Origin of the sequence: Micromonospora sp. SL4-19 (genome assembly GCF_047921475.1) — a bacterium.
Taxonomy (GTDB): domain Bacteria; phylum Actinomycetota; class Actinomycetes; order Mycobacteriales; family Micromonosporaceae; genus Micromonospora.
In genome coordinates this window covers 114243-171913 of sequence record NZ_JBLROB010000001.1, presented here as the reverse complement: position 1 = coordinate 171913, position 57671 = coordinate 114243, and the positions used below count along the sequence as shown (strand labels likewise).

Below are 57671 nucleotides of genomic sequence, written 5' to 3'. Positions count from 1 at the left end.
TCGCGGCGATCGGCCGGATCGTGTGGACGGTCGAGCGGTTGGCCGAGCACGCCCTGCCGCACACGCCGCTGGTCGGCGCGCTGTTCACCGTCGGCATCGTCACCGGCACCGCCGCGCTGCTCTGCTCGCTGGCCGCGCCACGCAGCCTGGTGTGGCAGATCCGCACCCTGCTCGACGGGGTGATCGTCGGGCTGGCCCTCATCCCGGTCGCCTGGGTGGTGGCGTTCCGCGACATCGCCGCCGCCGACCTGGCCGACCCGCTGCGCACCTTCGGGCTGCTCTACCCGATGTTCGACCTGATGCAGCTCACCATCCTGGTGGCGGTCGCCGGGCCGGCCCGTCCGATGTGGCGGGCGCTGACCCTGATCGGGGCCAGCCTCGCCACCCGGGCCGCCGCGGACGTCGTCTACGTCTCCCTCGTCGCCGCCGACAGGTACGCCCCCGGCCACCCGATCGACCTCTGCTGGCCGCTGAGCTACCTGCTCATCGGCGCCGCCACCCGCAACCCCCCGCCCGCCCGCGACGACGGTGGCGAGGACAACGGGGAGTCGCCGCTGCCCCCGTGGTGGCGGGTCGCCCTGCCGTATCTGCCGGTGGGCGCGGCGATCGTCGCCGTGGTGCTCGCCCGGCGGCCCACCGGGCAGACCCCGGAGCTGATCTTCGTCGGCATGATGGCGCTGCTCGGGGTGCTCGCGTTGCGGCAGGGCCTGGCCGCCAACGAGAACCTGCGGCTGGTCGCCCGGCTGCGCCGGCTCGCGTACTCCGATCAGCTCACCGGCCTGGCCAACCGGCTGACCTTCACCCGGCGGCTGCGGCGGGCGCTGCGCGACGGCGGGCCGGTCGCCGTGCTGCTTCTCGACCTGGACGGGTTCAAGCAGGTCAACGACCGCTTCGGGCATGCCGCCGGGGATCGGCTGCTGATCACCATCGCGGAACGGATGCGCGACGCCGTCGGCGACGACGGGATGATCGCCCGGCTCGGCGGCGACGAGTTCGCGGTGCTGGTCGACCGGGACCGGTCGTTGCCGCCGGAGCGGCTCGCCGAGCGGCTGCTCGCGGCCCTTGAGCCGTTGCCCGGCGAGGAGGATCTCGGCGTGCACCCGTCGGCCAGCATCGGCATCGCCGAGTACGGCCCGCAGCACACCTCGCACACCGACCTGCTCCGCGACGCCGACATCGCCATGTACGCGGCGAAGGAGGCCGGCAAGTCGGCGTACCGGATCTGCACGCCGGGGCTGCGCGAGGCGGCGGTGAGCCGGGCCGAGCTGATCGCCGAGCTGCGCCGCGCGGTCGACGAGGGACAGCTGCTGATGGAGTTCCAGCCGATCGTGGACCTGGCCACCGGCACGGTACGCAGCGCCGAGGCGCTGGTGCGCTGGCGGCATCCCCGGCTCGGGGTGCTCCCGCCGGCGAGGTTCCTGCCGCTGGCCGAGGAGACCGGGCTGATCCTGGCGATCGACCGGTGGGTGATCCATCAGGCGTGCCGGGCCGCGGCGGCCTGGCGGAAGCACGCGCCCGAGGTGACCGTCGCGGTCAACATCGCCGCCGCCCACGTGCGCCGTCCCGACCTGATCGCCACGGTCACCGGGGCCACCGCGGCCGCCGGTCTGGCGCCCCGCGCGCTCACCCTCGAACTGACCGAGTCGGCGCTGATCGACGGCAGCGAGGCGGTGCTGGAACGCCTGCACCAGCTGCGTGAGCTCGGCGTCCGCATCGCCATCGACGACTTCGGCACCGGCTACTCCTCGTTGAGCTACCTGCACCGGATCCCGGCCACCGAGCTGAAGATCGACCGGTCCTTCGTGTCCCGGCTGGACGCCGACGACGCGCGGGCGTACGCCACGGTGGAGATGGTCAACCGGCTGGCCGGCGCGTTCGACCTGGCCGTGGTGGCCGAGGGGGTGGAGACCGGCACCCAGCACGCGGCGGTCGCCGCCATCGGCTGCCTGCATGGCCAGGGCTGGCGGTACGGCCGGCCGGCCACCCTGTCCGAGCTGCTCACCACGCTCACCCCGATCGACGCGGCCCGCTGACCGGCCCGGGCGGAGAGGGTCGAAGGTCCCGGACGGTCAGGGGGTTCGGCCCTGCTGCCGGCCGTGCCCGTACCGTGACGATAGAAGCGTCACCGAGAAGAGCTCATCATCCACACAGGAGCAGTCATGAAGCGCCGGACCTTGGATCTGCTGTTCAGCATCGGCGGGCTGGGCCTCGCGGTCCTGCTGCTCGTCGTGGGCATCGTCCTGACGACGAACGCCAACTTCGCGAACACCTACGTGCACGACCAGCTCGCCGCCCAGCACATCACCTTCAAGCCGGCCGACAAGCTGACCGACGAGGAGAAGAAGTCCGACTGCCTGCGCGAGTACGCCGGCAAGGCGATGACCACGGGCAAGCAGGCCGAGTGCTACGCCAACGAGTTCATCGGGCTGCACCTGAAGGCGATGTCTGGTGGCAAGACGTACGCCGAGCTCGGTGGACCGGAGACCGCGCTGAAGCAGCAGGTGGCCGAGGCCGAGAAGACCAACGCCGCGAACCTGGCCGACCTGCAGAAGCAGCTCGCCGAGGCCTCCGCCCTGCGGGAGACCGTGTTCAAGGGCGAGTCGCTGCGCGGCATGCTGCTGACCTCGTACGGCTTCAGCGAGTTCGGGCGCAAGGCCGAGCAGGGCGCCCTGGCCATGTACCTGGGTGCGGCGCTGCTCCTGCTGCTGTCGATCGCCGGCCTGGTGCACGCGTTCCGGACCCCGGCCAGCGAGACGTTCGCCGCCCCCGACAAGGCGCGGGAGCCGATCAACGCCTGACCCGCCCCGACCCGACCGCCCCCGGTCTCCGCCACCCCCAGCGGACACCGGGGGCGATCGCGTTGCGGGCACATCGGGTGGTCGCACAATCGGACTTGACCCTCACGCAGCGGGAGGCGGGAGCCTTGGTCGTGGAAGGGAGGGAACCATGTCCTACACGGTGGGTCAGGTGGCCAGGGCGGCCCGGGTGACGGTCCGGACCCTGCACCACTACGACGAGATCGGGCTGCTGTCGCCCAGCGGGCGCACGCCGGCCGGCTACCGCCGCTACGACGACACCGACCTGGAGCGGCTGCAGCTCATCCGGGCCTACCGGGAGCTGGGGTTCCCGTTGGACGAGATCGCCGAGATCCTGGACGACCCGGCGGCGGACCCGGTGGCGCACCTGCGCCGGCAGCACGAGCTGCTCACCTCGCGGATCGGGAAGCTACGGGAGATGGTCGCGGCGATCGAACTCGCGATGGAGGCGAGAACGATGGATATTCAGCTCACGCCGGAGGAGCGGTTCGAGGTGTTCGGGGACTTCGACCCGGACGCGCACGCCGAGGAGGCGGAGCGACGCTGGGGCGGCACCGACCCGTACCGGCAGTCGACGGAGCGGGTCGCCCGCTACAGCAAGGAGGACTGGCTGCGTCAGCGGGCGGCGAACGAGGACTGGGGTCGGCGGTTCGCCGAGCTGATGGCCTCGGGCGCTGCGGCGGACAGCCCGGAGGCGATGGCACTGGCCGAGGAGCACCGGCAGTTGATCACCGGGTGGTTCTACGACTGCTCGTACGAGATCCACACCGGGCTGGCGGACATGTATGTGGCCGACCCGCGGTTCACCGCGTACTTCGAGAAGATCCGGCCGGGGATGGCTGCGTACTTGAACGAGGCCATCCACGCCAACGCGATCAACCGGGCGTGACCGGGCCGGGGTGCCAGGATGGGCCGGACGGCTCACCACGGGAGGTCACGTGTTCATCGTCGCCGGCACCCTCTACGTCGACCCGGCCGAGCGGGACGCCTACCTGGCCTCGTGCATGGAGGCGGTGCGGGCGGCCCGCTCGGCGCCGGGCTGCGTCGACTTCGCGGTGAGCGCGGACCTGATCGAGCCGGGCCGGATCAACGTGTACGAGCGGTGGGAGTCCGACGAGCAACTGCTCGCCTTCCGCGGATCCGGCCCGGCCGAGGAGCAGGTGACGGCGATCCGCGGTGCCGAGGTGCACAAGTTTCGGATCTCCGGCGTCGAGGCGCCCTGACGCGGCCGCGGCGGGGCGGGCGATCACAGGAGGGGTGCGATGGGTGGCGGTTCCGGCGGCAGGCTCGGCGCGAGCCGTCGCAGTGACGCGAACGTCGGCACCAGCGCCTCGTACAGCTCGGAGAACAGGGGCAGCAGGGCCGCGTAGGTGGCGGCGGCGGCGGGGTCGGGGCGTACCGTCTCGTCGATCTTGACCAGGTCGGCGGCGAGTTCGATCGACTCGATCAGGCCGAGTGCCTGCATGCCGAGCAGCGCGGCGCCGAAGCTGGACCCTTCGCGCTGGACGGGGAAGCGCACCGGCATGCCGAGCGTGTCGGCGAGGATCTGCCGCCACAGCGGGCTGCGGGCGAAACCACCGCTGGCCCGGACCTCGTGTACCTCGTTGCCGGCGGCCCGGACCGAGGCGAGGACCAGGGCGAGCTGCTGGCAGACCCCTTCCAGCGCGGCCCGCACGAGGTGTTCGCGCCGGTGGCCGTGGGCGAGCCCGACGTACGCGCCGCGGGGCACCGCACTCCAGTGCGGCGCCCGCTCGCTGAGCAGGTACGGCAGCATGATCAGGCCGCCGGAGCCGACCGGCGCGTCGGCGGCCAGGGCGAGCAGGTCCGCCTCGGCGTGTTCGCCGAGGTCGGGGGCGAGTGCGTCGCCGGCCCACTGCAGGACCAACCCGCCGTTGTTGATCGCGCCGCCGACCATCCACCGGTTCTCGGTGAGGGCGTAGCAGAAGACGCCGCCGAGCGGGTCGACGCCGGGGCGTTCCACCATCACCCGCATCGCGCCGCTGGTGCCGATCGAGCAGGCCACCTCGCCGGGGTGCACCACGCCGAGGCCCAGGTTGGCCAGCGGTCCGTCGCCGGCGCCGACCACGATCGGGGTGTCGGCGGGCAGGCCGGTGGCGCGGGCCGCGTCGGCGGTCAGCCCGGGCAGCACGTGAGTGGTGGGTACGAGCTGCGGCAGCTGTTCCTCGGTGACGCCGGCGATGCCGAGCGCCTCGTCGTCCCAGGCCAGCTGGTGGATGTCCAGCAGTCCGGTGGCGGAGGCGATCGAGTGGTCGACGACCAGCGCCTCGGCCAGCCGTAGCAGCACGTACTCCTTGATCCCGACCCAGTGGGCGACCCGTTCGTGCAGCATCGGGTGCTGCTCGGCGTACCAGACCAGTTTCGGCAGCGGCGCCATCGGGTGCACCGGGGTGCCGGTGCGCTGGTGCAGGGCCAGCCCGGACGGTACGGCGCGCAGCCGTTCGGCCTGGGCGCTGGCACGGGAGTCGGCCCAGGTGAGCGAGGGGGTGAGCGGGGCGCCGTCGGCGTCCAGGCCGATCAGGCTGTGCATCGCGCTGCTGAACGACAGCCCGGCGACCGGCTCGCGGAGCTGCTCGACCACCGCGCGGACCGAGTCCACCACCGCGTCGTAGATCAGCTGGGGGTCCTGTTCGGCATATCCGGGGTGCGGCTCGTCGAGCGGGTAGCCGATCGAGTGCTTGGCGAGCTGCCGCCCGCCGGCGTCGTACGCGACCGCCTTGGTGCTGGTGGTGCCGATGTCCACCCCCACCACGACGGCCGGGTCGCCCACCGGTCCACCTCCTTACCCCTGCCGGTGCGTACCCCGGCGACGTTCCGCCTAACGTGCGGGTCAATCACCCGATCGGTCAGAATGGCGTCTTTCGCGTGTCTTTACCGCCCTCCGCAACAGTTGACATGAATGACACCCGAATGGGGTTCGCACGGCGGAGGAGTCGGCGTGGCGAAGACTGATTCGACGGGTTCCACATGGCGGTACCGGTGGGCGCACCGGCAGAACGAACGGCGGCAGCGGGACTTCCGCGACGCCGACGAGGCGTGGCGGCGACGCGACGACGAGCTGCGGCGGCTGCGTACCCTCGCCGAGTCCTTCCACGGCTCGGCCGAGGCCGGCGCGGGCCTGCCGATGGAGCTGGCCCCCGGCGAGGTGGTCTTCTGGACGCTGCCGGCCGCGCAACTGGTCGACGTACGGCACACCGCCGTGCTGCCGGCCCCCGAGCTGACCGTCGAGGTCGACCCGCCGCAGCCGCGCCCGCGCCGCCCCGAAGGGGTCAAGGTCATCGACGCCGGGCTGGCCGTGCTCACCAACCGGCGGCTGGTCCTGCTCGGCGGACGCGGCCGGCGCGACTGGACGTACGGGAGGATGACCGGGCTGTCCCACGACCCGGGGGCGCCGGTGACGCTGATCCAGGTCCTGGACCGGCGGCGTACCTCCGGGCTGCTGCTGCCTACCGGCGCGGTGGCCGACTTCCGGTTCAAGCTGACCCTGGCGTTCGCCGACGCGATCGAGCAGCGGGCGGCCGTCGTCGCCCAGCTCAACGAGCTGATCGAGGAACACAGCGCGGCGCGGCCGGTCCGCCCCGCCGTCCTCACCCCGGCCCAGGCCCAGGCGTCCGCGCGGGTCCCGGGCGGCCGCCGGACCGTCGCGGTCGGCGCGGCCGTCGCGCTGATCGTGCCGGCGCTGCTCTTCGAGTCCGAGCCGCCGGTGCATCCCGGCGTCGAGCGGGCCTCCGCCGCCACCCCGGCGGCCACCGCCACGCCCACCGCGTCCCCGCCGGTCGCCCCCGTGGTGCGAATCGGCGCCACCACCACGCCCAAGCCCCGCCACACCCGCGCCACGCCCACGACCGAACCGTCGCGTTCGCCGCAGCCGGCCGGCGAGCGGCGCTGCGGCGCCCCGGCCAATCCCTACGGGTACGACTTCTGCGGCGGCTCCCGGATCCGCAAGCCGGCCCGAGGGGTCTGCGACTGGTTCGACTGCGTCCCCGGGTTCTGGTCCGGGGAGGGATGGCTGGTGCAGTGCCGCGACGGGATGGTCAGCCTGACCGGTGGGGAGCGGGACGCCTGCACCGACCACCGCGGCTTCCGCCGCACCGTCTGGACCTGAGGCTCAGCCGAAGTCGGGGACGGTCAGCGAGCCGTCCGGGCCGAGCGGGAAACCGGGGTTCCAGGCGATCTCCCACAGGTGACCGTCCGGGTCGGTGAAGCAGCCCGCGTATCCGCCGTAGAAGGTCTCCCGGGCCGGGCGGGTGACCGTCGCCCCGGCCTCGGCCGCCCGGCGCAGGAGGTCGTCGACCTCGTCGCGGCTGCGCACGTTCTGCGCCAGGCTCAGCCCGCCGAAGCCGTCCGCACCCCGGTCGGTCAGGCCCGCGTCGTCGGCGAGCTTGCCCCGCCCCCACAGCACCACCGCCAGGCCGCCGGCCTGGAAGAAGACGGTCTCCTCGACCTCCTGGCCGCGCCAGCCCAGGCGCTCGTAGAAGGTGCGGGCGCGGGCCAGGTCGGCCACGCCGAGAGTGATCAGGCTGACACGCTGCTCCATGTCCGAACCGTACCGCCGCTGGCGTCGGCGGGCGGCGCACCCGGTCCGGCGTCGCCTCCACCGATCGGCCACCCGGAACCAGCCGAACCCGTCGATGCCTGCGCGTGTCCTCCACGGACACGCACGGTTGTACCCGGTGGACGCGGAAGCCCTTCACGAGGAGAGGCGATCCCGGTGACGGCAGGGGACGACGAGGCCCACGGCTGGCGGGCCCGGTGGGTCGCCCGGGAGAACGAGCGGCGGCGCGCGGGATACGACACCGCCCTGCACACGTGGCGCCGGCGCGACGAGGAGTTGCGCCGGCTCTACGCCGAGGCCGAGGATCCCGTCCGGTCGGCGGAGACGCCGGAGGGGCTGCCCGTGCGCCTCGACGACGACGAGGTCGTGCTGGCGGTGCAGCCCGCGGCGGAACTCGTCGAGGTGACGGGGCGGCACGCCGCCGGCCTGCCTCCCGTGGAGCTGACGGTCGTGCCCGTCGAGGACACCCGGCGGTCGCGCCGGCAGCCGAGAGGCGTCAGCGTGGTCGACGCCGGCCCGGCGGTGGTGACCGACCGGCGCCTGATCGTCGTGGGACGCGACGAGCAGCAGGAATGGCCGTACCCCCGGCTCGCCGGGGTGGCGCACCATCCCGGGGAACCGGTCACCCTGCTGCACCTGCACGGCCCGGGCAGGATCCGTGGGGTGCGGGTCCCCCGGGCCGCCGCGTCCGCCTTTCGGCTGCGCCTCACCGCGGCCTACGCCGAGGCGACGGGAGCGCGAGTGGCGCTGCTGGAGCGGCTCGACGACGCGGTGATGGCGCACTGGCAGGAGCGGCCGTCGGTCCCGACGCCGGCCACAGCCGCCGATGCCCCGGTGATCGCCCGGCTCGTCCGGCCGGCGCTGGTCGGCGCCGTCGCGGTGGCGCTGGCCGTCGCGGCGGTGGTGAGCGTGGTCCGCGGGTCCCTGCCCCAGCGACCGGTGGTCGGGATGGAGGTGGACCGCAACGCCGGGGTGGCGGACCCGACCGACCTGTTTTTCCCATCCCCGGCCACGAGTCTCGGCGCACCGGTGAGCTCCACCGCTCCCGGCGAGACCGGCAGGACCAGCACCACCGGCGCGACGTCCGGTCGGCTCCCGGGTGCGGCACCCGTCACCACCGCGGCCACCTCGCCGGCCCCCTCCGTGACGGCGACCCCGACCGCCGGCTGGCCGCCGGTCCCGCCCTCACCGCAGCCCACCGGGACCGTCAGTTCCTCCCCGACGCCGTCCGCCACGCCGAGCCCGACGGAGCCGGACCGGTGCGGCGCGCCGGCCAACCCGTACGGCTACAACTACTGCGGCGGCTCCTACGTCTACGACCCCGCCCCGGACGTGTGCGCCTGGTTCGCCTGCGTGCAGAACCTCTGGGAGGGCAAGGGGTATCTGGTGCAGTGCGAGGACGGACTGATCAGCAGGACCGGGATGAAGCGCGGGCCGTGCGCGGAACACGACGGCACCCGTCGCCCGGTCTACGTCTGACCAACTCCGCCCTCAGCGCCCGGCCCGGACGGCGGGCTTCCCGAGCCGGAACAGCCCACTGAAGACCAGCGCGGCGCCGACCGGCAGCAGATCCAGGTTCACCGCGATCGCGACGAAGCCGACCAGCACCAGCACCGCTCCCCAGACCGGCAGCAGCCGCAGCGCGGCGGCCCGGAACAGCAGCACCAAGATGCCCAGCTGGAACAGCGCGGGCCCACCCGCCAGCACCAGGGCCGGCGGCGGCGCCGCGTCGGCGAAGCGCGGGAACAGGTCGCCGAGGATCACGTAGATGAAGGCGGCCGCGCCGACCAGGCCGGCCACCGCGGCCACGTCGTCGACCGCCCGTAGCCGGGACGAGACGCTACCCACCAGGCCGTGCAACCCCACGATCGTCGCCCCGAACGCGACGATGCCGAGCAGGAACAGGGTGTGCCCGGTCATCCAGGGCCACGCCGACTTGTCGCGGTGCCCGTCCAGGCCGTCGACCAGGCGCAGCACGCCGTAGCCGAGCAGCAGCAGGGAGGCGGTGACGGCCATCGGCCGCAACCAGAGGTACGCCGTACGCCCGGCCGCCCGGGCATCGCTGACGGTCATTTCCTCAGCTTGTCAGCGCGATGCGTCCCGGGCATCCGGGTGCATCCCGTAGTCGCCCCGGAACGCCGACCCCCATCCGGCTCGGGGACGACCACCTCGCCACGCTGGCCCAGGGGATAACCGCTCGCCGTACGGCGGCGGCGGCGCTAGCCTCCCGCCGTGTCCCGCACGATTACCCTCGTCCTCGTTGACCAGGACGGCGCGCCGCTGGGTGCGCTGCCGGCGTACGAGGTGCCGGAGCCGTGGTGGCAGCAGGTCGGCGCGATCGTCGACGAGGCCCGCCGCCGCTACGACGTCGATGTGGCCGTGCTGCGGCTGCTCGCCGCCGACCGGCCCGAGCCGCCCGGCGGTCACCTCACCTACCTCGGTCAGGTAAGCGCGCCCCCGGCCCTGCCGCTGGAGCCGGTGCCGGTGGATCTGTCGCCGCACCCGCTGCGCGCTCCCTGGGCGCAGCCCGGCGGCCCGGCCCGCAGCCTGGCCTGGGCCACCGCCGAGCTGCACCGCCTCGGTCGCCCGGTGACCGGCGTCGTCCAGCACCGCACCTGGAACCTGTCGGCGATCTGGCGGCTCGACGGCCCGCACGGCAGCGCCTGGCTCAAGCAGGTCCCCGCCTTCTTCCGGCACGAGGCCGCCGTGCTGCGCTGGCTCGCCACCGCCGCGCCCGGCACCGGGCCGGCCCTGCTCGCCGCCGACGGCACCGGCCGGATCCTGCTCGACCACATACCCGGCGAGGACCGCTACGAGGCCGACGACACCGAACGCGCCGCCATCGCCGTCGACCACCACGCCGTTCAGCTGCGCGCCGCCGGTGATGTCGACGCGCTGGTCGCTGCCGGCCTACCCGACCTGCGGGGACCGGCCCTCACCGCGTGGATCCGGGATCGGCTCGCTCCGCACGACCTGTCGGTCGCCGCCGACCTGCTCGCCGGCCTCGACGACCGGCTCGAGGAGGTCCGCGACTGCGGCCTGCCCGACACCCTCGTCCACGGCGACCTGCACCCCGGCAACGTCCGCGGCGACGGCCGGCGGCGGGTGGTCATCGACTGGGGTGACGCGTTCGTCGGACACCCCGCCTTCGACATCCTGCGCTTGACCGAGACCCTCGACCCGGCCGCCGCCGCGCCGCTGCTCGACACCTGGGCCGCCCGCTGGCGGACCGACGTGCCCGGCAGCGACCCGCACCGTGCCGTCGAGCTGCTCCGCCCGGTCGCGCCGCTGCGGATGGCCGCCGTGTACGCGATGTTCCTCGCCGGCATCGAACCGAGCGAGCACCCGTATCACCTGGCCGACGTGCCGGCCTGCCTCGGCCGGGCCGCCGCCGAAGCGGAGGTCAGCCTGAGCGGCTGATCCCCCGGCGAACCACCCGGCGCTGGCCGTGGCGGCCTGGCTGTTGGGCGGTGCCTCCGGAGGTCGGCGCCTCATGGCCGCCCGCGCCCGCGCTGAACTGCACCGGGCGGGAAGCGCGTCGCCGCCGACGGGTGATCTCAGACCCGCCGCACCGGGATCCACAGCTCCGCGTCGGCCTCCGTGCCGTCGCTCGACACCCGAACCTTCGAGATCTCCGGACCCGGGCGGCTCTCATACGGATTCGACGGGAACCACTGGGTGAACACATCCCGCCACAGATACTGCACCGCCTGCGGGAACGCCCCCGACGCGGTGAACACCGCCCACGAGCCGCCCGCCACCGGCAGGCTGTCCAGGTCCTCCGGCGCGTCCGCGCCGGTCACCACCCCGTGCCAGTAGTCCAGCTCGGTGCCCTCCGCCCGGTCGCCCGCGAGGTCGTCGCTGACGTTGACGATCCCGCGCGGCTCCTGGTCCGACAGCGCCTCGATCCGGCGTACGGTCTCCTGGCCGATGCCCTTCACGAACGCCACGATGGCCGGGTTCATCCCCTCGTGGACCAACGGGACCCGGGCCTTGCGCCCGACCAGGCGGAAGGCGTCCTTCTCCACGATCCGATACTCCATGCTGCTGCTCCCTTCGACGACGAGCCGGAAGGAGATCCGGGGCTGGGACCGCAGCGCCGCCCCCGTACGCCGGGCCTCGCCCGGACCGACCCCGTGCACGGCCCGGAACGCCCGCGCGAACGCCTCGTTCGAGCCGTACCCCCAGCGGACCGCGACGTCGAGCAGCGGCACCTCGCCGGCGAGCACCTCCGCGCCCGCGACGGTGAGCCGCCGGCGGCGCACGTACTCCGACAGCGGGATGCCGCCCAGCGCGGAGAACAGCCGCCGGAAATGGTGCTCCGACGTGCACGCGATCCGCGCCAGCTCGGCGACCTCGACCGGCTGGTCGAGGTGCCGTTCGAGATGGTCCATGGCCTGGTTCAGCCGCTCCAGCACCCGGTGCTCCTTCCTCTTCCACCACCGACGCTAGGGGCCGCCGAGGCACCGAACCCGATCCCAACGAGCCCGTTTCGGTCGGGTCCGCTGGTGATCCTGGGGGTGGTGTCCGGGCGGACACGCGTCCCGAGCGAGAACCCGTGTTATAAGTATTATCTGAGGAGGTCGGAAAATGCTTATATCGACGGCGGCTTGGAAGGCCCTGGTCGACGCCGGGGTTCTGATCGTTCCGCTCGATTCCGATCGCGTTGAGCTGCGGAGCGGCGCACACCGCGCCGTACTGAGAGTGGTGAGCTCGACAACGGTGCTGCACCCCAGCGACCTCATCAACCTGAAGAGCAGACACCCGGACACGGTCCTGCTCACCGTGCCGTCGGCCACGCCCGCTGTCCGCGCTGCGGTCGAAGCTGCTGGCTGGTCATTGCTGATCGACAACGGGCAGCATGTCACGGGTTTCCTTCAGGTGGCAGGGCAACAGATCCCGATCGAGACAAGGGGCACCGATACCCCCTCACAACCGGTCCGGCGGGGTCGCGTGCCGTGGGGCACCTTCACGCTGGTGCGCCGGCTGGCCGAGCGGCCCTGGTCCGGGCAGCAGCAGTTGGCAGCAGATATCGGTGTCTCCCAGCCCCGCGTGTCACAGGCCCTCGCCGCGCTGACTGAACAAGGTCTCGCCCACCGCACGGCGGCGGGATGGGATGCCACAGATGTCGATGCGCTTTTCGATTGGTGGCTGCGCTCATACCCAGGACCAGGCGGGATAAGAACCCTCTGGTACGGCCTGGAGCCGCCCGTGAAGCAGGCGGAAACGGTCGTTGAAGTGCTGACACGCGGCGGCGAGCGGAGGATCGCGATCTCGGGTGACGTGGCGGCAGACCTGCTCGCCCCGTGGCGGAGCCCGCGCCGAACAGTCATCTACGCCCAGACCGGCGCGGACCTGACCAGCGCTGGCCTCACTCCCGCCGACGAAGACGACGCAACGCTGGAACTCGTCGTGCCCAAGGACCCCGGAGTCTGGCCGGGACCGACCACGGAGGAGACACCGGGGAGCATGCCCCTCGCGGACGCTGTGCAGATCCTCTGGGACGTAGCGCGCGGCTCAGGTCCTGACACCGACGGGGCGGTGCGACACCTGCAGCGAATGCTGCATGGCCGACGTCGGCGAGCGAGTAGGAGCCAGGCCGCATGACCGCGCCCGCATTACCTGGGTCGCCGACGTGTAGCGCGTACGGGCTGGCGGCGGTGAAGAAGTACGGCCTCGCGGTGGGCGGGCGGATGGCTGCCGACCGGGTAGCACGACGCAAGCCGCACGTGCCGCGCGGCACACCCGCGATCCGCTGCGCTGACCGCCCGCCGGCCGACTACTCCGGGCGGTGGCAAACCGCCTCGACGTTGTTGCCGTCCGGGTCCCGAACGAACGCGCCGAAGTAGGTCGGGTGGTATTCGGGCCAGACCCGGGGCGCGTGCAGCACCTCCGCGCCGGCCGCGACCGCGGCGTCGTGGAAGGCCTGCACCGCAGCCCGGTCGGGGGCGGTGAAGGCGATGTGCGCCTCCAGCGGCGCGGCGTCGGCGGGTGCGGGAACCAGCCAGAAGTCGGGGCTGTCGACGCCGTAGCCGATCGGGCCGGGCTCCATGATCCGGCGGCCGCCCAGCGGGGCGAGCACGGTGTCGTAGAAGGCGGCGCTGGCCGACAGGTCGCGCACCATGACGGAGAAGTGGTCGAGCACGGATCCTGCTTCCTACTAATTGCTCACTGCTGAGCGGTTCGGATAATTCGCTCTCCGCTCGGCCGTGGTGGCCGGGCTGGAGTCCTGGACCGGCAGTCTGGTCCGGTGGCGATCGGTCCTATCCTGCAGGATCTGCTTCACCCGCTGGTGTGGGGTGTGCAGGGCGATGTCGGGGTCGCCGGCTCTGTGCAGGATGTTGATCGCGGCGTTCACGTCGGCCTGCCACACCACCCCGCACCGAGTGCAGTGAAACCGGTCCCCACTACGGCGGCCGAAGGCGCCGCAGCGGTGACAGGTTTGTGAGGTGTAGGCGGCGTTGACGGGAACGAGCGCAGAACCTCTGCGCTCCGACACGTTTCTGAGGGCCTCGGCGGTGACTCCTTTGGTCCACGCGGCGAGACGCCGGTTGATGTTTCTGCCGAGCTTCTTGCGGCCAGCGAAGCGTTTGGTGAGGTCTTCGGCGACCACGGTGGCGGCCTTGTCCACGACCTCGTGCACGGCGGTGAAGATCTCCGTCCGCACCCGCGCCCGATGCCGGGCGGCCTGCCGATCCCGCTTCACGGTGCCGAGGTTGTTGCGCGCGATTCGGTGCGCCTTGGCCTGGTCACCACGTGCGGCGGCGGTGTTGGCGATCGAACGCAGCTTCGCCCGACGCCGGTTACGTTCCTTCAACTGATCCGACTCGCTGGTCAGCAGCTCGCCGAGGCGGGTGCCGTGGGGTTGGCCATCGGAGTCGGTGAGGGCTTCGGTGTAGCCCTTGTCCACGCCCAAGGTCTGGTTACCGCAGGGCCGCTGCGATGACCGAATCCGCGCCGCGTCGATCTGGTAGTGCACCTCCACCCGGCCGCCCCGCAGGATCAGCCGCAGCGTGCCCGCCGGCGCGACGGTCGTGGACAGCGGGATCTTGACCATCATGCGGCGTTCCAGGCCGGGAACCGCCAGCGACAGCCGGCCGCGCCCGTCAGTGACCGTGTTGTGCTTGTCAGCGCGCACAACAATCTGATCGTGCGTGTGGTTGCGGCCCCGCTTCCAGTACCTGCGTATCTGCCGGGCCAGGAACGGGTCACTGGCCCACCGGTCGGCCTTCAGTGCGGTAAACATCCGCTTCCGCTCGGCCGGGTCGTCGGTACGCCGGGTGATCGCCCGCCGCACCTGAACCTTGGCCGCCTCCAGACTCGCCGCGATATCGCCGATCGCGTCGCGCACGGTTTCCTTCCACGCATTCGCCGATACACCGAACTGCACGTGCGTACCCTCGGCCATCCACCGGTCCCGCACCTGCCGGTCCCGCAACCCAGACCCGACGCCGTTAATCGACCCGTAACGCTGCCACACCTCGCTGCGTACCCGGCCCAGCCGGCGGGCCTGCTCCGCCAGCGCCGCGTACTTACCTGGATTCAGAGCGGCGGAGTACGCGATACGGGTGACCTTCACCGACCATCTCCCGCGCCCAGGTCCGCCTCTTTGAGCTCCTTCTCGTAACGCCGCAGACCGTACAGCCGGCACGAGAAGGTACGCACAATGTCGAGCAAATCCTCAACCAGCTCCTGCTGCGGAGACAGGGCCTCCTGGTTGACCACGATGATCTCGCAGCCGCCGCGGATCGCCACGTGCTCCAGGAAATCGAGGCCGAACCGGGCCAGCCTGTCCTTATGGGCCACCACCAGCGTGGCGACCTCACCCCGGTCGACGGCGTCCATCAGCGCTAGAACCTTCTTGCGGCGCAGGTTTATCCCGCCGCCGACCTCGCTTACCCACTCGACCACGGCCAGGCCGCGAGCCAGGCAGAACTGCTGCATCGCCGATACCTGCGAGGCCAGGTCCGCCTTCTGTCCCGACGAGGAGACCCGGCAGTACACCACGACCTTCCGCTGGCCTGCATCGAAGCCGGGCTGCAGCACCCCGCGCACATCGGAGTCGTCGAAATGCCTCTGACCGGACGGCAGGCGGCGGGCCGTGATCCGGATCTCCGCCTCCCACCGGCGCACGGTGCTCACCGACCGGCCGACCCGTTCAGCGAACTCGACGATCCGATAAACGCTACCCACAACAGTCGTCTATAGACAGCTTTAGCCAGGATAGTGACCACCAGTCACTCCTCCCTGCGGTTGGTCGTGACCGGGTCAGGCTAGGAGCGAGCTACGACATTTCTTCCCTGTCTCCTGGCGGGTCCTGGATGTGCTGGCCCCGGTGCCGGCCGGTGGCGCGCCAGAATTTTCGCTGCGTCGAGCAGCAGCGGCAGCCCGGCCGGCGTCTTTATCGGCATGAGCGAGCAACGCGAGCCCGGGTGCGGGTCTGCGGGCGGGTGCCTTCGGCGCAGCGGAATGCGTGATTCCCTGCGCATGGTGGTCCGTTCGTCCCTTCCGGGGCCGGTCACGGTTCTTCACGCAGAGCGGAGGTCACGTGGACGTTGAGACCGAGCGTGACTTCGTCTCCTTCGTCGAGGCGCGGTCGCACGTGCTGTTCCGTACGGCACTGACCCTGACCGGGGATCGGCACCAGGCGGAAGATCTACTCCAGATGGTCCTGGCAAAGGCCCTTCGGCGCTGGAAACACATTCATGGGTCGCCGGAGGCGTACCTACGCAAGGCCATGTACCGCCAGCAGGTGAGCTGGTGGCGGCGGGCGGGGCATGGCCGCGAACTGAGCACGGATCGAATCCCGGACAACCGGGCGGTGCCGGACCCCACCGCTCGGCTCGATCTGCACCTGGCCCTACAGGACTCGCTGCGCCGGCTCGCGCCGAAGCACCGTGCGGTGCTCGTGCTGCGCTACCTCGAGGACGTCCCCGACAACGAGATCGCGCAACTGCTCGGCTGCAAACCGGCGACGGTCCGCAGCCAGATCGCACGGGCCCTCAGCCGGCTACGCACCCTCTGCCCAGACCTCGACAGCCTTGCCGTGAAGGAGGCTCGCAGATGACAACCGACTTGGACCGAGCACTGCGCGACGCATTCGAACGGATCGGCGACGCACCTCCGCCGGTCGGTGTCGCACCTGCCGTCGTACGCAGGGTCCGCCGTCAGCGTCGAGTGCGCATGGCCCTGACCACCGGCGCTCTTGTGGTGCTCGTCGCCGCCGCGGCGCCCTTCGGGGTTCGGGCGGTGGGTGGGCAGAACGAACAGTTCGGCGCTGGCACACCGAGCTGTTCGGTGGTCGTGACCGCCTACAGCGGAGTCGGCCAGCAGGGTGACCCTGACGGAGCGGTACGCGGAGAACGGCAAGGTGGGCAGGGTGCGACGAGATCGCTGCTGCGCGACAACGCGGCCGGCGGGTACCTCGACCTGCCGGCGTACCGCAGCCTGGTCCCGTCTCCCGACGGATCCCGGGTGCTGGTCCAGGCGGGCGACGACACCCCGACCAGCCCGCTGCGCAGCGGGATCCTCGATCCGGCCAACCCGTCCAAAATGCAGTGGATCGACAGCTATACCGGGGAGGGCGCCTGGTCGCCCGACGGCAAGGAAATCCTGTTCACCGTACGCGAGCGCCTGAGCGACAAGGGCTTCGCGATTGTCGACGCGGTGACCCTGAAGGCCACCTTCGTCAAGCTTGACTTCTACGCCGGCGGCAACACGGGCTCGCAGGACTTCGTCTGGGCGCCCGGCGGCAGCGAGGTCGCGCTCACGGTGTCGCAGAACGCTGGCAACGAGAGCCTGCCCGACCAGGTGACCGGGATCCACTTCTACCACCGCTCCGGGCAGCTGGCACGCACCATCCCGGCGACCGCCGCACTGTATTCGGGGCAGGCGTTCTCCCCTGACGGGACCCGGATTGCCCTGCACGACCGGCTCTCCGACGCCCCGGCCAGGATCGTCGCGACGGCCACCGGCGCCGCCCAGCAGACCGTCCCGCTCCCCGGGAACAACGAGGTCATCGCATGGGCAGACGACGAGCACCTCGTCCTTCGCCACTGGCGTGACGATCGCAACGGGTCGGAGGTGCGGGTCGTCGACCTGGCCGGACGCATCTCCCAGGTCGTACCGCTGGCCGCCGGCGTCGAGAACGCGAACGGCATCTCCATCGCCTGCACGTAGGCGATAAACGGGCAATCTTCGCTGGTCGGGGGTGGTGCCGGCGGCACCGGAATCACCGCCACCCCCGATCAGCGAGCGGTTGACGACACCCGGTTACCACGGCGCCGGCCCGGGCTGGTGTCATGGGACCCATGGGTGAGTCCGAGGTGCGGCGCACCGTCGAGGCGGTGTGGCGGATGGAGGCCGGGCGGGTCGTCGCCGGCATCGCCGCGATCGTCCGCGATGTCGGTCAGGCTGAGGAGTTGGCGCAGGACGCCCTGGTCGCCGCCCTCGAACAGTGGCCGCGCGACGGCGTCCCGGCCAACCCCGGGGCGTGGCTGATGACCGTCGGCAAGCGCCGGGCCGTCGACGCGCTGCGCCGCCGACAGACCCAGGACCGTACGCTCGCCGAGCTCGGCCGGGACCTCGACGAGCAGGTCACCCCCGACTTCGACGCCAACCTCGACGAGCCGATCGAGGACGATCTGCTGCGGCTGATCTTCGCGGCCTGCCACCCGGTGCTCTCGCCGATCGCCCGGGCGGCGCTCACCCTGCGGCTGCTCGGCGGCCTGACCACCGGTGAGATCGCCCGCGCCTTCCTCACCTCCGAGTCCACAGTCGCGCAGCGGATCACCCGCGCCAAGCAGACCCTCGCCACCGCCCGGGTCCCGTTCGAGGTGCCCGGCCCGGCCGAACGCGCCGAACGCCTCGACTCGGTGCTGGAGGTCGTCTACCTGATCTTCAACGAGGGGTACGCGGCCACCGCCGGCGACGACTGGATGCGCCCCGCCCTCTGCCAGGAGGCGCTGCGGCTGGCCCGGCTGCTGCAGGGGCTGATGCCCGACGAGCCCGAGGTGCACGGGCTGGCCGCGCTGCTGGAGATCCAGGCGTCGCGTACTCGTGCCCGCACCGGCCCAGACGGCGCACCGATCCTGCTGAACGATCAGGACCGCAGCCGCTGGGACCAGCTGCTCATCCGCCGCGGCCTCGCCGCCCTCGACCGGGCCCGCACCGGCCAGGCCGGCCCGTACACCGTCCAGGCCGAGATCGCGGCCTGCCGCGCGCGGGCGCGTACTCCCGAGGAGACCGACTGGGCGCGGATCGCCACCCTCTACGCGGAGCTGGCCCGGCTGGTGCCCTCGCCCGTGGTGGAGCTGAACCGGGCCGTCGCCGTCGCCTACGCCGACGGGCCCGCCGCCGGCCTGGCGCTGGCCCGCGCGCTGGCGGACGACCCGGCGCTGGCCGCCTACCACCTGCTGCCCAGCGTGCTCGGGGACCTGCTCGCCAAACTCGGCCGGCACGACGAGGCCCGGGCCGAGTTCGAGCGGGCGGCGTCGCTCACCGGCAACGCCCGTGAGCGGGCGCTGCTGCTCGACCGGGCCGCCGCCTGCCGCTCGTAAAAAATCTTGAGACCCGATGTCGAATTCCGGTCGACCCGATCGACGCGTCAGTGAGAGCCGATGACGAGGAGATCGAGATGACCAGTACGACACTGCCGCAGGCCGGAACGACACGGGGCGTCCCGACCGCCACCCTGCTCGGCGCGGGGGCCGCCACCGGACCGCTGTTCCTGGGGCTGTCCTTCGCGCAGGTGCTCACCCGCGACGGCTTCGACCTGAGCCGGCAACCGCTGAGCCTGCTCTCCCTCGGCGAGTACGGCTGGATCCAGATCGCCAACTTCGTCCTGTCCGGGCTGCTGGCCCTCGCCGGCGCCGCCGGGCTGCGACGGGCGCTGCGCGGCGGGCCGGCCGGGACGTGGGGGCCGGCTCTGGTGGCGGTGCTCGGTGTCGGCCTGATCGTCGCCGGGGTGCTGCGGGCCGACCCGAGCATGGGCTGGCCGGCCGGTGCCCCCGAGGGGGCGCCGGAGACGATGAGCTGGCACTCCGTCGGCCACGGCGTCGGGGCGATGCTGTCGTTCGGGGCGCTCACCGTCGCCTGCCTGGTCTTCGCCCGCCGCTTCCAGCGGCTCGGCGCCGGCGGCTGGGCGCTGTTCTCGCTGCTCTGCGCGCTGGCTTTCGTGGTCGTGATGGCCTGGCCCGACGAGGACAGCATGAGCGTCCGGATGGCCGTCGGCTCGATCTTCATCTTCGGCTGGCTCACCGCGGTATCCGCCCGGATCCGCGCCGACCTTTCCTGAAAGGAACCTCACCAATGCGCTACATGCTGATGCACAAGCTGGACGAGAACCTGCCCGGCGCCTTCGACCCGAGCCCGGAGTTCATGACGCGGATGGGCGCCTTCATGGAGGAGGTGGCCAAGTCCGGGGTGCTGCTCGCCGCCGAAGGGCTCTGCAAGAGCAGCGAGGAGTCGGCCCGCATCACCGCCACCAAGGGCAAGACCACCATCACCGACGGGCCGTTCACCGAGACCAAGGAACTCATCGCCGGGTTCGCGCTCGTCGAGGTGCGGTCGAAGGAGGAGGCGGTCGAGTGGGCGAAGCGGTTCGTCGACATCTTCGTGCAGACCGGGATCGACGTCGAGGTGGACGTCCGTCGGGTCAGCGAGGGGCCCGGAGCCTGAGCGGACCCCGGAGGCGCTGACCGGGACCATCCGGCAGCGGGCACGGAACGGGTGGTACCGGCGCCCCGCCGGTACCACCCATGCCGGTGACATCGATCGGCTTCCCCGATACCCTCACCGCACCCCACGTGGGTGGGGCGCGGAGGTGAGCGGGGATGGCTCGACGGGGCTGGCTGGTATGGGTGGTCACCGCGCTGACCGCGGTCAGTGGCTGCGGCGTGATCGGCGGCCCAGGCGGAGATGACCAGGACCGGGCGCACCAGCAGGCCCGCGATGCCCTGACCCGCTACGACCAGGCGGTCCGCGACGCCGGTGGGGCGCAGAGCTTCGTGCCGGTCGGGGACCTGACCGGCCAGCTCGGCGACTGGGAACTGGCGAACGGGGACAACAACAAGCAGGCGTTGCTGGCCGGCCGGGTCGTCGTCGACGGGGAACTCGCCGCCGGGCAGACGACGGGGCAGGTGGTGTGGGAGGACGGCCGGACGCAGCCCGTTGCCGTGCTGTCGGCCAGGGACGCGATCGCGCAGATGAACGCGGTGGTCGGCGACTGCTCCGGATGCGCACCCCTGCAGGTCACCGCCGCGCGCCTGACCACGGCGCGGATTCCCACCACGCGTGGCCCCGCCACGGCCCCCGCCTGGGAATTCACCCTCAAGGACACGGCGGTGCGGCTCACCCGGATCGCGGTCGCCCCCGCCATCGTGGTGACGCCACCGTCATGGGACCCCGACCAGCCGCTCGCGCTGTCGATCGAGTCGGCGACCGGGGCCACGACGAGCCAGCAGCTGACCGTCGCCTTCACGGGCTCCCCGGAGCCCGGCAGCAAGCCGTGCGGCGCCGACTACCGGGCGGAGGCCGTCGAGTCGGCCAACGCCGTCGTCGTGATCGTCATCGAGAAGCGCCACGGCTTTGGCGAGTCGTGTGCGGATGTCGGAGCGCGCCGCACCGCCACCGTCGACCTGGCCCAACCATTGGGAGGACGGGCAGTCCTCGATGTGCAGCAGGGAATGCCGGTCGCGCTGACGGTCACCGGCTGACCCGCGCGGCCGATCCCTGGTTACCCCCCAAGTGGCACCTGGACGGCGACGTCGCGCCGAGGGTAGTACGCCTCCACCTGCGCCGCGCCGTACTTGTCGCGGAACATCTGCACGACGTGCTTGACCCGATCGGACTCGGTGATCGGGGTGGCGCTCGAGCTCAACGCCGTGCCGTTCGCGGCCACCTGGATCATGGGTGTCTTGCGTACGTTCTTGTACCACTCGCTGTTCGACCCGGTCACCGGGACCAGGAACACGCTGTCCTCTTCCTGCACGAACCACACGGGGTGCGAGATCTGCCGTCCGGACTTCCGCCCGGTCACGGTGATCTCGACTTCCCTGACGCCCTCGAGAGCGTCAATGATCGCGTTGGCCACGATGTCCTCCGACAGCTTCCCGACGTGTCTCCACCTGCCAGGCTATGGAGCTTCCCGTCCACTCGCGGTGGGTTCCGGGACCCCGAGCGCAACACCCGCCCCAGGTGCCTCACGTAAACCCGCTTCGCCGGCTTCCCGGCGCGGTGGCGAGTGCGAGAGCCGCACCCGCCACCGCGCCAGGGGTCACGCACGCGGCGCTCGGACCGCCGCGCGGGCTGCCGTCAGCGGGGGTACGCCACCGGGCTGCGGAATCCGTCCCGGTTGACGGCCCGTACGCCGAAGAAGACGTTGTCCTTGGACAGGTCGACGGTCGCGGTGGTGACGTCGCCCACCTCGATGACATGGGTCCAGTCCGGCTCGGTCGTCTCCCGCCAGACCAGCTCGTAGCCGGCCAGGTCCTCCTCCGTGCCCCGCTGCCAGGTCAGTGTGGTGTCGTTGGTGAGCGAGCTGGTGAGCATCCTCGCGTTCCTCGGGGTGCCTGGTGCCTGGGCCAGCGACCACATCACCGCGCCGTTCACCCGGGCGACTCGGGTGATGTAGTCGAAGTCGCAGAATTCAGGCAGGTCGCCATACTGCTTGCCGTCCACGACGCGGACATCCTGGTGCTGGTGGGCGAAGTCCTCGTTCGGCTCGGTGAACCGGCCCGCCGGCCAGCCCTCCTCCAGAAAGGGGATGTGGTCGCTGCCGCGCAGGTAGCGGTCCCGCCGGTAGATCACCCGAACCTGCATGCCAGTGAAGCTGCGCGGGTTGACATCGGTGACGAAGCGGGCGAGCTGACGGGACACGCCATCGTTCTCGCCCCCAACCGACTTCCGGTTGGACGCCTGCTGCGCCGTCTCGGAGGTCGGCACCCCCTCGGCGAAGAGCCGAACGGTGCGGTTGTCGCGGGCGCCGTCGTCAGCGGTGCTGCTTCCGATGATGTCGTTACTGAACATGCCTTGGACGTCGACCCCGGCGGCCTTGAGCTGCTTCGCCATGTAAGTCGAGCCGTAGAGGCCCTGCTCCTCACCGGCGACCGCAGCGAAGATGATGGTGGCCCTGGTACGCCTCGTGGCCAGCACCCGGGCAAGCTCCATGATCACCGCCACGCCGGAGGCGTCGTCGTCGGCGCCCGGTGCGTCGCTGACGGCGTCGTCGACATTGCTGGCCCGGGAGTCGTAGTGCCCGGTGATGACATACACCCGGTTCGGGTCGGCGTCGCCACGCAGGGTGGCGATCACGTTGGTGATCTGGGTCGGCACCGGAATCCGGGAGGCCCGTCCCTGCAGGTAGGACTGGAGCTCGACGGTCATCCGGCCACCGGAGGCGGCGGCGTAGCCGAGCATCTCCTGGTAGATCCAGTCCCGCGCCGCGCCGATGCCACGCTCCGGGTCGGTCTGGCTGGACAGGGTGTGGCGGGTCCCGAACGCGGCCAGCCGCCGCACCGTGGCCTCGATGCGCGCCTCGTCGACCTCGGCGAGGATCCGCTTGAGCTCGTTGTCGGGCAGCTGGGGCTTGGCCGGCTTGCCCGGTCCGTCGATGCGGTGCGCGCCGGGGGCGGCTGCGGCCGGAGTGCCCATCAGAGGTACGGCCACAGTCGCTGCGGCGGTGGCGGCGGACGCGGTCAGGAAGGTCCGGCGGGTGGACTTCGTGGGTTCCGCGCCGGTCGGCTTTGAGGAGGTCATGCGATGATCGTGACCACCGACCAGGATGGATGTCTATATCAATTGATCGAAATTTGAGCTTGGCTCGGCCTGGCGCACCCGGACACTCTGCCTGGACTGGCAGCAATGGGGCGGGTTTCGGCCGCCGTGCTTCCTAAGAGGAGCCGACTGCCCGGGGGAATGACGGACCGCTTCCGTGGGTACGCGACCAGTGACCGATCACGGCCCGCTGAGGAGGTGAGGGCGTGCCCCGGGAGAGCCTGACGAGCTCCACCCCACGCCATGCCGCACCCTCGCCTGAACGGGAGCCGGACACGGCCGGTTCGGATTGGCGGGACCGCTGGGCGAACCGCGAGAACAGGCGGCGGCGGCGCGCGTACGAGGACACCGTCGAGGCCTGGTCCCTGCAGGGCATCCGGCTGCTCCGCCTGCGCGCCGAGGCCGAGAACGTCCCGGCCGAATCGCCGGCCGGCCTGCCCGTGGACCTGGCCGACGGCGAGGTCGTCGTCGCCGTGCAGCCGAAGGCGGAGCTGGTGGAGGTCCAGCCCGGCCGCCACGCCGACCTCCCCGTACCCGAACTCGCCGTCCTTCCCGTTCGGCGGACACGGCGGGCACGCCGTCTGCCGCACGGCCTCCGGGTGGCCGATGCCGGGACGGCCGTAGTCACCGATCGCCGGGTCATCCTCCTCGGCCGCCAGGACGATCGCGAGTGGGCGTTCCCGCTGCTGAGCGGCCTCGCGCACTACCCGACGGCGCCCATCACGCTGCTGCACACCGCCGACGGCCGGCCACTGGCCGGCCTCCGGGTTCCCGTGGACGAGGCGGCCCGCTTCCGGCTGAGGCTGACCATGGCGTACGCGGATGCCGCCGGTCGGCGCCCGACCGTTCTCGCCCGGCTCGACCGGGCGGTGGCCGCCAACCGGCGGTCGCCGCCGCCGATGTCGATGCTGGCAACGGCGGAGCAGGCGCCAGCGTGAGCTCGCCTCGCCCACCCCGCGATCGCTGCGGCCGCCGTCGCACTGATCGCCCTGCCGACATACGCCATGATCGTCGACGCGGGCGGGCCGGACGATTCCTTCCGAGTCGGTGACGGCCCACCGCCGCGCACGGCGCTTCCCGAACCGGAGACCGGGACACGATCCGGCAGTGCCCCCACCAGCGCGTCGCCGGCACCCGGCGGCGCCACCACGACCGCATCGCCGGTACCCGCGACGACCACTCCCGGCAGGGCTGCCGGTTCGCCGACCCTGCAGCCGGTCGCCCCGCGCCGATCGACCCCGACTCCCCGCCCGCCGGCCCCAGCTCCCCGCCCCGTCACGCGGCCCGCGCCACCGCCGGCTGCCGGCCCAGGGCCGGGCCGGGCCGTCCGACCTCGGCCCCGCCGACCGGGCCCGGGGGCCACCCGACGCCGGCGGACCGGTGCGGGGCACCGGCGAATCCGTACGGCTACACCTACTGCACCGGCGAACTCGTCCACGAGCCGGCCGCCGGTGTATGCGACTATTTCACCTGCTTGGAGGGCTTCTGGGCGGGCAGGGGCTACATGATCGTGTGCGATGACGGGCGGATCGGCATGGTCGGCGGCCCTACCGGCAGGTGCCCGGAGCGCGCGGGCCGGAAGGACCCGGTGTACGCGGCCGGTAACTAGCCGTTCGCCCCGCCGCTCGACGCGAATGACCTGGGACTGGGGACATCGTTCATCCCGAGTCCATTGACCTTGACCAGTGCCCCCGTTTCGCCCCGCAGCCGCTTGAGCCGCGCGTCCACGACAATCGGCGGGTGTTGACGATGCTTGCGTACCTGAACGAGTAAGGCATACTGCCGGCCGGGTCTCATGAGCGATTTGCCTGACTTTCCGAGCACTCAGACACCTCGATTCGGCGATTTCGGCACCCTTCATGCCTGCTCGTTCGATGGAGTAGTGGCGACTCAGGGGTCCCGCTGCCAGGGCTCTGCCTATAGGGTCCGAAGACCGCCAGTGGGGAGGTGGGTGGGGATGCGCGCGTGGCTGCGGCAGGCGCCGAAGCCGGACTGGAATCTGCTGCTTCTTCCGTCGCCCAGACCAGGCCCAGTCGACTGATCGGAGCCGTAGGCGGCACAGTCCGCTCGACCATGCATCCTTACAACGAGTCAAAGGGTTCCCATGTTCTCCCGCACCACGTCCCCGGCTGAGTCGCCGTCGTTGATCCTCGACCGCGCCACCTCCCTGGTCGACTACCTGATGGCCGTGCGGGCCCAGATGGAGAAGCCGGCCCGGACGGTGCCGCAGGCCGACGCGTTCTGGGAGCACGACCTGCCCGTCCACCCGGACTGTCAGGTCGGTGTCTCTCCGGACGGCAGCAGCTGGTTGCGGGTGGGTCTGCCGCCTGCGCCGAAGCAGCTCCGGGCACCCGGCGAGTTCAGCCCATACCTCGCTGGGCCGCCGTCGTACGAGGTCGAGCCACGGCTGTCCGGAGACGAGGAGACGGTCGAGCGTCTCCGTACCCGGTTCGAGCAGTGGCAGGAACGGGACTGGCGCCCGTGGGCCGAGCAGGCCCGGCGCATCGAGGCGGTGCGACGGCTGCACCGGAGCCTGTTCGACCTGAAGCACCGCGTCGACATGAACGCCGCCACCCATGAGCTGGTGTGGGGGCATGGCGTCCTGCGGACAGATGTCGGCGCTAGTCGGGTGCAGTACCCGCTCGTGGTGACGCCGGTCGCGATCGAGTTCGACGCCGACCGGTCGATGATCCGGGTGGTGCCGCAGGGTGCCGGTCGCCTCCAGACCGACCCGCTGACCGGTCTCGACGAGCGGTACCTCAGCCAGCTGCTTGCGCTCGCCGGCTCCGGCGGGCAGCTCGACCTCGACGTCTGGGACGACTTCACCCGCCTGGAGTTCCTCGAACGGGCCCTGCGCCGTCTCGGGCTTGATCCGACCGTCCGGGCCGCCGGCGCGCCCGCTCCGGCCGGCTCTTACGTCCACGACACCGGCGTGCTCTTTGTCCGGCCCCGGCAGCGGATGCTGCGCCGCTTCCTCGAGGAACTGCGGGCCCGCCTACTCAACGGCGACACCGCGAGCATCGGTGCGCTGGCCGCCATCCTCGCCCATGAGCCGAGCCGTCTGGAGATGCCGCACGACCAGCCGGCGCGGTGGGCACCGCTGGGGGAGCGGCTACTCATGCCGCTGCCCACCAATGAGGCGCAGGAGTCCATTGCCAGACGGCTCTCCCAGCACCGCAACGTGGCCGTCCAGGGTCCGCCCGGCACGGGCAAGACCCACACCATCCGTAACCTGATCTGCCACCTGATGGCGCACGGGAAGCGGGTGCTCGTGGTCGCGCAGAAGGAGGACCCGCTGCGGGTCCTGCGGGACGGGCTGCCCCAGGAGATCCAAGCGCTCTGCCTGGCGGTGCTCGGCCGCTCCACCGACCAGCTCGTCCAGCTCCAGCTCGCCGCCCGGGAGCTGTCTGACCGGGGCGCCACCCTCGACAAGCTTAGCGAGCAGCAGCGGGTGGACCGGCTGCGCCGCCAGCTCGAGGAGGCTGAACGGGACCTCGGGCAGGCGCTCGTGGCGCTGCGCACCCTGGCGGAGAACGAGTCCGCGCAGTATGAGATCGACGGCATCCGGCTGTCGCCGAGCGACGTCGGCAGCTGGCTGCGCGATCGTGTCGACCGGTACGGCGACATCCCCGATGAGATCCCCCCGCACCTCGACGCCCCGCTCACTGTCGAGGAGTTCACCGACCTGCTCGAAATTGCCCGCCGTACCGTCCGCCAGGACCGCACGCAGGCGCTGCGGCACCTGCCGACGGCGGCCGCGCTGCCGACCGCCTCGGCCGTCCTCGCCGCGCGGCGGGAACTCGCCGCCACCCGCGCTGAGCTTGACCGGCTCGTCGCCGCCGGCGTGGTGCTGCCGGAGGTACGGGCGTTCGGCCGGACCGCTCTCGACGAGCTCGCCGGGCACCTGCGGGAGGCGCTCGCCGTGCTCACCCTCCGGGAAAGCGCCTGGACGGACGGGCTCGCCAAGCTGCTGCAGGCCGACCCAAACTGGCGGGCCATGTGGGAGGACCACGTCGGGGCCTGCCAGCGGGCGCTCGGCGAACTCGCTGCGGCGGCCCGGGTCGTCGCCGGCCACCAGGTGGCCGTCCCCGATGTGCACCTCGCCGAACCGCGCCGGCTGTTGACTCAGCTCGGCGAGCTGCGCCAACGTTTCGGCGCGGGCAAGGGCGTCAACAAGCTCTTCCAGGGCGCCCTCGCCAAACTCGCCATGGACTGCCGCATCGACGGTGAGATCCTGCGCACGACCGACGACGTCGACATCGTCGTCGCGTACGTCCACCGGCTGCGGCTGCGGCAGGAGCTGGCTACCCGGTGGACCGAGTGGCGGAACCTGCTCAATCTGCCACACGAACCCGGGGACCAGCCCGAACTCTGGGCGGGCCGGCTGCTCACCGACGCGGCGACCGCCCTGGATTGGGACCGCCGACGCTGGCCCACCCTGTACGCAACCCTCCGCCGGCTGGTGCCTGGGGTCGAGCAGGCGGTCGACGTACGCCGGCTGACCGCGCTCACCGATGTGGTCGGCCGCTGCGCGACGGTGCTCCAGTACGACCAGCTGGTCGCCGACGAGCGGGACCTCGGCGCTCTGCTGCAGCAGGGTATGTCGAGTGCCGACGCCAGTGAGCTGTGGCGGCTGCTGGACCAGAGCCGCCAGCGGGCAGACGTCGCCGGCTGGGACGGCGTCCTCGACGAGGTACGCCGACTGGCCGGCCTGCGCCCGGACGCGCAACGGTTCACCGAACTCGCCGAACGACTCCGCCCGGCTGCCCCCACCTGGACCGCCCAGATCGACGCCGGCACCGCCGCCGCCCTCGCCGGCACCGGCGGCGACTGCCTGCACCGGTGGCAGTGGCGCCGCGCCCAGACCTGGTTCGGTACCGTCGTCGGCAGCGTCGACCCGGTCGCGCTCGGCCGGCGGGTCGAGCAGACCCGGGACCGCATCCGGCGGCTCACCCAGGAACTCGTCGTCGCCTCCTCCTGGCTGGAGGTCTCCAAGGCGCTCGATGACCGCCGGCGGGCCGCGCTCGCCGATTGGACGACCGCGCTGCGCAAGATCGGCAAGGGCACCGGCAAGAACGCCGCCCAGTGGCAGGCACACGCCCAGCGGGCCATGAGCGCCGCCGTCGACGCCGTACCGGTCTGGGTCATGTCCGTCGACCGGGCCATTGAGCAGTTCGCGGGCGGGGCGCACTTCGACGTCGTGATTGTCGACGAGGCCTCCCAAGCCGACATGTTCTCCCTGCCCGTCCTGAGCCTCGCCGAACGGGCCGTTGTCGTCGGGGACGACCAGCAGATCGGCCCGCAGCTGTCGTTCGTCGGCGCGGTCACCGGCCTGATCAACTCGCACCTGGTCGACGTGCCCTCCGCCGAGCACTTCGACCCGGAGAGCAGCCTCTACGACCATGCCGTCCGGCGCTCCCCGGAACGCATCCTGCTCACCGAGCACTTCCGCTCCGTACCGGCGATCATCGGATTCTCCAGCGAGACGTACTACGGCGGGGAGATCGAGCCGCTGCGCACCGACCGGCACGCCGGTATCGGCGATCCTGTCATTGCTGTGCACGTGCCCGAGGGCATCCGCCAGGGCCTCGTCGGCTACGGCGACGTCAACGTCCCCGAGGCCGAAGCCCTCGTCGCGCGGGTCGCGGCGATCGTCGCCGACCCCGCGTACGAGGGACGCAGCATCGGGGTGGTCAGCCTGCTCAGCACCAGCGGCCAAGCCCTCTATCTGCTCACCCGCCTCCGTGAGGAGATCGGTGAGGAGGAGATGGAACGGCGCCGGCTGCGCGTCGGCGACTCGTACACGTTCCAGGGCGACGAGCGGGACATCGTCCTGGTGTCGATGGTTGTCGAGCCGCATCACGGTCCGGTGTCCGCCTTCACCAAGCGGGACCACCACCGGCGGGTCAACGTCGCCGCCTCCCGTGCGCGCGACCAGCTGTGGGTGTTCCACTCGGTGCAGCCGGCCGACCTGCGCGAGGACGACGCCCGCGGACTGCTGCTCACCTACTGCCACAACGTCAACGCTGTCGACGAGGCGTATGACGACCTGGAGAAGCGTTGCGACAGCGACTTCGAACGTGAGGTGCTGAGTCGCATCCTGCGCCGCGGGTACCGGCCGCTGCCCCAGTTCCGCATCGGCGGGTACCGGATCGACTTCGTCCTGCCTGCTCCGGACGGCCGGCGGCTTGCCATCGAGTGCGACGGCGACGCGTACCACGGGCCGGACCAGTGGGAGAGCGACATGCGCCGGCAGGCGGTGCTGGAACGGGTCGGCAACTGTGTGTTCGTCCGTATTCGCGGCAGCGTGTTCAGCCGGGATCCGGAGGCGGCGCTGGCACCACTCTGGCAGCGGATCGACGAGTTGGGCATCACATTCGCTGAGCCGACTCTCGCGTCTCAGCCAGGTGGCCCTGCGGCCGGCACCGATTCCAGGGCGGTCGTGGATGGCGTTGCTCATGAAGAGGAGGCCTTGCCATCGGATCCGGTTGCGACTGCAACTGAATCGTCGACGAACGCTGGGTCCAACGCCGTCGCTTCTGCTGATGGCTCACCCCCAATTCGTGTCGAGCGGGAGGCCGCTGGTGGCGACCCTGCCGAAGCGGAACCGCGGATCATCGAGGTTCGGGCGCTGGAGAACCTGCCGGATGTTGAGGCGACGGTAGCTCCGGCCGCGGCCGAGCCGGCTTTGAAGCCCGGGAAGGATCCTTCCGGCCTTCAAGAGGGCGATAGTGAGGGTGATTCCTCGGCATCGAATGAGCCATCGGCGCACCAGCCCAGTCCGGTCGTTGAGGTTGGTCCGCTGGATCAGCTGCGCCACGGGGTGCCGTCGCGCCCGGGGGACCAGGCGACGCAACAGATGCCCTGCCCGGCCTCGGCTGAAGAGGCAGCAACAGATTCGGATGCCGGACAACCGGCTGAGCCGACGGCGCCACCTCCGGCAGCCGGGCAAGGCTCCCTCCCGCCTACGTCCGTCGCGACCACAAGGGAACCGGATGCTCCCGTGCCTGCTGGCTACGACAGCCTCGCGTGGCTGCGGCCGTACGAGGCTCGGGCCGCCATTACCAGCTACCACGATCGGTGCGACATCCCCATCCGGCACGACGGAAAGGTTCTCGGGTGGGCCAGGTTCCACCCAGGCACCTCCGCGGAGGCTCGAGCTCACCGGGCAAATATCAGAATTGACCGGGTTGGTCCCGGTGGCCCTGAAGTAGTTTGCTGGGTGCACCAGAACGAGGCGAAGGCGGTCATCCAAGCAGCCAGCTGGCGGCAAGACGTTCGCTGGGAGGGCCCCCAGGGTGGCCACGGGGGGTTGGTCCAATACTTTTCGCCCACCAGCCCCGCCGCAGTCCGACACCGGAGTGTGACCCGTCTGCTGCGGTTGGCGGACCACGACGCAACCCACACGACGGATCTCGGCGACAGCGATGCCCGGGACATCGCGAAGCCGATTGAGGGAGTTGACGCCGAGCAGCCGCAGCGGGGAACAGCGACTCAGAGGGTGAAACGGGTCGCTCAGTCCCGCAGACACCTGACGGACCCAACCGCGACCGGGAGGGGTGAGCAATCGGGGCTGGAGCGAGCCTTCCACCAGGCGATGGTCCGCATCCTCGTGCGGGCGCGCGATGAGGCCAACTACAACCCGACTCTCCTGCTGAGGATGGTCACCGAAATGGGGGGACTCGCCGCGGCCCGACAGCTTCTCCGCAATCCGGTGGTTTCGGATGGCTTTACCGCGCTGTGGGAGCGGAACCGCGTGGATCTGACGGTGGAGGCTCTCGCGCTGCAGCCGGAGTTCCATTCGCTCTTCACGGAGGAAGAGCTGACGGTGGCCAGCAGCCGGGTCGAGGAGGCCTCCTCGCGCAGCTCCTGAGGTTGAGCCGGGTTGGCCGCCAGCACGGCGAGATGGTGCTGACGGCCACCTCAGCGGCTGAACACCAGAGGTGACTGGAAGGCGCCGGCGGGGTCGTGCTCAACCTGCGCCCAGCGTGTCAGCCAGCTCGCCCGTGTCCGCGCAGCAGTCGAGTGGTGCTCCTGTAGCGTTCGGCGGCCTCGCTGCTTGGCTGGAAGTACTGCACCAGCCCTGTGGCGACGCCGTCGGGGCTGAGAATGGGCACCGACCGTTCCTCCGCCACCGCCTGGATGATGCTGAACGCCTCGTGCTCGCGAATCCAGCACACGATGCGCTCGCCCTGCGACCTGGCTCTGGCCAGCGTCACGTTGGCGCGGAACTTGGACGCGTCACCGGAGCTGTCGTCGACGTAACGGGCCCAGCCCGCGATCTTGTCTCCATCGTGCACGGGAACGTCGGAGTGCAGTTGGTAGGCCAGCACAGCGGCCTCCGCCTCGTGCGGTCGGACCCACCCCACACTGCGGTATCCCGTCGGCACCGGCACTGAGCCGTTGTCGGACGACACCTGGTCGTGCTGTTCCCCCGACCTGACGTCGATCATCTCGTCGTTGGCGTAGCCCTCGTTGTCGTGTTCGTTCCGTCCGCCCGCGGGATCCGGCCGATCAGATGGTGGCTGATCTACCCACTGATGGCGGGGACGGGTCCATACCTGCTCCAAGAGGCCGGCGATGTCATCGTCGCCCCGCTGGCGGTATGTCGACAGAATTTGTCGAGGCTTGGCATGGACCGGAAGATCAACCGCCATGGCCAAGGCCATCTGTGCGTCTTCCGGGTTTCCGACGCCCTCGTCGCACCCCGTGAGCGCCGCAGCCTGCTCCAAGGGGTGGTCTTCGGGGTTGACCGGGTCTAGGAGCGTGACGTCGAAACGGCCGTACGGGCCGAACTCGAGGAAGATGTTCTGCCCCTCCTGCACTTCAAGGCGGTCGAGAAATCTCTTGATCGTTCCGCTTGACGGCTGCAGACCCGTCCATCGGATGCTCTGCGGGCCGAGGTCCGATTCCAGCTCCACCACCTCGCCTTGCGCGCATCCGACGAGGCTGGCCACGCCAGATGGCACCGGGAAACCAGAGCCGCGTAGATGATCGCGGGTGATGGTCACCCGGAACTTCCACCAGTCGTCGTCGCATTTGAAGAGCCGGCGGGTGGCGCTGGGGGCCTTGCGGGGTGCCGCTGGCGCCTCCCGACGCCGGACCACGCCCTGAACGATTTCGTAGTCGCCGTTTCCAGCGTAGGCCCGCACGCTGCTCGGCGAGACGTCGAACCGGCTGGTGATCGAATCGATCAGCTGCCCGATCTCAACTTCGCCTCCTGCAGCGGCGAGTTCAAGGCCGATCTGCTGCCGTATCGAGGTGTACTCCTCCAGCTGCCAGCTCGCAAGCCCCCAGGTCGCCCGATCGGTCCTCACAAAACGTTCGTCGTCGCCCAGCTGGTTGGCCAGGCTCCGGATGCTGTTGTCCCGATCCATCTGCCGCTGCAACTCGTCGATGTGCAGCGGTTCGCCAGTCGCGGCCAGCAGACCCGCCGCGTGGTCACTTAGTGAGCTGGTACGGGTCAGGATCTGGTTGTTGTGAAGCACGTAGCCGCACCAGCTGAGCCAGGCGAGCAGTTCGGTCTTCGGCATCGAAGTGGCGGAGGTGACGGCGGCCAGATCGACCAGGCCATGTTCGGTCGCGAAGTCCTCGAGCAGGATGCGGGTCTGCTCGCGCGCGGCGGCGACATCGGGAGCGGCCGCCCACCCGTCCGTAACCTCAAAGTAGTCATCCAAGCGGTCCAGTACGAGCCAGAGGGGGACGTTCACCCCTGGGACATCACGGGCGAGGTCGGGGTGCAGGGTGATCAGTCGGTCCAAGGCGGCGATCGGTTGGATCTCCGTGCGCAGACTGGCCAGGAGATTCCCAATGGTGGTGCCGAAGTGGAACCTCGCGGTCAGCAGATCCTTCACCTTGGTCTCAATCTGCCGGACGCGCTCGCGGGATACGTCGAACTCGCTCGCCAGCTCGGCGAGTTTCTTTGGAGGCCTGCCGAGGAACCGATCCCGCACGATGCGCGCCTGCCGCTCGTCGAGTTCAGATAGGAACGCGGTGAACTCGAGGACTGGGTCTGAGCTTCCGTTGACGGAAGCCATATCTGCTGCGGTGAGTGAGTTGAGGCGGAGAGCCAGTTCCTGGATCTCCTCAGGGGCGCCGTCCTCGATCACGACTTTCAGTAGGGGCTCATCTCCGCGGCGGCGGATGTGGCGCCAACCTGCCAGCTGAGCGAGGTCCTCCAGCAGCTGACGCTGCGCGGGGGGCAGCTGCACCTGCGGCGCCCCGCCGATCGGCTGCCGGTCATCCCCCGGATCCTCCCACTCGCTCAGCTCACCGGAGCGGACGATCGCCGCCGAGACGAGGGCCGTGACTGCATCCTCGACCGTGTTATGGCCCGTTCCGCGTACGTCGTAGAGGTCCCTGACCGTCAGCGGCTCGAGGTCGGCGACGGTCTGCACCTGCAGGCGCTGAAATGCCGTTTCGACCCTGGAGCTCGTGGCAAGAGTGGACAGGGGAAGTCGGCGAGGGACTGTGGGGAAACTCGGGCCGAGGGCGGCAACTGAATGACGGAGGACGAAAAGCCGTGCGAGGTGACGGCAGAGCGCCTCGTGCTCAGCCGTCATCGTCGTGACCGCCGGCGACTCGGTGATCCACCAGTCAGGCGAAGGAGTCAGGTCCGTGAGCTCGCGCGCTGTCGCCGGCGTGTACGGGGCGAGCCAGGGCAGCAGCCGGGTCCAAGGCGCATCGTGGTACGCCTCCGGAGGGAGATCTCCGAATGCCGTGCTGGTCACAGTTGTCCCTTCATGCCCGTGCTCGACCTCGAGCCAGTTGCCGATCAGGAGGCGGCGTGGAAGCCCAGCCGCTTCGCCTCTTCCATGACCCGAAGGGCTTGGGCCGCCTGCTTGTCCGTGATGTCCCAGCTGTTGTTGATGTAACGGCCGACGTTGTCAGCGAGCTGGCGTTGCCACAATTGCAGGTTGCGCGTCTCCTTTGCCCAACGTGCCATGGAGAACCACTCTGGCGCAGGAATGGCCATGACCGCGGCGACGTCGCCAGTGGCGTTGTCGTCTGACGCGGAGGGAGAGCTGTCCTCGACGGGCTGGTCAGCCAGCTCCGCGGCGAGATCGTCCGGTACCGTCCAAGGGATGGCGAGGACCGCCTCCCAGCAGTCCGGACGCTTCGCCCACTCACCGATGTTGGTCCCGCCCCGGAGAGGGTTGACGATGACCTCACGGACGGGCACGCACAGCTCTTCCAAGGCGGCGGCGAGAGCCGGGCTGAGCCGCTGCTCCCGCCAGATCCGATCCAGGTCGATCCGCCGATTCGTCGCCTCGGCGATGCGAGCGACCGAGTAAGAGGTGATGTTGATCTTGTACCCGCCGAAGTCTTGGTCGGCGACAACCTTGTCGGTCGCCTTGAACAGGATCGCCTTGGCGATCAGTCGCTGGCCGAAGCTGGTGTTGATGTCCGGAACGTTGTCGCCCATCCGCATCATCAGCTCGCGAAAGTTCTTCTCAGCTCCTCGACTGACCAGGTATGGGAGCCCGGCCCAGGAATGGATGTACTTCGCGGCGTCGGCCTTGGTGAACTTCTGAGCAAGTGGATGCAGGCTCTTGAACTTGCGCTGGTTGGCCGGGGTCCGTTCACGGGCCAGCGCGTCCGTGTACTGGCCCCGGGCGCGCTCATAGAACCAGCGGGTCTCCTGCCCGCTGCCGTCGGCAGCGGGAGCCCAGAGTGACCGGGTGACCTTCTCGATGCCCACATGAAAGGGGTGATTCGAGCTGAAGTCCACAACCGTGACCTTGTTCTGAGTGTTCGAGTACTTGGAGATCTCAGGCACGATCTCCTGCAGCCGCTCTTCAGAGACCCGGGTCAGCTTCATCTGGACGTGCACCTGACTGAGGTCTGCCTTGTCCCTCGTGTGCGCGTAGTGGATGGACGCTGTGGTTTGGCCGCCGTTGACGATCTGGAGGGCCTGGATCCGGCTGATCGCCTGCCCGCCGCCGGGGAGCTGGGTGAACTCGACGACCTCGGCGGTGGCGGTGATCCCGTTGTTGTAGGCCAGGAAGCGGTCGGGGTTGTGCAGCAACGTGTCCCGGATGCCGCGATTAACGCCACCCTTGGTCTGCAGGAAGGACCGGACGTTGAGCTCCAACAGTCGCGTGCCGTGCTTCCCGTAGAGATCAGCGAGCTCCTGTCCGGGGATGATCGCCAGGAAGACTGAATAGTCGTGATCCGTCTCAGGGGTGGCTAGGCAGGGCAGCGGCGGATCGAACTCGACCACGATCGGCTCGCTGAGCGTCCCCGAAGAGGCCAAGCGGTGGAGGCGGTTGAGGTCCCAGACCTCGTGGGTGAGCGTCAGACCGTCCAGATCGCCAGGCGGAAGGGCGGAGACAGTGCTGACGACATCGGTGAGAAGGAAAAGACGGATCCGAGGAGCATCAGGTAGGGCCTTCTCCACTGCGGCACACATGTCATGCACGTCGGAGGATTCGTCGATGTCTCGTGCGAGACCATCACGGCATTTGCGGACGAAAGTGGCCAGGCGCTTGAATAACGTCTCGACCTGGGCCCGCGGCAGCCGGTCCTCCTCAGGCCTGAGACTGAAATGTGTGATGAAGAGGTCGAGAGTCCCGAGGGACTCGTTCGTGCCGTAGCCGTTGACCTCCAGCCCATGGGCCTTGTGGTAGGCGGTGAAGGTGTTCTCGATCTCGCCGGCCTGCTCAAGTTCGTCGAGCACCCGACGAGTGAAGGTGTCAGGAGCGGTGGCGTTCTCCGCCTCGGCCGTCGCGAGCACATCTGCGACGAGATCCTGAGCATAGACCGACAGGCTGTTCTGACTCACGCATCCCCCTTCATGATGACGGCGACCCGCTCGGCGGGGACACCGTACTGGTCCAGCCCGACAAGACTGATGCGGTAGCTGCAGCTGCCAACTCCTGGCCGCAGATCCGCCTCCACGATGCGGGGGAACTCGCCAGTGATATGCCAGAAGTCGGTCCGCAGTACGGTGTAGTGCGGCTCGTCATACAGGTGCTGGTGCTCAGAGAGATAGCCGGCACGAACGAGCAGGTCAGCGAATTCGTCCGCCGGCCCCGTCGCGAGCTTGCCGAGCAGATCATCCACGACGTCGTTCAGTGACTCCCCTGAACCGCCCTGCCGCTCGTCAACTGACAGATGACAGAGGAGCAGTTGCCCGGCAGCGGTTCCGTCGAGCTGACGCTCGTTTGCGACCGCTATGGTTCGCGGGTTTTTTCCCGCTCCGGTCTTCACCTCGATTGCACAAGGCGACAGTTGGAAGTCCTGGTGAGAGCCAGTGGGCCCGCGCCATGCCGAAACCGCGGCTTCGGAGCCAACAACAGGCATGACCTGGTCCCGGAGGACTACCAGTTCGCCGAAGAGGCCCCGGCGAGCATCGGCACCAAGCCCGCCGTCCCCGATCGACTGCAGCAGTCGACGCCAGTGCTCAAAGCGTTCGATCGCCGTTCGGAGAGCTCCCACCGGCCCTTCTTGCGCAGCTGCAGCAGCTGCGATGTCGGTGATCAGAGGATTGAAGACCTCCCGCCGCTCGCCGGCGGTGAGCACCACCTGAAGCTCCTGACTTCCATCGCTCGTCGGAACGAGCTGTAGCAAGAGACCCTTGGTCCTCGGCAGGGCAGGGTGCTGGCGCAGGAGTTCAGCGGCGGCGGCCGACACGGTGAGCAGCAGCATTCGCCTGCCGGCGGGCTGCTGAACGGCCACGAAGATGTCGTGGTTTGAGCGCGGAAACAGACGACGCTTGACGAGCCCGTACGGATGTTGTTCCGCTTCGAGCGCTTCCCAGTCGCTCTCGCTGATCCTCACTCGGCGTCCGCCTCGTCGTAGATGTCAAGCCCCTGCTGCCTCCAGATCTCATTGACCACGTACTCGGTCTCTGTGGGGTGCGCCGAGAACGGGAAGCTGATGGCGAAACCGATCAGCGGGGGAAGCTGCTTGTCGGGGGCCCAGTCCGGATGCTTGATCGGGTAGATCAAGAGAAGGGGCTGGTCCACGGGGCGGAACCTGCGGAGCGGTTCGCCGGTAGGTACGGTGGGAACGGCGTCCTTGCCTGTGCGTTCAGCCTCGCGGGCGCGCGCGAGCTTCGTCGCCTCAAGCGCCTTCTCAAACAAGCTGCGCGGGAGGTCGCGGCCCTCATCCGCGGGGCTCAGCACCCGCTTGATGGTGTACCGGTCCGCCTCGTCCACATGACCCTTGGGACGGGAACGCTTCACCAACGTCCGGGTGTGAGCCGCAACCTTGAAGGGTTCTCCGGTCGGCGTACCGACAAGCCGGATTGTCCAACGTGTCAGCTCTCCCAGCGCAGCGCACCGGCGGACGTACTCGGCGATTAGGGCTGGCCTCACTCGGTAGGAGCCGCGGTCCGGAACGTAGCCCTCAAGGAAGTTGTCGATGATGTCGGCTGCTGGGATGTCCTTCCAGACAAGGCTGGTCAGATCTTCCTCGGCACTACTCCGCTCGTCCAAGGACGTGACAAAGCGTTCGAGGTTGTCAAAGTTCCGTCGAACGACGTCCGGCCGCAGGCTGAAGGTGGTTGTCTCCGGGAGCTCTCCCGAGTAGCTCAGTCGCACCTTGACGCCACGGCGCATCTTGTTTGCGGCGGTCACGGTCAAGCCGGCGGAGGAGGTTCGGACTCGGAGCCCGAAGCTCTCCGGTGCGGCGCCCATGTCTGCCATTGCCTCAAAGTCACGGCGCAGCTCGTTGTCAGCCGCCGTGATTTCGGCGTAGGCGTTCCACAGATCCCAGGTGGTATACAGCCGGCAGAGGTCCTCGTAGCGCGGGCGGTAGCCGAACCAACGCCCCATCTGCAGGAGAGTGTCGTAGGTGTTCGAGGCGCGGAGGTAGTAACTGACACTCAGGCCCTCGAGGGTCAGGCCACGGGAGAGCCGGTCGCCCCCGACGGCGATCACAGACATGCCCTTCTTGCGCTGCTCGTAGTACTCGAGGGCATCGCGAGAACTACCGTTGATCGCTCGTACCTGGATCTTCAGCAGCGTAGCTCGTAGGTTCTTCTCGACGGCGTTCCATGTAGTCGACAGGTCGCCTTCTGTTCCGCACTTTTCGCTCGTAGGCACGAAGTCGCTCTCCCAGAGGTCGCGAAGCTCAGTGAGAACCTTCGTGGCCTGGTCGCTCATCGTGTCGCGCAGCCTGTCGCGCATCAGACCGATGTAGTCGTCGATCTGCTCGCGGACCCGGTTCTGTACGTTCACCAGCCGGGTCACATGTACCAGCATCGAGCTGTGCTGCTTGTCCTGTCCCCGTGCGGCGCGGGCGGCGCAGGTGAGCACGAAGGCGTGAAGGGCCTCGCGGAGCGACCGGGGGAAATCTTCCTCCTGCGGCACCCACTCCTTCTTGTGCTTCGGCGGCATCCAGGACTCGTGGTCTTCCACGGCACGGAAGATGGGCAGCGGCTCCACGTCCTCGTCATCCGTCCGACTAAGGCCGAACACGCGCTCTGGTCCGAGGTAGTTGGACGGGGCATGGAGACTCTCGATGAAGCTCTCAGGAAAGAGGTCCAAGCCGAAGAGGTCGTGGTCAGCTTTCGGCTTGATGTAGATGTTGGCGAACGGGGTTGCTGTGTAGCCGACGTAGGCAGCCTTCTCGAAGCTGTTGAGCAGGTGCCTGATCGCGGCATTGATCTTCGTCGGGTCGGTTTCATCGTCCTTGCTCGTGTCGACCGATGCGTGGTCCGCCTCATCGTCGATCACGAGAAGGGGGATGTCCCGGACAATCTTGGTCTTGCCGTCACCTTTCAGCTCGCCGTCGACCTCAACGATCCATTTCCGCACGTACTCGAGGATGCTCCGGTGCTTCTTGATCACGAGAACCACGGGGTAGTCCCCGATAGGCAGGTTGATCTTCGTGGCGATGTCCCGCCGGAAGTCTCCGTTCTCGGCGCTGTTCGTGAGCGAGGCGATCTTCAGCCGCTTCACGCCGGGCATGACACCTACGCCGATCCGTGCCGTCTTGGTTGCCTCGTCGTACCGGTGCTGGTACTGCGTATCGAACCCGAGGAGGCCTTCGTCGACCCGTAGCTGGGTCTGGCTGCGGAGGCTGTTGTGGATGCCTGCCAGGATCACGATGAGCTTGTAGCCCGCATCGGCAGCCTTGCAGGCCAGCCCGATGAAGTTGCCGGTCTTGCCCGACTGGACCTGCCCGACAACCATGCCGGTCCGTCGCCACGGGCCCGGGCGCCGGGGATCCTCCAGCTGGCGTAGCACCCGCCCCGTGCTCTGGTCGAGCTTCCTGACGACGCGCGGCGGCATGAGGCGAACGTCCTCCAGGTACCGGCGGTACCGGTCCCAGAAGTCCCAGCTGCGCTCCAGCTGTGCCTCTGTCAGCCACTCGATGTGGTTTCGGTCGTCCTTCAGCCCGACCGAGTCGTCCTGCCACACCACGACCCGCGACTGGATCTCCTTGAGCAGGAGCTCCTTCTCAAGCACCAGCCCTTGAGAGTGCTGCATGATCCAGACCATGTCGACGCCTTTGGCCACCTCGGTCGGCGTCGCCTGCCGGTCCTGAGGCAGGTATGCGAGAACGAGCCGGATCGCCTGCTCGAGGGCGCTGTCGTGCTCATCGCTGCTGATCGTCACTGCGCCCTCCGCAGGTCGCTCTGGTTGCGTCATGAGATGCAGGTCCCCGTCAACGGTGTTGCCAGAAGCCGTCGAACTGATCGAACGGCGGCATCAGAGCAAGCCGCTCCCTCGCCTCCCGCGGCGTGCGACCCTGGGCGACGAAAGCTGCGTAGATCCGATTTGCCACATCGCTCACCTCCTTCGGGGCCGCGCCGAGGAATGGCTCGGGATCGTCCGTCACGTCGCCGTCGTGCATGATGCGGAGCGCAGCCACCGGGACGGTCTCCTCAAGCAGCCGGATGAGTGCCTTGGCGTCGATCGCCGCGTCCGGGCCGCCCTGCAGCACCTCTCGTACGAGAGGGTGATCCCGGTTGATGCGGCAGCGGATGCTGCTCTCCCGCTTGTCGACACGCCAGGCGTAGATGAACTCTGCGCCGTGTTCGCGGGCAGCGATTCGTCCCCGGTGGCTGAGCACCTCTGCGGCTCGGCTGCGGGCGGCGGTACCGATTCTTTGAAGGTGCCGTCGGACGCCTACGGGAGGCACAGCGGTCGACTTCCGCACATCGATGGCCCAGTCGGCGTCCGCCTCGGCTGGCACGTCGACGACGATGCGCGCGAGGTTGTACCGCTCGTCCCGCCGGAAGCCGCGGATGCCCAGCCAGTCGCCTGCCAGGATCAGCCGGTCTCGCCGATACACGTAGAAGCCCTGCTGATCCAGCCACCCTCCCGGGCCAGCTGCCTGTTGCTGCTGCTCGGGACTGAGCTTCTTAGGATGCGGCAGAATGAACGGCTCGATGCGGACCACGTGGTTGTCTACCGGCAGTTCCTCTGCCGGTAGCCGCTGGACCGACGGGTGACCGCTGAGGAATGGATCCCAGGCCTTGACGGGCGTGCCGTTGACGGTCATCGTGGTCCGGTTCCTGCCGGCGAGGAATCGTGCGAACACCATGCCGAGGTGCTCCTCGACCCGGGTTGCCTCCGCGTAGAACTGTTTCTGCGCCCGTACGTCCTCGTTGGTCAAGCCGTCCACAGCGAACCGGTGCAGATCTCGCCAGACGACGGTCGTGCCCGCATGGCCGTCCGGCCGGAGTTGCTTCAGAACCGTGCTGGTCTCCTCGTCGGTCCCGTGCAGCAGTCGCCACTCGCTCGTCTCTGACACCACAGACAGATCCCAGGTCCGGACGGCCTCGTGGGAGCCGGCCTCCGTTGTGGTGCCAACCGTGAGACGGGCGGCCTGCGAGAACGAAGCGCTCTTCAACCCCATGCCGAAGCGCCCGAGATCCTCCGATGCCCGAGCCTGGTAGGAGCCTCGGGCCGCCACGGTCATTGCGGTCACAAGTTCTTCGGCTGTCATCCCCCGGCCGTCGTCCACCACCGCGACCCACGAGGCGGGGCCTGCCCAGGTGAAGAAGACGTCGATGTGGCGGGCGCCGGCGGAGACGCTGTTGTCGACCAGGTCCGCGACAGCAGCCTCGATGCTGTAGCCGAACGACCGCAGAGAGGTGATGGTGCCCGCGGGATCGGGGTTCGCGATGTCGTAGCTCAAGGCAGGTGGGCTCCAGTCGGTGCAGGAACCATGACGGTGCCGCACAGTCGCGTCCTTGCTGCCCGATCCAGCAGGTGTAGCCAGCCCGGCGGACCTCGAACCTTGGAACGGACGCCGCGAGTATAGGTAGGGGCCGTTGCTCGGTCAGCCCGCCAAGATCGGTTGTGTGGCTTTCGAGCAGCTTGTTCTCTTTACTCTGCCAACATTGAGCCGTACGGGCAATAGTTGCCTCAGGCCAACGGCGGCTGACATCTGTACCGGTGGCTGTAGCGGGCGGTGTGTCGCCACCGGCGGTCGGTGACGCGGGATGCCGTGGCGGTAACCTGCCTGATCGTGACCAGTGAAGACCAGCCCACCGCCCCTGCCCGTCGCCGTGGGTACGGAGTAAAGCTGGTCCGAGGTCCGTTCGTCCGGCTCGCGCCGCATCCCGAGGCGTGCTCGGAGCCCAAGGAACTCATCTCCCTCGCCGCGAAGCTCCGCGCCGAGGGCGGGCGCTTGGCGGCCGATCTTTTCAGTGGTGCCGGTGGGCTGAGCCTCGGTCTCGACGCCGCTGGCTACAGGGTTGTACTCGCGGTCGACCACGACGAGGAGGCGGTCGAGACTCACCGCCACCACCATCCGGGACTCAGCGTGGACTGGGACCTCGGCGATCCGGAACGGGTCCGGCAGGTCGGCGAGCTAATGAAGGCCGCCGAGATTGAGCTGCTGGCGGGTGGCCCGCCGTGTCAGCCGTTCTCAAAAGCTGGGCGCTCGAAGATTCGGCACCGCGTCCGGCACGGCCTCCGCGATCCCTATGACGAGCGTCGGGACCTCTGGCGGTCGTTCCTGGAGATCGCACGGACCGCTCGCCCGCAGGCCGTGGTCATGGAGAACGTGCCCGACATGGCGCTCGACAAGGAGATGTTCATCCTTCGGACGATGGTCCATGAGCTCGAATCGATCGGGTACTCGGTCGAGGAGCGGTCGGTGGAGACCTTCCGTTACGGAGTTCCGCAGTTCCGTCAGCGGCTCATCCTCGTGGCTCTACGTGATGGTGTCCAGTTCACATGGCCGCAAGAGCAGCCCGAGCGGGTCACGGTCTGGAACGCCATCGGCGATCTTCCCCCAGTAGAGGGGGGATGGCGGCCGGAAGGTGGCGCAGAGGGCTGGAGCGACTACGAAGGCCCGGTCAGCGTTTTCCAGCGCCGGATGCGGGAGGACGTGCCCGCCAGCGACAGGCACAAGGTCTTCGACCACATCACTAGGCCAGTCCGCGAGGACGACGCGCGCGCTTTTGAGGCGATGGACCACAGCACGCGCTACAGCGACCTGCCGGACGACGTTAAGCGGTACCGGGACGACATCTTCGACGACAAGTACAAGCGGCTGGACGAGAACAACCTCTCCCGGACGATCACGGCGCACATTGCCAAGGACGGCTACTGGTACATCCATCCTCGGCAGAACCGGACCATCACTGTCCGTGAGGCCGCTCGCCTGCAGACTTTCCCGGACTGGTTCCGCTTCGCCGGACCGCCGTCGGCGGCATTCCGGCAGATCGGCAACGCCGTGCCGCCGCTGCTCGGCGAGCACCTCGCTGCCGCAGTGCGTGGGTCGCTCGGCGATCCCCGTCCTGTTGCGGCTACGACCCAGGACGTCGCGGCGCTGCTGGCGGGTTGGTTTGACAGCGCGGCGGTCCGAGGCATCCCCTGGCTACGAGCAGAGACACGCTGGCAGGTGATCCAGGCCGAGATGCTGCTGGACCGAGCCCCGGCTGAGGTCGTGCGCTTCATCTGGCCGCTGCTCGCCCGCTGGCGGAAGCCCCAGGACACGGTCCTTGCGGAAAGCGAGCTTGTCGAGATCAGCAAGTGGGCGTCGCGCTCGCAGCGGGCCGGCGCGATTCTCGAGCTGGCAGGCCGGCTCGCAGAGAATCCCGAGCTGCTGAACGACGATGACGGCCTGCGCCAAGTGCCCGGTCTGACGGAGGCGGTGGCCGACCTTGCTGTCTTGGTTGTGCCCAGCCACGGCGATGAGGACTCCGAGGAGCCCGTCCTGGTGACCAAGGGCGTGCTGCGAGTAGCGGCCCGCTTCAGCGGCGACCCCGTGAACCGCCGGAATCGGCTCACCGACGGACGGCTCGAGATCGCTCGGATGATTGGCGCAGACAGCAATGCCCGGGGCGCTCACCTCGGCTTGGTGGAACTGGCGAACACGCTGTGCCGGCCGGTGGAGCCCGAGTGCAATGCTTGCCCGCTGCAGAAACTCTGTGTCGAGTCCCGCGCCGACCCGCTGCGGCTCTTCTGATCGCTGTCGGTGGCTCAGCCGTCGAGCCCCAGCGATTTTGCGACCTCGGGCGCTTCCCTGCGCAACGACGCAGCGATCCGCTGCCATGCGTCCCACTCGCCGGCCTGCATTGCTGCCGCCCGAAGGGCCAGTCCGGCTGTGGCCGCTGCCTGCGTCGCCGGACGGACGTCAGCGGCGGCGTTGAGATCGGCGGGGACTGGCTTGGGCTTGGGTCGCGCGCTCCGGCGATAGGCGTCGTTGGCGTAAATGCAGAGTTCGTTGACCGGCGTCTCGAGCATCTGGCGCACTTGCGCGGGTAGCGAAACGCGCATCTTGGCCACATTGATGTTGAAGGCCGAATCGAGGTCGGTGCTGAAGTCGAGAGAGGCCCGCGCCATCTTGGTGTGCTCGTCGATGCCCCGGATGCCGTTCCAGCCGCCCCACTGCACCAGTCGGTTCGCCCGGTAGACGTAAAGGCCCTGCTGTCGGTTCCAGTTGAGGGGGCCGGAGAGCCGCTCGAACTCCCCAGGACTGGAGAACCTGTCGCGCGAAGGGAGGATGAAGCGCCGGAGATCCACGTGACCTGTCACATCACCGGCCGTGACCTCGAAGCGCTGCGCCGGCAGCTCGGACAGGCCAGGCTCCTCGGGTGCAAATGGGTTCCATGCCCTGACCTTCTGACCGTTGACTGTGATGACCAGCGAAGCCTTTCCGGCGGCGCCTTCGAGGAAGCGGTGGAACACGATTCCGAGGTGCTCCGCAGTCTTTGCGGCAAGGTTCTCGAACCGGCGCCGAGCCCAACCTCCCTCGGGTTGCTTCTCAGGCAGCACCCGGTCGAGATGACGCCAGAGGACAACCGTCCCAGTTCCCTCGGCCAGCCACTGCTTGGCTCTGGCGACGTCCGGATCACTGCCCGGGTCCACCACGACCCACTGGTCCCATTCCTCCACTACGTCAAGGTCGAGGACCCGGGCCGATGTCCTAACCACCTCCGGATTGCTTCGGGAGATCACCGCCACCGATCGGCACTGGGACAGTGAGGCGGTCTTGAGACCCAGTCCGTAGCGACCAAGTTCGCCCGGCCTGTAAGAGCGGCGGGTGCCGAGGCGAAGGCCCTCCAGCAACGCGCCAGGCGACATGCCGTGGCCGTCATCGGCAATGTAGACCCGAGACTTGGATCCCGCGAACTCGATCATTACCTCCACCCGGGTAGCTCCAGCCGCCACACTGTTGTCGACGACGTCCGCGACCGCCGTGGGGAAGTCGTAGCCGATGTCACGAAGAGAGCTGGTCAGGCGTGCGGCCGACGGTGCGACGTCGAACCAAACTTTGCCGGGCATTCGGCCACCTCCATCAACTCGGTCGAACGAGGACCAGGATCTCACAAGCCACCTGATGATCTTGCATCAGACACCCACGCTGTCCAGCAGGCAGCGCCAGTGCTGCGCGATCTCTTCCGCCACCCTTGCCGGATCCTCGTGCTCCCAGAAGTGCCGAACGTGCCAGCCGAGCGCCGACAGTGCTGCATCCTTCTCCCGATCCCGCTCGACATTGCGGCGCAGTTTCGCCTCCCACCACACGCCGTTGTTCTTTGGCATGACGCCATGCTTGGGGCAGCGATGCCAGAAACAACCATCGACAAAGATGGCAAGGCGGGCTCTGGTGAAGGCAATATCAGGCCGTCCCGGCAATCCGGGATGATTCACCCGAAACCGAAGGCCGCGGCCGTGAAGCTCCTTGCGGATAAGCAGCTCTGGCTTCGTGGAAGCACGGCGCATTCGCTTCATTTGAGACGAGACCGCTTCGTTGAGTGGAGCCGGTCGACGACCGGCGGGGCCGCTGGTGGACGTGCTGCTCATCATCACGATGTCACCGGTCTTCCTGGCAGCTTGAGCTCTGCGAACGTCACGCCGTATCACCCGTGTCGGGATAAACGACACCGTTGCCGTATGCCGGACATTTGCCGCGTACATCGGCAAAGGCCTTCGGTCGAGCCGAGGGGACCTCGACGCGGCCAGCCGTGGAAGGTTACTGCTTCCGCAGGTCACTGGCTTGACCTGGGCGCCAAACGACCCTTCGCCGGCTGTTGCTGCAGGAACACGTCGATCGCCCTTACGCCGCGCCGGCGTCATTGAGGTCAAGCGTCAAGTGAACTCCCTGCCAGCCGTTTGAGCTGGTACGGCGTTTGCTTGGTCGACGGGCCACGAGGTCCAAGGGTTCGAGTCCCTGTGAAAGTTTCATCAGGCCAAGGACACGCGTCCGGCACCGACCGCGGCCGGGAGCCCTTGATGGTTAGCCGCCAGTAGTGCCCCACGCCGTGACGGTTACGGACGGCTGAGCTCCGGGAAGGCTCGTTCGACGATCTGAAGGAGCCGACGGGCTGCCTCCAAGTCCAGTTGGAGGCTCTGGCTCGATTTACGCTCGCTCGCGCGATCGTCGCTTCCGAAGGTGCTCAAATGAAGCAGGCGTTGCGAACCGTCGTGGATTACCACGTACTCGCAGTCCACCTCTGTCGGATGGGCCTTGACTAGCTGATTGGACGGGCCGAACGAACGCACACGTGCCACGGAATCCTCCTCGGTGCCAGCGTGTCCGGATCATAGGAAAGACCTCATGATCGTCTCGACTACCGGGTGCAAGATCCGGCGCTGAACCACATTCACCAAGTGGCCGTCGTCGGTGTCCCGCAGGGTCAGGCTGGTCCATGGCTGCCGCCAAGGTCCAGTCCATAGTCATGGCGTGGGCTCAAGCGGCTGGCCAGAGTGAATGCATGGTCCGGGGCGGGTGACGAACTCCGGCGATGCCGCTTCCTCCCGATCGAGGGTCCGCCGTTCTGCCTGCCCCGCTGTCGCTCTACGCGCCATGGCACGCAGGTGTCCACTGATACGGCGATGGCCGCACCCCGCTGAATCATCCACCTATCCACCACGCTGACCAGTCACGACATGGTCGCCGAGCTGTCCGTCGCGCTGTGCGAAGCCGCTCAGCCGCGCCACCGGTATCGACTTCTGTGAGACCGTGCCTCAGCGAGGAGGATGCGTAGCACCCCCGCCACCGCGTCTGGTGCGGCATAGAGCTTGATGGCGATCGGCGCTGCTCTCTACCCGACGGCAGCCAGAAAGTGCGTAACTGCGAGGGACGGCTGACACCGGTAACGTCCGGGGATGCTCGACGCCGAGGATCTTTTGGCAGACTTCACGCCTCCCCAGCTGTACACGATGGAAGCCGCCGCCAGCGCTCCTTGCTCGCCCGGCGTGCACGTGGTCCTCGACCGGGGCGCGATACTCTACGTCGGGTCGACGGGCGACCTGCGGCGGCGCCTCCGGCAGCATCTGACCGGCAACCGCGGCTCGTCGGTGTTGCACGACCAGATCGGCCAGCTCTTGGACGACCCGGGCAAGGCAGCTTCGGCCGCCAACATCGCAGGCTGGCTGGGCCGGCGCGAGGTCCGCTGGCAGGCGACCGACAATCCAAAGGTTATGAAAGATGCCTTGGTCCTGGCGCTGCGGCCGTACTTCAACCGTCAGGTGCCAAAGCCCCAGTAGCGGACTGCCAGCGTGCCGGCGGCAAGCCTCGCCGGCCCTCCTCGCCGTGAAGGATGCGGTTGCTGACGAAACCATCGCGGCGGGCAGCGTACTGGCCTCTATCGCCAAACGGTCACTGGCTTACCCCGTCTCCAGGCAGCCTGCTGAAGACCGCGAGCACCGCGCACACGAGCGACGGTGCGACGGTGCGACGGTGCGACGGCGAGTGTGACGGTGGAGTCGAGATCATGAATAGCGTGCCCGGCGAGCGGATCCACCTGCCGGAACGGATCCGTGGCGATGACCGTCTACCGCAGCCGCCACGCCGGACCGGATCTCGCCGGTCCGGAGATCCACGATCGCGCGGGCCTTGCTCTCAGTCCAGCCTGCGACGGCTCAACGCGACCGGTTCGCGGCCGGCCAGTAGCCATCCGGCGACCGCGGCGAGCACCGGCAGACCGACGGTTATCGCCGCCAGGTGGGCGACCGGTACGCCGGCGAGGGCTCCGAGGTCGCGGTGCAGGACGCTGACCAACCCGGCGTACGCGCCAGCCAGGCCGAGAAGCGCACCGAGCAGCGCGAGCGCACCGGCGGTCGTGGCGGTCAGGGTGCGCCGTACGCGTCGCGGGGCGCCGGTCGCGGTGAGGGTGCGGAGGTCGCCGGCCGCTTCGCCGCGGATGAGGCCGACGGTCATGGCGAGGATGCCGAGGGCGAGCAGCGCGCCCGCGGCGACCGCCCCGGTCCGCAGCGCGGTGAGCGAGCCTTGCTGCCGGCGGGACTCGATGGTGAAGCCGGCGGCCGCGGCGAGGTTCTGCGCGGTGGTCAGCTCCTGCTCGGCGAGGGGGTGGTCCGCCGCGACGAGCCAGCCGACCCGTGCGGGCTGCCAGCCGTGGCGGGACATCATGCTCGTGGTGACCATCGAGTTCGGCATCGAGGTGTACCCGGTGTCCGGGAGGGACTGGGTCTTCGGGTAGACGCGGCGTTCGGGGATGTTCACCAGTTCGAGTGCACCGGTACGGACGGTGAGCACCTCGGTGTCGGCCGCGACCGCCGCGGTGTCGAGTCGGTAGAGCCGGAGCAGTTCCGGAGTGGCCACGTAGACGGGGTACGACGCCATTGCCTGGCCATCGGCGACCGGCCTGCCGATCTCGACGGCCGGATGGCCGGGTTGGCTTCCGGGCTGGCCCGGCTCGGTGTCCGCGGCGACCGCCATGTCGAGCGGGGTCACGGTGGGCGTGCCGAGTCTGCCGGCGATCGCGTCGAGCTGGGCCTGCAGGCCGGCCAGCTCCGCCGGGGTGCGTACCGGGATCACCGGGGTGGGTCGGCCGATGCGGACCAGGAGCTGGCCCTCGGCCAGGTTGCCCAGCCCAGCCGACCGCCTGGCCTGGTACTCGGCGGCGGCGGAGCCCGCGACGACCGCCACGGAGATCCCCAGGGCGAGACTGATCGCGGCCAGCGCCGCGCCGGCCCGGGCCTGGTAGCGGACCAGGTCGGTCAACGCCAGCCGGACGGCCACCGGCATCCCGCCGCGCGCCGCGGCCAGCACCCGGATCGCCGCCGGCCCGACGAAGAGCACCCCGACGGCCGTGGCGACGGTGCCCGCGGAGATCAGCACCGGGTTCTTCCCGCCGGACAGCACCAGGCAGGTGACGCCGGAGGCGAGCAGGACCGCGGCGACCACCGCCGTGCGCCGGGCCGGGCGGGGCCGCGGCGGCCGGGCCGACAACGCGCTCATGATCGGGGTACGCGCGATGGCCCGCGCCGGCCACCACGCGGCGGCGGTGGCGGTCGCGACGGCCAGCAGCATCCCCGCGCCGATCGTCGGCCAGGGCAGGTCGAACCGGTCGATGCGGTGCCCGGCGGCCGTCTCCACCCTCCCCGCCACGAGGAGCCAGGCGGCGACGCCGATGGCGGTGCCGAGCACCGCCGCGACCGCGCCGACGACGGCGCCGTTGGCCAGCAGCACCAGCCGCAGGTGTCGCCGCGTGGCGCCCATCGCGGCGAGCATGCCGAGCTGCCGTAGCCGGCGTTGCGCCACCACGATGAACCCGGCCGCCGCGACCAGCGACACCAGCAGCAGACCGACGGTGGCCAGCGCCAGCGTGACGGCGGCGATCACGGTGCGGGTCGTGTCAGGCCGTGACTCGCGCGCGAGGGGGCCGTCGATGGTGTTGCGGAACGCCTCCAGCGAGTCCTTGTTCCCGGCGACGAGGACGGTGACGGTCTGCCCTGGATCGGCGTGCGCCGGGTCCACGAGGGCGAACTCGTCGGCCAGGTCCTTGGGGTTCTCCACCACCCCGACGACCAGCCGGTCGTGGCCGTCGAAGCTGAGCCGCCGGCCGAGCCCGGTCCGCAACGTACGCGCCACCCCGTCGGTGACCGCGATCTCGCCGGCGCCGGCCGGCAACCGGCCCTGCCGCACCGCCAGCATCGGTGCGCCGTACGCGCCGTGCGGGTCCTGCGCCCGCACGTCGACCGGGTCGAACAGGCCCGGCACCCCCACGTATCGGTGGCCGATCGCGTCGATCGTGCCGAACCAGCTTCGTGCGGCGGCGAGCCGGGAGTCGAGCCTGGCCGGGTCGGCGCCGTCGAGCTGCAGGAGGTGATCGGCGCGGCCGAACGTCGCGTCGCTCGACGAGGCCATGTTGTAGGTCGCGGAGACGGCGAAGGTGGCGCCGATGACGGCGACGGTGAGCAGCGCGAGGGTCAGCACCTGCTGGCGCCACTCGCGGCGGAACAGCCGTACCGCCCAGCGGATCACCGCGCGGCGGGCCGGCAGGCCGCCGCCCGGGGCGCGGCGGGGCGCCGGCCGGGCCGCGGCCGGCGGGGTGGCGGTCGCCGTCACGAGGCCACGTCCCCGGCGAGCAGCGTGTCCGGGCCGACCGACCGCGCGGTCTGGTCGACCACCCGGCCGTCGCGGAGGAACACCACCCGGTCGGCCCAGGACGCCAGCTGCGCGTCGTGGGTCACCATCACCCCGGCGATCCCGCGTTTGCAGGCCGCGCGCAGCATCCGCATGACCGCTTCGCCGTTGGTCGAGTCCAGCGCACCGGTGGGCTCGTCCGCGAGCAGCAGGCGCCGGTCGCCGACCACCGCGCGCGCGATCGCGACCCGCTGCCGTTCGCCGCCGGACAGGTCGTCGGGGAAGGCGGCGGCGCGTTCGGCCAGCCCCAGCTCCTCCAGTACGCGCATACCGGCGGCGCGTGCGGCACGCGCGCCGACGCCGTCGAGTTCGAGTGGCAGCGCCACGTTCTCGACGGCGGACAGCCCGGCGAGCAGATTCAGGTCCTGGAAGACGAAGCCGATGGCCCGGCGACGCATTCTGGCCCGCGCGTCGGCGGACATGGTCGATACGTCGCTGCCGCAGACCAGCACCGCACCGTCGGTCGGCTCCTCTAGGCTGCCGGCGATCGTCAGGAGGGTGCTCTTGCCGGAGCCGCTCGGACCCATGACGGCCACCAGCTCGCCGCCGTCCACGGTGAGGTCCACCTGCCGCAACGCGTGTACGGCGGCGTTGCCCGCGCCGTACACCTTGGACACCTGGCGCATGCTCAGCACGGCACTCATCGACGGGCCTCCTCGTGTGCCGGTGTGGATTCGACCGGGTTCCGGTCGGCGGGTCGGGCCGGGCCGCTCGGCGCTGTCCCGGCGGCCACGCCGGGCGCGGCGGGTAGGCGGCGCAGCCGGGCGTCGGCCGCGTCGAGCCAGCGGACCACCGCCTCGAGCCGGAACAGCTCCGCGTCGACGACGAGGCCGAGTGCTACGTCGTCGGGGCTCGTCTCGGCCTTGAGGTGGGTGTACCGCTGCATTTCCTCGACGAGGCGCCGGCGGTGGAGCTGCAGGATCTCCCGTACGTCGACGCCGGGCAGGCGCATCGCCACCTGCACCTTGATGACGAGCTCGTCACGGGGTGGAGGCGTCGCGCCGGGCGGGGTCCGCAACCACCTGTCCAGTTCGCGCTCGCCGCCGGCGGTGATCCGGAACCGTCGCTGCGCACCGTCGCGCTCGGTCTCGTCCGACTCCACGTGTCCTTCGCGCTCGAGGCGCTGCAACGTGGTGTAGACCTGCCCGACGTTGAGCGGCCAGACCTCACCCGTGCGTGCCTCGAACTCCTGCCGCAGTTGCAGGCCGTACTTCGATCCTTCTGCCAGTAGTGCCAGCAGTGCATGTCGAATGCTCATGGTCCACCACCCACCGTGATTATACTCGGTATAATACTCAGTATTATCGCGCGGTCCAGTCACTTCCGTAACTGGAAATGAGCACGGCACAGCCCGTACGGGGGAGCGGAATCCCCACCGGGTGGGAGGACGTGGTTCGCCGTTCGCCCGGATCGTCGAGGCATGCCAGTGACGCGGATGTCGACGTCCCGGAGGCGGGCCCTGGCGGCGCTCGCCTACGCCGTCGGCTATGGACTCCTCCGGCTCTACTGGGCCGCGGGCGGCCGGTGGGGCTACACGGCGTGCGACCGCACCCGGTCCTTGGGCGCGGCGGAGATCGCCACCGGTTGCGGCGCGGACCAGGTCGCGACCCTGCCGTTCTGGCAGGGGTGGGGTCCGGTCGCCCTGTGCGGTGTGCTCGCCGGGGTGACGGTGCTGGCCCTGCTGTGGACCGGGAGGACGGCATCGTTCGCGGCCTGGGGCGGGTGCGTGGCGTTGGTCGCGCTGTCGTTCCCCGGGCACCTGTTGTTCGAGATCCCGGCGGCAGCGTTCGGGCGGCCCGCCGACTGGCGGGACCTGGTCCATCGGCTGCTGCTGTTGAGCGGTGGGCTGATCCTGGGGGCGGTGGCGGCTTCGCTCGGAGCCCGCCGGTCCGTCCTGCCGAGGATGGAAGGGCCACGCCCGGTGCCGGCATGGGTGCGGCATTGGGCGTACGCGGGATGTCTGGTGCCCGTGCTCGGCTTCACCGTTCCGCACGCGCTGTGGCTGATGGGCGTTCCGTTGGGCATCTCCTCGGCCGGGATCCGTGCGGCCACCCAGGACATCGGCCTGGCGGCGGGCCTGGCGCTCACTGTCACTCCGGTGCTCGGCGGCCTGCTCACGCTGGGGCTGGCCGCTCGCTGGGGGCAGGTCTTCCCACGCTGGATCCCATGGTGGGCCGGCCATCGGGTGCCCCGCCTGCTCGCCCTGATCCCGGCCGGTGTGGTCGCGGTGGCGCTGACCTCCTACGGCCTGATCGGCATCTACCTCATGACGGAGGCTCTGGTGACGAGGACGGTGACCTGGTCGCAGCTGTGGTCGGAGTGGGCGGTGGTGGGGACCGAGTTCGTCTTCCTCGCGTGGGGCCTCGCCCTCGGCGTGGCGGCGCTCGGATACCACCAGGTCACCCGGCCGGGCTCCACAGTTTCGTAGTCCGGCAACCTCCCCGTAAGAGTTCGCTCGGTTTCCGTGATCTTGATGGTCACCCGCGGCCGGAACGGTTATCGCCGTGTGCGCCCGGTCTCCGAGCGAATGAGAGCCTGTTGTGTCTGCCCCACGCTGTGCCGTACGCCGCGCCGTGCGTTGTTCCTGGGTACTCGCACTGGTGCTGATGGGGGTGCTGGTTCCGGGCTCGGCCTCGGCGCATCCCTTTGGTGCTCCACAGCAGATCCAGGTCGCGGGCGAGGGCGATCACGGGGTGCGGGTCCGCTGGCTCGTCGGCGGGACGGATGACCTGACCCTGCTCGGCATCAGCCTCGGCGTTCTCCCGAAGGACCGGGTGATGCTGGACGGCGCGGTGACCTACGAGGCCGCCGACGCCGCGGCGATGGCTGAGGCTCCCGAGTTCGCCCGGTACCTGACCGAACGGATCACCGTGACCCAGGACGGGCAGCCCTGCGCGGGCGAGGTCAGCGTGGCCGACGACCTGGCAGCCCATGGTGCCGATCTGCTGTTCACCTGCCCCGGACCGGTGAGCACAGTGGCCGTGACGTCCCGAATGCTCACCGACCTGCACGAGGCCTACCGGACGCTCGCCAGGGGCCCCCGCGGGCAGAAGGCCGTCTACGACGCCGCGCACGAGTCGGTGGACTGGACCATCACCGGTGGCCCGGACACCGGTTCCCGCTCCGTGTCCACTCCGGTCGCCGCCGCGGTGTCCTCGGGCCGGAGCGCCCTGCAGCTCTCGGTCGTCGGGGGCGCCCTGCTGGCCGCCGTCGCGGCCGGAATCCTCTGGCACCGTCGGCGCGGACGAAAGGCCTGAACCATGAGCGCCACCACCAGCCTCGACACCGTAGCGGCGCCCCTCGGCTCCGGCCTCAGAGCACTCCTCCCTGACGCCGATCTCTTCGGAGCCGCCGAGTTCGGCGACCGACTGATCGAGGCGGTGCAGTCGCCGGGTTTCGTACCGGTGGCACTGGTGATCGCCTTCGTGGCCGGGGCAGCGCACGGACTCGCCCCCGGCCACGGCAAGAGCCTCGCGGCGGCGTACCTGATCGGGTCCCGGGGCCGCGTCCGCGACGCCGCCTGGCTGGGCTTCTCGGTGGCCGCGATGCACACCGTGTCGGTGCTGGCCATCGCGGTCGCCTGGACCTTCTTCTCTCTCTCCGACCTGGTCAGCCTCGAGCGGCTGACCACCGGTCTGCAGCTGGCGGCCGGCCTGACCGTCGTCGCCGTCGGGGTCTGGCTGCTGCGACGCCACCTGCGTCGGCACGGCCACGGCCACGACCACGGACACAGCCACGGCCACGATCACGGCCACACCAGCACGTCCCGCCCCGGTCTCCTCCTCCTCGGCATGTCCGGCGGCCTGACGCCCTCGCCGGCGGCCTTCCTCGTACTGGTCACCGGCATCTTCGCCGGGCGGGCCGGGTTCGCTCTCCTCCTCGTGGTCTGTTTCGGCCTCGGGCTCGCCGCGGTGCTCTTCACCGTCGGCCTCATGGCCCTCACCGGCCGATCCCTCGTGGCCCGTGCCGCCAAGTCCCACGTCCTCCTGCGACTGGCCACGCGGGTGGCACCGGTGCTGGCCGCCTGCGGGATCACCCTCATCGGCGTCGGCATCTCGGCCGCCGCCGTAGCCGGCCTGCCCGGCACCTGACCTCAGGCTTCCCTTCTCCACCGGACTTCCGGCCAGCCACCCACCCATCACCAACAGGAAACCCCCTAGAAGAAGGAGATGTCGTGACCACACGACTCCATCCGGCCGCCCGGAGGTGGCGTCGCCTGAGCGCGTCCGCCCTCGGGCTCGCGATGGTCGGCGGCACGCTGCTGTCGCCCGCCGCCCAGGCCGCTCCGGCCTTGCTCGAAAACGTGGCGAACTCCGCCGCGACCAGCCAGGCGGCCACCGCCGTCACGGTTCCGGCTGCCGACGTGCTCGACGTCGCTTTCACCAACGGCACCGCCACCGACCGGGCCACGGGCCTGACCGCCACCACCTGGGGCGCTCCGACCTACACCACCGACCCGGCGTTCGGCTACGACATCCTCAAGGTGAACGGGGTCAACGACGCGGTCTCCTTCGACTTCACCGACCGGTGGAGCAAGTTCTCCACCGGTTTCGCCATCGAGTGCGTCTTCCGGGTCGACACCGCGATGCCGGTGAGCGGCGAGAAGGACCTCTGCTCCGACAAGGAGGCCGGCGGCTTCTCCGTCTACGTCAACGGCGGCAACCTCGGCACGATGGCCTACATCGGCGGCGCCTACAAGTCGGTGCTGACCCCGATCAGCGGCAACCGCTGGTACCACGCCGTCTCGGCCTGGGACGGCCGGACCCTGAGCCTCTACGTCAACGGCCAACTGGCCGGCTCGACCGCGGCCACCGGTACGCTCACCCCGCCGGTCGCCACCGCGCGCCACTTCGTGATCGGTGCCGACGCCGCCCCGAACGGCATCGGCCAGGTCGCCCCGCCCGCCTCGTTCGCCGCGAGCAAGGTCTGGAGCGCCGCACTGACCGGTGCCCAGGTGGCCGAGCTGGCGTCGGCGTACACCACCAAGCCCCCCGTCCCGGTGGCCGACGTTCTCGACGTCGACTTCCACGACGGCACCCCGAAGGACAACGCGCAGAACCTGGCCGTCACCGTCCACGGCGACCCGGTGATCGCGCACGACACCGCGGTGAAGGCGAAGGTCGCCTCCTTCGACGGCTCCGACGACGCCTACTCCTACGCCTTCGGAGACCAGTGGAGCAAGATCAACACCAAGGTGTCGATCGAGTGCACCCTGAAGTCCAACGGCACCCTGCCCAACAGCGGTGAGCATTCCGTCTGCTCCGAGAAGGAGAGCGGCGGCTACTCGATCGTGATCTACGGCGACAAGCTGACCTTCACCGCGTACGTCGCGGGCGGCTACAAGTCGGCGCAGACCACGATCGTCTCCGGCCGTTGGTACCACGCGGTCGGCACCTGGGACGGCCAGACGGTCCGGCTCTACGTCGACGGCGTCCTCGCGGCGTCGACCCCGGCCGCCGGCACGCTCGGGCTGCCCACCGGCGCCGCCCGCAACGCCTTCTACATCGGCGCCGACGCGGTCAACCAGTTCTGGGCCCCGGCCTCGGTCCTCAACGCCCGCATCTACTCGACGGTGCTGACCCTCGACGAGGTCAAGGCGCTCAACATCGCCGCTTTCGGCGATGTCCGCGACGCGGGCGTTGCCGTCACCTCGACCGTCCCGGCCGAAGGCGCCCGCCTCAGCCGCCCGACCGAGTTCCAGGTCACCGTCGCCAACCAGGGCAACGCCACCGGTTGGCGGTACCTGCTCGACGGCGAGCCGATCCAGGTCGGCCAGGAGATCGGCCCGGGCCTGAAGTCGGGCAGCCACACCCTGCAGATCTCGGCGACCGACGTCTTCGGCAAGCCGGTCAGCAAGACCGTGAGCTTCACCTCCGACGCCATCCCGACCAGCGGCGGCACCGAGGCCGGTCAGGGCAGCGGCCGGGTGACCCTCTCCGCGATCGCCCACAGCCCCGACGGCGGCGAGGTCACCACCACCTTCAAGCAGGCCACCCCCAGCGTCCCGACCGGCGGCATCCAGGGTGTCGTCCCGGTGATGCCTTCGACGCTGGACTTCTCCTACACCGAAGGCAGCCAGATCGGCACCGCACCGCGCCCCGACGGCACGACCATCGACAGCCCCTCCACGCGCGACATCCCCTTCCAGCGGTACGACGTCCAGGTGCCGGCGTCCGCCGAGCGTCGCCAGATCCTGTGGAACGGTGTGGTCGACCCCGCGCGCGCCGTCGCGCTGCACGCCTGGAACAGCACCACCCAGGCATGGACCCAGCTCGCCACCGCCCGTGGCCAGGCCGAGGGCGAGACCGCGCTGAAGGCCGTCGTCCGGCCGGAGTTGGTCGACAACGGCGTGGTCCACGTGCTGGTCACCGGCCAGGACCCGTTCGCCGACGACCTGGCGCCACGGGACGCCACCGCCGGCGCCCCGGGCAACCGGGACCACTTCGAGAACCCGTCGGACTACGACTTCGCGCTGGCCCACTTCACCGACACTCAGTACCTCGCCGAGGGCGCGGTCGGTGGCACGTACGACAACTTCGACGGCATCGACGAGCCCAGCGACAAGATGACCATGGAGGAGCAGGCGCTCTGGGCGAAGTCCTACCGGGACACCACCCGGTGGCTGGCCGACAACGCCGCCGAGCGGAAGATCGCCTACACCGCGCACACCGGTGACATCATCGAGAACGACATCAGCAACCCCCTGGCCGTTGACGCCAGCGGCAAGCTGCTCCGCCCCGGCCTGAACGAACAGGTGACCAAGGAGTTCCAGTTCACCGCCGAGGCCCAGCGCACCCTGGACGCGGCCGGACTGGTCAACCAGGTCGTCGCGGGCAACCACGACAACCAGAGCGGTGCCGAGACCGGCCCGAGCTCGCGGTTCAACCAGTACTACGGCCCGGAGCGCTACTACGAGGGCGCCAAGCTGTGGCCGGCCGGGTACAAGGCGTCCTACCACGCCTGGGACGAGACCACCGACGCCTCCGGCGCCGTGGTCACCCCCGGCAAGGACAACCAGAACAACTACGTCCTCTTCTCCGCCGGCGGTCTGGACTTCGTCTCGGTGGGCCTCTCCTACGGCGTCACCCAGGCCGAGGCCGACTGGGCCAGCTCGATCTTCCGGCGCTACCACGACCGGAACGGCATCCTGCTGACGCACGCCTACCTCGCCCCGTCGACCACGCCGGACGGCCGAGGCGCCAACTTCTCCACCGACGGTTCGCGGGCCTTCTCGAGCATCGTCGCGGCCAACCCCAACGTGTTCCTGGTCCTCGCCGGTCACGAGCACGGCGTCGGCACCAACCTCAAGTCCGGGGTCGGCGTCACCGTCGAGCACAACGTGGTCGAGCTGCTCGCGGACTACCAGTTCTACAAGATGACCGCGGGTGAGCTGTGGCCGGAGAAGGTCGACGCCAAGGGCAACCTCGACCTCGACGGCGACGGCATCGTCGACCACAAGAAGGACGACCTGCTGCAGTTCGGTGCCAGCTTCCTGCGGCTGCTGCAGATCGACGTCGCTCGGGCCCAGATGAGCATCGACACCTACTCGCCGATGCTCGGCAGCTTCGGTGCCACCAAGTACGACGACCGCAAGCGCTACAACGGCGCAGAGGACAACATGGTGCTGCCGATCGACCTGTCGTCGCGTAAGACCAGCTTCAGCACCGACGGTCTCGTGCTGGTCACGCCGACCGACACCGTGA

At 69.8% G+C, this 57671-nt stretch carries 42 protein-coding genes (2 of these 42 cut by a window edge); 23 read left to right on the top strand and 19 right to left on the bottom strand.

Annotated elements, in window-relative coordinates:
- From ACNAVT_RS00705 to ACNAVT_RS00690, 4 genes are all read left to right on the top strand, one after another.
- On the top strand, nt 1–2033 hold the 3' portion of the coding sequence (locus ACNAVT_RS00705) for a putative bifunctional diguanylate cyclase/phosphodiesterase (protein ID WP_416291776.1). 262 nt of this gene lie to the left of the window's left edge; only the last 2033 of its 2295 coding nucleotides appear in the window; the start codon falls outside the window, past its left edge; the stop codon is at nt 2031–2033.
- Between the two features lie 126 nt (nt 2034–2159).
- Nucleotides 2160–2798, top strand: coding sequence for a hypothetical protein (locus ACNAVT_RS00700; protein ID WP_416291774.1), 639 nt, complete (start codon nt 2160–2162; stop codon nt 2796–2798).
- Nucleotides 2799–2946: 148 nt separating this feature from the next.
- The gene (locus ACNAVT_RS00695; RefSeq protein WP_416291772.1) at nt 2947–3705 is read left to right on the top strand and encodes a MerR family transcriptional regulator; all 759 of its coding nucleotides are present in this window, start codon (nt 2947–2949) and stop codon (nt 3703–3705) included.
- 49 nt (nt 3706–3754) lie between these two features.
- Nucleotides 3755–4039 (top strand): putative quinol monooxygenase, encoded by a 285-nt coding sequence (locus ACNAVT_RS00690; RefSeq protein WP_416291770.1) that lies wholly within the window; start codon nt 3755–3757, stop codon nt 4037–4039.
- Nucleotides 4040–4062: 23 nt separating this feature from the next.
- Here the strand turns inward: ACNAVT_RS00690 and ACNAVT_RS00685 are convergent, their stop codons facing one another.
- On the bottom strand, nt 4063–5604 hold the full coding sequence (locus ACNAVT_RS00685; RefSeq protein WP_416291768.1) for a gluconokinase: 1542 nt from the start codon (nt 5602–5604) through the stop codon (nt 4063–4065).
- Nucleotides 5605–5772: 168 nt separating this feature from the next.
- Between ACNAVT_RS00685 and ACNAVT_RS00680 the strand changes: the two genes are divergently transcribed.
- Nucleotides 5773–6939 (top strand): hypothetical protein, encoded by a 1167-nt coding sequence (locus tag ACNAVT_RS00680; RefSeq protein WP_416291766.1) that lies wholly within the window; start codon nt 5773–5775, stop codon nt 6937–6939.
- Between the two features lie 3 nt (nt 6940–6942).
- Here ACNAVT_RS00680 and ACNAVT_RS00675 read toward each other — a convergent pair whose 3' ends face one another.
- Nucleotides 6943–7371 (bottom strand): VOC family protein, encoded by a 429-nt coding sequence (locus ACNAVT_RS00675; protein WP_416291764.1) that lies wholly within the window; start codon nt 7369–7371, stop codon nt 6943–6945.
- 174 nt (nt 7372–7545) lie between these two features.
- On the opposite strand from ACNAVT_RS00675, the gene ACNAVT_RS00670 reads away from it, so the two are divergent.
- Complete coding sequence (locus ACNAVT_RS00670; protein ID WP_416291762.1) at nt 7546–8868, top strand: hypothetical protein; 1323 nt, start codon at nt 7546–7548, stop codon at nt 8866–8868.
- A gap of 12 nt (nt 8869–8880) precedes the next feature.
- Here the strand turns inward: ACNAVT_RS00670 and ACNAVT_RS00665 are convergent, their stop codons facing one another.
- Nucleotides 8881–9462, bottom strand: coding sequence for a hypothetical protein (locus tag ACNAVT_RS00665; RefSeq protein WP_416291760.1), 582 nt, complete (start codon nt 9460–9462; stop codon nt 8881–8883).
- Between the two features lie 159 nt (nt 9463–9621).
- Between ACNAVT_RS00665 and ACNAVT_RS00660 the strand changes: the two genes are divergently transcribed.
- A complete protein-coding gene (locus ACNAVT_RS00660) occupies nt 9622–10809 on the top strand; it encodes an aminoglycoside phosphotransferase family protein (RefSeq protein ID WP_416291759.1) in 1188 nt (395 codons plus the stop codon).
- A 137-nt stretch (nt 10810–10946) separates the two neighbouring features.
- On the opposite strand, the gene ACNAVT_RS00655 is transcribed toward ACNAVT_RS00660, so the two are convergent.
- A complete protein-coding gene (locus tag ACNAVT_RS00655) occupies nt 10947–11807 on the bottom strand; it encodes an AraC family transcriptional regulator (protein ID WP_416291757.1) in 861 nt (286 codons plus the stop codon).
- Between the two features lie 172 nt (nt 11808–11979).
- Between ACNAVT_RS00655 and ACNAVT_RS00650 the strand changes: the two genes are divergently transcribed.
- Together ACNAVT_RS00650 and yidD are read left to right on the top strand one after the other, a co-directional pair.
- Nucleotides 11980–12996: a hypothetical protein gene (locus ACNAVT_RS00650; protein ID WP_416291755.1), complete on the top strand. Its 1017-nt coding sequence runs from the start codon at nt 11980–11982 to the stop codon at nt 12994–12996.
- The gene (gene yidD, locus ACNAVT_RS00645; RefSeq protein WP_416291753.1) at nt 12993–13238 is read left to right on the top strand and encodes a membrane protein insertion efficiency factor YidD; all 246 of its coding nucleotides are present in this window, start codon (nt 12993–12995) and stop codon (nt 13236–13238) included. Before ACNAVT_RS00650 ends, yidD begins: the two co-directional genes overlap by 4 nt.
- Here yidD and ACNAVT_RS00640 read toward each other — a convergent pair.
- Genes ACNAVT_RS00640 through ACNAVT_RS00630 form a run of 3 tightly spaced genes read right to left on the bottom strand, consistent with a single transcriptional unit; the run spans nt 13169 to nt 15582 of the window.
- Nucleotides 13169–13534 (bottom strand): VOC family protein, encoded by a 366-nt coding sequence (locus ACNAVT_RS00640; protein WP_416291751.1) that lies wholly within the window; start codon nt 13532–13534, stop codon nt 13169–13171. The two genes, yidD and ACNAVT_RS00640, sit on opposite strands and share 70 nt — an antisense overlap.
- Before the next feature lie 15 nt (nt 13535–13549).
- Complete coding sequence (locus tag ACNAVT_RS00635) at nt 13550–14968, bottom strand: RNA-guided endonuclease InsQ/TnpB family protein (RefSeq protein ID WP_416291749.1); 1419 nt, start codon at nt 14966–14968, stop codon at nt 13550–13552.
- A complete protein-coding gene (locus ACNAVT_RS00630; protein WP_416291747.1) occupies nt 14965–15582 on the bottom strand; it encodes an IS607 family transposase in 618 nt (205 codons plus the stop codon). The genes ACNAVT_RS00635 and ACNAVT_RS00630 overlap by 4 nt, the downstream gene beginning before the upstream one ends.
- A 355-nt stretch (nt 15583–15937) precedes the next feature.
- Between ACNAVT_RS00630 and ACNAVT_RS00625 the strand changes: the two genes are divergently transcribed.
- The 6 genes from ACNAVT_RS00625 to ACNAVT_RS00600 all read left to right on the top strand — a co-directional run bounded on the left by ACNAVT_RS00625 (nt 15938) and on the right by ACNAVT_RS00600 (nt 21104).
- On the top strand, nt 15938–16456 hold the full coding sequence (locus ACNAVT_RS00625; RefSeq protein WP_416291746.1) for a SigE family RNA polymerase sigma factor: 519 nt from the start codon (nt 15938–15940) through the stop codon (nt 16454–16456).
- Complete coding sequence (locus tag ACNAVT_RS00620) at nt 16453–17568, top strand: hypothetical protein (RefSeq protein ID WP_416291744.1); 1116 nt, start codon at nt 16453–16455, stop codon at nt 17566–17568. Before ACNAVT_RS00625 ends, ACNAVT_RS00620 begins: the two co-directional genes overlap by 4 nt.
- A gap of 131 nt (nt 17569–17699) precedes the next feature.
- Entirely contained in the window at nt 17700–18947 is a 1248-nt protein-coding gene (locus ACNAVT_RS00615; protein ID WP_416291742.1) for an RNA polymerase sigma factor, read from the top strand.
- Nucleotides 18948–19024: 77 nt separating this feature from the next.
- Nucleotides 19025–19684 carry a DUF998 domain-containing protein gene (locus ACNAVT_RS00610; protein ID WP_416291740.1) on the top strand — a complete coding sequence of 220 codons (660 nt, stop codon included), beginning with the start codon at nt 19025–19027 and terminating at the stop codon, nt 19682–19684.
- A 14-nt stretch (nt 19685–19698) separates the two neighbouring features.
- Nucleotides 19699–20067, top strand: a complete 369-nt coding sequence (locus tag ACNAVT_RS00605; protein WP_416291738.1) for a YciI family protein — start codon at nt 19699–19701, stop codon at nt 20065–20067.
- Between the two features lie 155 nt (nt 20068–20222).
- Nucleotides 20223–21104 (top strand): hypothetical protein, encoded by an 882-nt coding sequence (locus ACNAVT_RS00600; protein WP_416291737.1) that lies wholly within the window; start codon nt 20223–20225, stop codon nt 21102–21104.
- 20 nt (nt 21105–21124) lie between these two features.
- Here the strand turns inward: ACNAVT_RS00600 and ACNAVT_RS00595 are convergent, their stop codons facing one another.
- Entirely contained in the window at nt 21125–21481 is a 357-nt protein-coding gene (locus tag ACNAVT_RS00595) for a nitroreductase/quinone reductase family protein (protein ID WP_416291735.1), read from the bottom strand.
- A 221-nt stretch (nt 21482–21702) separates the two neighbouring features.
- A complete protein-coding gene (locus ACNAVT_RS00590) occupies nt 21703–23145 on the bottom strand; it encodes a M28 family metallopeptidase (RefSeq protein WP_416291733.1) in 1443 nt (480 codons plus the stop codon).
- 224 nt (nt 23146–23369) lie between these two features.
- Between ACNAVT_RS00590 and ACNAVT_RS00585 the strand changes: the two genes are divergently transcribed.
- Nucleotides 23370–24101, top strand: a complete 732-nt coding sequence (locus ACNAVT_RS00585) for a hypothetical protein (protein WP_416291732.1) — start codon at nt 23370–23372, stop codon at nt 24099–24101.
- A gap of 1166 nt (nt 24102–25267) precedes the next feature.
- Nucleotides 25268–31036: an AAA domain-containing protein gene (locus tag ACNAVT_RS00580; protein ID WP_416291730.1), complete on the top strand. Its 5769-nt coding sequence runs from the start codon at nt 25268–25270 to the stop codon at nt 31034–31036.
- 118 nt (nt 31037–31154) lie between these two features.
- Here the strand turns inward: ACNAVT_RS00580 and ACNAVT_RS00575 are convergent, their stop codons facing one another.
- From ACNAVT_RS00575 to ACNAVT_RS00555, 5 genes are read right to left on the bottom strand one after another with little or no spacing between them, the layout of a single operon-like run.
- A complete protein-coding gene (locus ACNAVT_RS00575; protein ID WP_416291728.1) occupies nt 31155–33893 on the bottom strand; it encodes a sigma factor-like helix-turn-helix DNA-binding protein in 2739 nt (912 codons plus the stop codon).
- Nucleotides 33894–33937: 44 nt separating this feature from the next.
- Nucleotides 33938–35947 (bottom strand): AIPR family protein, encoded by a 2010-nt coding sequence (locus ACNAVT_RS00570; protein WP_416291726.1) that lies wholly within the window; start codon nt 35945–35947, stop codon nt 33938–33940.
- Entirely contained in the window at nt 35944–36945 is a 1002-nt protein-coding gene (locus ACNAVT_RS00565) for a PD-(D/E)XK motif protein (RefSeq protein ID WP_416291724.1), read from the bottom strand. Before ACNAVT_RS00565 ends, ACNAVT_RS00570 begins: the two co-directional genes overlap by 4 nt.
- Nucleotides 36942–39731 carry a Z1 domain-containing protein gene (locus ACNAVT_RS00560; protein WP_416291722.1) on the bottom strand — a complete coding sequence of 930 codons (2790 nt, stop codon included), beginning with the start codon at nt 39729–39731 and terminating at the stop codon, nt 36942–36944. The genes ACNAVT_RS00565 and ACNAVT_RS00560 overlap by 4 nt, the downstream gene beginning before the upstream one ends.
- Before the next feature lie 49 nt (nt 39732–39780).
- The gene (locus tag ACNAVT_RS00555) at nt 39781–41259 is read right to left on the bottom strand and encodes an ATP-binding protein (protein ID WP_416291720.1); all 1479 of its coding nucleotides are present in this window, start codon (nt 41257–41259) and stop codon (nt 39781–39783) included.
- A gap of 333 nt (nt 41260–41592) precedes the next feature.
- Here ACNAVT_RS00555 and dcm point away from each other — a divergent pair, with 333 nt between their 5' ends.
- Nucleotides 41593–43542, top strand: coding sequence for a DNA (cytosine-5-)-methyltransferase (dcm, locus tag ACNAVT_RS00550; protein ID WP_416291718.1), 1950 nt, complete (start codon nt 41593–41595; stop codon nt 43540–43542).
- Nucleotides 43543–43556: 14 nt separating this feature from the next.
- On the opposite strand, the gene ACNAVT_RS00545 is transcribed toward dcm, so the two are convergent.
- The gene (locus tag ACNAVT_RS00545; protein WP_416291717.1) at nt 43557–44861 is read right to left on the bottom strand and encodes an ATP-binding protein; all 1305 of its coding nucleotides are present in this window, start codon (nt 44859–44861) and stop codon (nt 43557–43559) included.
- Nucleotides 44862–44927: 66 nt separating this feature from the next.
- Nucleotides 44928–45380, bottom strand: a complete 453-nt coding sequence (locus ACNAVT_RS00540) for a very short patch repair endonuclease (protein ID WP_416291715.1) — start codon at nt 45378–45380, stop codon at nt 44928–44930.
- 1305 nt (nt 45381–46685) lie between these two features.
- Between ACNAVT_RS00540 and ACNAVT_RS00535 the strand changes: the two genes are divergently transcribed.
- On the top strand, nt 46686–47066 hold the full coding sequence (locus ACNAVT_RS00535; RefSeq protein ID WP_416291713.1) for a GIY-YIG nuclease family protein: 381 nt from the start codon (nt 46686–46688) through the stop codon (nt 47064–47066).
- Nucleotides 47067–47421: 355 nt separating this feature from the next.
- Here the strand turns inward: ACNAVT_RS00535 and ACNAVT_RS00530 are convergent, their stop codons facing one another.
- From ACNAVT_RS00530 to ACNAVT_RS00520, 3 genes are read right to left on the bottom strand one after another with little or no spacing between them, the layout of a single operon-like run.
- Nucleotides 47422–49890, bottom strand: coding sequence for an FtsX-like permease family protein (locus tag ACNAVT_RS00530; protein ID WP_416291712.1), 2469 nt, complete (start codon nt 49888–49890; stop codon nt 47422–47424).
- Nucleotides 49887–50612 carry an ABC transporter ATP-binding protein gene (locus ACNAVT_RS00525; RefSeq protein ID WP_416291710.1) on the bottom strand — a complete coding sequence of 242 codons (726 nt, stop codon included), beginning with the start codon at nt 50610–50612 and terminating at the stop codon, nt 49887–49889. Before ACNAVT_RS00525 ends, ACNAVT_RS00530 begins: the two co-directional genes overlap by 4 nt.
- On the bottom strand, nt 50609–51226 hold the full coding sequence (locus ACNAVT_RS00520; RefSeq protein ID WP_416291708.1) for a PadR family transcriptional regulator: 618 nt from the start codon (nt 51224–51226) through the stop codon (nt 50609–50611). The genes ACNAVT_RS00525 and ACNAVT_RS00520 overlap by 4 nt, the downstream gene beginning before the upstream one ends.
- 162 nt (nt 51227–51388) lie before the next feature.
- On the opposite strand from ACNAVT_RS00520, the gene ACNAVT_RS00515 reads away from it, so the two are divergent.
- The 4 genes from ACNAVT_RS00515 to ACNAVT_RS00500 all read left to right on the top strand — a co-directional run.
- Nucleotides 51389–52396 (top strand): hypothetical protein, encoded by a 1008-nt coding sequence (locus ACNAVT_RS00515; RefSeq protein ID WP_416291706.1) that lies wholly within the window; start codon nt 51389–51391, stop codon nt 52394–52396.
- Nucleotides 52397–52574: 178 nt separating this feature from the next.
- Nucleotides 52575–53225, top strand: a complete 651-nt coding sequence (locus ACNAVT_RS00510) for a hypothetical protein (protein WP_416291704.1) — start codon at nt 52575–52577, stop codon at nt 53223–53225.
- A 3-nt stretch (nt 53226–53228) separates the two neighbouring features.
- A complete protein-coding gene (locus ACNAVT_RS00505) occupies nt 53229–54059 on the top strand; it encodes a cobalt transporter (protein WP_416291702.1) in 831 nt (276 codons plus the stop codon).
- An 83-nt stretch (nt 54060–54142) separates the two neighbouring features.
- Nucleotides 54143–57671, top strand: the 5' portion of a protein-coding gene (locus ACNAVT_RS00500; protein ID WP_416291700.1) for a LamG-like jellyroll fold domain-containing protein. It continues 704 nt past the right edge of the window; 3529 of the gene's 4233 nt are visible here — the first part of the coding sequence; its start codon is at nt 54143–54145; the stop codon falls past the right edge of the window.

Excerpts from the sequence above, each read along its gene's own strand:
- ACNAVT_RS00700 (WP_416291774.1), top strand. The coding sequence starts at position 2,160 with ATGAAGCGCCGGACCTTGGATCTGCTGTTCAGCATCGGCGGGCTGGGC.
- ACNAVT_RS00510 (WP_416291704.1), top strand. The coding sequence starts at position 52,575 with ATGGGGGTGCTGGTTCCGGGCTCGGCCTCGGCGCATCCCTTTGGTGCT.
- ACNAVT_RS00525 (WP_416291710.1), bottom strand. The coding sequence starts at position 50,612 with ATGAGTGCCGTGCTGAGCATGCGCCAGGTGTCCAAGGTGTACGGCGCG.
- ACNAVT_RS00615 (WP_416291742.1), top strand. The coding sequence starts at position 17,700 with ATGGGTGAGTCCGAGGTGCGGCGCACCGTCGAGGCGGTGTGGCGGATG.
- ACNAVT_RS00695 (WP_416291772.1), top strand. The coding sequence starts at position 2,947 with ATGTCCTACACGGTGGGTCAGGTGGCCAGGGCGGCCCGGGTGACGGTC.
- ACNAVT_RS00650 (WP_416291755.1), top strand. The coding sequence starts at position 11,980 with ATGCTTATATCGACGGCGGCTTGGAAGGCCCTGGTCGACGCCGGGGTT.
- ACNAVT_RS00515 (WP_416291706.1), top strand. The coding sequence starts at position 51,389 with ATGCCAGTGACGCGGATGTCGACGTCCCGGAGGCGGGCCCTGGCGGCG.
- ACNAVT_RS00545 (WP_416291717.1), bottom strand. The coding sequence starts at position 44,861 with ATGCCCGGCAAAGTTTGGTTCGACGTCGCACCGTCGGCCGCACGCCTG.
- ACNAVT_RS00520 (WP_416291708.1), bottom strand. The coding sequence starts at position 51,226 with ATGAGCATTCGACATGCACTGCTGGCACTACTGGCAGAAGGATCGAAG.
- ACNAVT_RS00590 (WP_416291733.1), bottom strand. The coding sequence starts at position 23,145 with ATGACCTCCTCAAAGCCGACCGGCGCGGAACCCACGAAGTCCACCCGC.
- ACNAVT_RS00675 (WP_416291764.1), bottom strand. The coding sequence starts at position 7,371 with ATGGAGCAGCGTGTCAGCCTGATCACTCTCGGCGTGGCCGACCTGGCC.
- ACNAVT_RS00620 (WP_416291744.1), top strand. The coding sequence starts at position 16,453 with ATGACAACCGACTTGGACCGAGCACTGCGCGACGCATTCGAACGGATC.
- ACNAVT_RS00505 (WP_416291702.1), top strand. The coding sequence starts at position 53,229 with ATGAGCGCCACCACCAGCCTCGACACCGTAGCGGCGCCCCTCGGCTCC.
- ACNAVT_RS00535 (WP_416291713.1), top strand. The coding sequence starts at position 46,686 with ATGCTCGACGCCGAGGATCTTTTGGCAGACTTCACGCCTCCCCAGCTG.
- yidD (WP_416291753.1), top strand. The coding sequence starts at position 12,993 with ATGACCGCGCCCGCATTACCTGGGTCGCCGACGTGTAGCGCGTACGGG.
- ACNAVT_RS00600 (WP_416291737.1), top strand. The coding sequence starts at position 20,223 with ATGGCTCGACGGGGCTGGCTGGTATGGGTGGTCACCGCGCTGACCGCG.
- ACNAVT_RS00540 (WP_416291715.1), bottom strand. The coding sequence starts at position 45,380 with ATGAGCAGCACGTCCACCAGCGGCCCCGCCGGTCGTCGACCGGCTCCA.
- ACNAVT_RS00665 (WP_416291760.1), bottom strand. The coding sequence starts at position 9,462 with ATGACCGTCAGCGATGCCCGGGCGGCCGGGCGTACGGCGTACCTCTGG.
- ACNAVT_RS00610 (WP_416291740.1), top strand. The coding sequence starts at position 19,025 with ATGACCAGTACGACACTGCCGCAGGCCGGAACGACACGGGGCGTCCCG.
- ACNAVT_RS00580 (WP_416291730.1), top strand. The coding sequence starts at position 25,268 with ATGTTCTCCCGCACCACGTCCCCGGCTGAGTCGCCGTCGTTGATCCTC.
- ACNAVT_RS00605 (WP_416291738.1), top strand. The coding sequence starts at position 19,699 with ATGCGCTACATGCTGATGCACAAGCTGGACGAGAACCTGCCCGGCGCC.